The organism is Roseibium sp. SCP15, from assembly GCF_040329435.1.
Lineage (GTDB): Bacteria > Pseudomonadota > Alphaproteobacteria > Rhizobiales > Stappiaceae > Roseibium.
Window position 1 is genome coordinate 1 of record NZ_JBDZYI010000003.1, and the last position, 57022, is coordinate 57022.

Here is a 57022-nt window from a genome sequence, read left to right on the forward strand (position 1 = left end):
ATCCTTCGGACGCTCCGGCGTCGGGATGTAGGCGTCAACCTGAGCCATCAGCTCACGGATCGCATCACGGCCGATAGCCGCATCGCGGTTCTCGACAGCTGCAAGCGCAGAACCCTTGACGATCGGAATGTCGTCGCCCGGGAACTCATAGGAAGACAGAAGCTCACGGATTTCCATTTCGACGAGCTCGAGAAGCTCTTCGTCGTCGACCTGGTCAACCTTGTTCATGAAGACAACAAGGGCCGGAACGCCAACCTGACGCGCAAGCAGGATGTGCTCACGGGTCTGCGGCATCGGGCCGTCAGCTGCTGAACACACCAGGATCGCGCCGTCCATCTGGGCAGCACCGGTGATCATGTTCTTCACGTAGTCAGCGTGACCCGGGCAGTCAACGTGAGCGTAGTGACGGTTTTCCGTCTCATACTCAACGTGCGCCGTGGAGATGGTGATACCGCGGGCCTTTTCTTCAGGCGCACCGTCGATCTCATCGTATGCTTTTGCTTCAGCACCGCCAGCCTCGGCCAGCGTCATGGTGATTGCAGCGGTCAGCGTCGTCTTGCCGTGGTCAACGTGGCCAATCGTGCCAATGTTAACGTGCGGCTTGTTGCGCTCAAATTTTTCCTTCGCCATCGGCGTCGCTCTCTGTCCAATACTCGGTTCGGTCGATACAGGCTCGAGCGGAACGCATTCCGGCGCCTTGGACAGATCCGCAAGCGACGAATTGCTTCCCGTTGAACTTTTTCAGGATTTCCGGGCGAAAGATCCTTCCGTTCCGGACACTCCGATCAGCACCCATGATGGAGCGGGTGAAGGGAATCGAACCCTCGTCGTCAGCTTGGAAGGCTGCTGCTCTACCATTGAGCTACACCCGCACAACGAGGAACCAGGAACGATGGTGGAGGAGGTTGGATTCGAACCAACGTAGGCATAGCCAACGGATTTACAGTCCGTCCCCTTTAGCCACTCGGGCACTCCTCCATCTCGTCCTGCTTCACGCCGAAGCGATCAGGATGGCTTACCGAAGAGCCCGCCCGGAGGGGGCGAGCAATCCCGTGGCGCGTTTTATGCAGATGCGGACCTTCCGTGTCAACGACGATTTTGAAAAGAAACAAACAAAATCATCGAGACGCTCGAAACGGGTACTTCGCGCGCTCGGGATTACCCCGCCAACAGATGCTCAAAGAGTGCCAACACAAACCGCGAATGTCACGGTTTCCCGACGTTTTTTCTCACTCACTCCCGCTTTGAAAGCATGCCTGTGGACAACTATTCCTGCCTCTACAATTTAGCCCGACGAGTTTCAGGTGATTGAAGAAATTTTGTTTTTCCGCGTGCAGGAACGGCTTAGCGGCTAATCACTTGCCGAGAATCCACATTTGTTGTACCTACAACAAATGACAGATTCCTTGAGCGACATCGACTTTGTTGAAATGGGCCGGACCTGTTTCGGTCACGCAGCCCGGCGAACAGCGAATCTCCTGACGCGCCATTACAACAGGCATCTGTCGTCACTGGGGCTTGAGCTGACGCAGGCACAATTGCTTGCTGTCATTGCCGACGGCTCGGCTTCATCAGCCTCCGATATCGCCAGGTATCTCGGGATAGAACGCTCGACGCTCGCTCGAAATCTGAAACCGCTTGAAGCGTCCGGGCTTATCGCGCGCCAGCAGAAGGGTAACCGGAAAGGCTTGCCGGTACTGACTTCTGACGGGCAGGAGAAGGTGATCGAAATTCACCGGGCATGGCAACGGGCTCAAGAGGAACTCGGTTCTGTTCTTGGCGCAGAAGAAGCAGCCGCAGTGCGCGCGCATATGTCAGCACTCAGGAAGGCTGTTCACATTCTGGAGGACAGGAAGACGTCAGTCGGCCCCGTCCCTCCCCAAAAACGATTCTAGATCCATTCTCTTAACTGTCAGGATTTTCCAATGAGTGACACCATCACCGAAAACGGCAAGACCCATACGCTCGGCGCCCTGCCCAAGAAGGCCTTTCACGAAATGACGGGTCTCGATATTTTTGAGCGCATGATGGCTGGCGAACTGCCGGCACCACCCATCATGATGCATTCAAACATCCGCATGAAGGAGTTTTCCGACGGCCGCGCCGTCTTTACGGGTCAACCGGCGAAGGAATTCCTGAACCCGCTCGGCACCGTTCATGGCGGCTGGATTTCCACGCTGATCGACACGGCGCTTTCCTGTGCGGTTCACACCACTCTTAAACCGGGTGAATTCTATACGACCACATCACTCACCGTGAACATGGTTCGTCCGCTTCTGCCGACGAGCGGCGAAGTCACATGTGAAGGCCGGATCGTGCACCGGGGCTCCCGATTGGCAACGTCGGAAGGCGAACTGCGCGACGCCAACGGCAAATTGATCGCCCATGGCACCGTCAGCTGCATGATTCTGAAGCCGTCCTGAGAATTGAGGCTCGCGCAACTCATGCTTCCCCCTTTTCCTTTGAAGCATTTGCCGCTAGAGCTGCCCCATGACGGACAACAGCAAATCTCATCGCTCCCGTTCCCGTCCGGGTCAGGGAGCGAAACATTTTAACAAGCGCTCAGGCAAGCCGGCGCCCCGCCGCCCCGGACTGCCGCCTGAAGGTCCGGTGCTGCTTTACGGCCTTCACACTGTAGAGGCGGCTTTTGCCAACAAGGATCGCAAGCGCCTGAAACTTTTAGCGACCGAGAACGCGCAAAGACGCCTCGAAGAGCGCGGCGTGAACATCGACGTTCCCGTCGAGACAACAATGCCGAAGGCACTCGACCGCATGGTGACCAAGGATGCCGTGCATCAGGGCATGATTCTGGAAGCCGATCCTCTCCCCGCTTATGGCGCGGAGCATCTGAAGGGAGCTCGGCTGATCCTTGCACTCGACCAGGTCACAGATCCGCACAATGTCGGTGCTATCCTGCGCTCTGCGGTTGCTCTTGACGCAGACGCGGTCGTGACGACCGAAAGACACGCGCCTGAAGAAGGACCTGTTCTTGCAAAATCCGCGTCCGGTGCCCTCGACATGATCAAGCATGTGCGGGTTAAAAACATGGCCCGCTTTGTGGCGGAGATGAAGGATCAGGGTTTCGGCTGCATCGCGCTGGACAGCGATGGTCCCGCGAGCCTTGAAGACACTGCCTTCGCGGAAAAGACGGTTCTCGTTCTAGGCTCAGAGGGAAAAGGTGTCCGCCAGGGTGTCCGTGAAGCTTGCGGCCTGCTTGCCCGCCTAGACATGCCCGGTGAAATCCGTTCGCTCAACGTCTCGAATGCAGCCGTGTTGTCTCTCTATGTGGCGCGTATGAAGATGGGGCTCTGACCAGAGCCTCATAACAGCATCTCCATACCCGGAAAGCAGATCAAGCCGCTTCGCGACCGTTTCTGCTTGTCTCGGTATTTCCCTCAGCTTCGGTTCCCTGACTCGCGTGAGCGACAGTCAGCAACGGAGCCAGGATCAGACTGAGGCCGATCATCGGAGCAAGGATCATCAGGCCTGTACGAATTCCGTATGTGTCTGCCAGTGCGCCAATTGAAAGCGGACCAACCAGAAACCCGAGAAGTGCGATAAAGGACAAGACCGCAACATTCGAAGCGGAGCTTCTCCCCGGTGCCGCAGCCGCGGCCGTAACTCCAAGGGGAAACGCCAAAGCGGCTCCGACACCCAGAATTCCCAGCCCGAACAGGGCAACCAATGTGTCGGGTGCAAACCAGATCACGGCGACACCAGACAATCCGATGATTGCCAGCCCCTGTCCCAACCGCCCGGGCGTTGCCACCTGCCGCAGACGGTCACCGAACAAGCGTGTTGTTGCAAGGCACAGGGAGAAAACGGAAATGCCGAGACCGGCCAATCCCGGATTGGCTGCAAACGTGTCACGCAGAAACACCGCGGCCCAGTCGGCGATTGCCCCCTCGACCAGCGTTGTGCCGAATGTAAAGACGCAAATCCCGATCAACAGTGGATGCGGCAGCCGGAAGCCGTGTGGGCCTTGAGAGCTTGAAGCCGCATCCGGCTCACCCGGCAGACCAACTGTCACAGGCAGGACAGTGACCTGCACGACAACGGCAATTGCCAGACCCGCCCAAATCGGTTCAAGCCCAAAACCTGCGACCATGGATCCGATCAACGTTCCGGTCAAAAGTCCGAAGCTCCAGAAGCCATGCGCCTTGCTCATGATTTTGCCGCCGGTCCGTTTCTCATATTCGTCGGCCAACACGTTCAGCCCCAGTTCCAGAATGGACATTGAACTGCCGACACATGCAAGCACGCCCATGAGGAACCATTGCGAAGTGGAAAGAAAGGGCAGCAGCATCACCAGGAGGAAGACGGGATAGAATATCAAGGTGATGCGCCGCGCACCGATCCAGTGTGCCAACCGTCCGGCAATCAGCAGGGTCGTCAGTGTCCCGAGCGGTGCGCCGACCAATGCGATGGCCAGTTCGCTGTTCGTCAGGCCAAGAGAAGTCTGGACGCCGGGAATATGTGGCAGCCAGGCCCCCAGAGCCACGGGCTGGAGAAAGAATATCAGGCAGATTCGCGTCGCTTGAGACATGTATACCTTCTGGAAATTTCTTGATTGGCGCTGCTTCCAAGTCGTTTGGGAACCGGTGCGCAGCATTCATCCGAAATTCGATCGCTACAGGTTCTACCGCCCGGCCCCAGGCGGACCTTTTCTTGTTTGAGCAGGTCCCGTAGCTGCATTGGCAATTCCCTTTTCATAATCCGGGGAAAGCCGACAATCGGCACAATCTCGCGACTTGTCACTCGCTAATGCGCCGCAACTCACAGCAGGTCAGGTAATTATCCACAGAGGCTGCGTGTTTTTTCCTGCCTTTTTAGTGGCTTAGAAGATTTTTCGACCGCGGAAACGAAAATTTTTGCTCGGGGCATGGACAAGCGCGTCCAATCTGATAGAAGCCATTCCCGGCGCCGGTATAGCTCAGTTGGTAGAGCACGTGATTTGTAATCTCGGGGTCGCGGGTTCGAATCCTGCTGCCGGCACCATTTCCCACTCTTCGCGGAAGCCAGATTTGTCCGCGGAATTCCTCCCTTGAAATTTCGTTATGGTTCAGCAAGTCGCTGATGCTCCCTTCTCAGTTGTGATGACTGAGGCATCGACTACTTGTCTTCAATCCACGTCGACAGTTCTGGTGCGATGGAGGAGCAAGGAGCGACGATCAGGTCACGTGACATGAAGGGGCCTGCGGTGCGACTGACGTCTCCTGCAGCGACACAACTATCAGGCATGCTGACAGGGGTAATGCGTCCTGTCCCCTTGTCGAACAAAAATTGTTGCATCACCTGATCCTGAGCGCAGTCCCTGAGGCCGAAGGCAATCTTCGGGTCATCGGGCGCAATCAGCTCCATGCACTTTCCTTCAAATTCGACGGACACGATCTGGCTGGTATCGGCTCTGTAGGAGAACTGAACATCTCCACCCTGTGGTTTGCAGGAGTGAACCTGCAAGTTTTCTGCGAACCCACGCCCAAGCGTATCGATGCACCATCCCAGAGAATCCGCTTCGTCGAGATTGTCGGCAAGATAAATCACCGGTGTCGGCGTTTGAATTTTGGGAGCTTCGGCAACGGCCGGAGTAGCCAGAACACAGAAGAAGCAAGTCGTAGCGATATTGCCATACTGCATGACGCTCATCCTCTCAGTCGAACTGCCGGCGGCAAAACGATGTTGCCTACCATCCTGGTCTTTCAAGCAACAAATCGTGTCATCGGCATGGAAACCCCATTCGATCGTCCGGTACTGCTTCTCGCTTGATCCACCCATCCGCCTGAACTGCCGGCTTGAACGAGAACGCCGGACCGGTCGGGCAAACCTTATTCCACGTTGCCCATATATTTGGCCTGGTTGATCAGCTCCTGGCACTTGGCCTCGTTTCCGGCCTTCCGCTCCTTGTTGGCATCTTCCAGAAGCGCGCGCATCTTTTCTGCGGTCACCGTGTCAATGCCACTCCGGTTGACGTGATCAATCGCAAATTCGACCTTGCTGATGTCAGCGGCACAATCGGCCAGTGCGTTCGCAGGCGCTACAAGAACGAAAGCGGTTGCAAGAAAAACTTCACGTGTCCGTCTCATGTGTTCCTCCATCACCATCAAGCAGTTAGTTCACCACCCTCGGCACGAAAGACCTGGTCCGGAATTTCAGATCCGGAGCAGTCTCGTCACATCATGCGGTGGTGCAGATCCATCATGATCCAGAGACTTCCTCCCACCATGATAAAAATAAGAACGGCTGCAAACCCCAGAAAGAACAAATTTTCTCCAGGTGTATGCTTCAGGTCCAGGTGCAGGAAAAAAACCAGATGCACCAGCACCTGCAGAACAGCGGCCACTGCGATCACGATGTAGACAGCCGGACCTGTCAACAGCTCACCCCAAACGAGGGCGAAGGGTATGGCGGTCAAGATGACGGCCAGGACAAATCCGGTGAGATAGGTGGTGAGTGAGCGTTCGCTTGCATGTGTCATGTTCTTCCCCCTCACATGACGCCCGGAAGATAGACCACCGAGAAAATCCCGATCCAGACAATGTCCAGAAAGTGCCAGAACAGGCCCAGGCGAATGAGACGCGAGCGCACAGGCAACGTCAGTCCTTTCACCAGAACCTGCCCGATCATCACGCAGATCCCGATCGATCCGAATGTCACGTGCAAACCATGTGTGCCGACCAACGTGAAGAAAGCAGACAGGAAGCCACTGGTTTCCGGCCCTGCCCCTTGCGCAATCATGCCGTGAAACTCGATCAGTTCCATCGCCAGAAATCCGAGCCCGAGAACCAGCGTCACAATGAGCCACTGAACGACCCGGTTTAACCGGTCCTCGCTCATCGAAATCGTCGCCATGCCGAATGTCAGGCTGGACAGGAGCAGAAGCGCCGTTTCGCCCGCAGTATGACCGAGATCGAAGAGTTCCTTAGACGTTGGCCCGGCGGCGGAATTCTTTGCAAGCACAACATAAGTCGCAAACAACAGCGCAAAAATGACTGCGTCGGTCATCAGGTAGATCCAGAAGCCGAACTCCCGCGAATCGAGAGATTTTTTCTCTTCGTGCTCGAGAAGCTCACTGGTCACGGACATCTCTCCCATCACGCCCTCCCCGGCAGAGCCGCACCGGAAGCAGCACCGCGCGGCATGAAATCGCGCATGTCATGCATATCCGCCATGGATATCTGTGCGAGCCGCGCGTTTTCGATCCGGGCGACCTCGGCCGCCGGCATGACGAAATCAGAAGCGTCGTCACATGCCCTCATTCCAACGCAAACAAGGCTGAGAACAAGGCAGAGGGCAGCGAGCCACCAGATGTACCAGACCATGGCAAAGCCAAGCACAAAGGAGAGTGCCCCAAGTATCGGGCCGATCCCGGAACTCTTGGGCATGACGATGTCTTCGTACTGAACCGGGGCCTGATAAGCGGCGCCCCTGATTTTCATGTCATGAAATGCATCCAGGTCACGCACTTCGGGTATCACTGCGAAATTGTAGGGCGCAGGCGGAGAGGACGTTGCCCATTCCAGGGTACGGCCATTCCAGGGGTCTCCTGTTGTATCGCGTGCAGATCCCCAGTTCTTGGCCGAAACATAAAGCTGAACGGCAATACAAACGATCCCTGCCAGCACACACAGGGCACCAAGAGCAGCCACCACCAGATAAGGTTGCCAGGTCGGATCGGCATAGTGTTCCATGCGCCGGCTCATTCCCATGAAACCAAGGACGTAAAGCGGCATGAACGCAAGATAAAAGCCGATAATCCAGAACCAGAAAGAACGGATGCCCCACTTGGCGTCGAGCTTGAAGCCGAATGCTTTCGGGAACCAGTAATTCAGCCCGGCAAAATAACCGAAGAGTGCCCCCGGGATCAGCATGTTGTGAAAATGCGCGACCAGGAAGGTCGAGTTGTGCATCAGATAGTCAGCCGGAGGCAGCGCCAGCAACACGCCGGTGACACCGCCGATAACGAAGGTCACCATGAACCCAATGGTGAACACCATGGAGGGATGAAACTCGATCCGTCCCCGGTAAATCGTGAACATCCAGTCGAAGATCTTCACTCCGGTGGGAACCGCAATGATCATCGTTGCGATCCCGAAAACGGCGTTCACGTTGGCAGACGATCCCATTGTGAAGAAATGGTGCAACCAAACGGTGAAGGACAGGATCGCGATACAGGCGGTTGCATAAACAAGCGACTTGTAGCCGAACAGGCGCTTTCGGGAGAAGGTCGCAACCACTTCGGAAAAGATGCCGAATGCCGGCAGGATCAGGATATAGACCTCCGGGTGCCCCCAGATCCAAAGCAGGTTGGCGAACATCATCATGTTGCCGCCATCACCATTGGTGAAGAAGTGGAATCCCAGCGTCCGGTCAAGCGCAAGCTGTGCAGCCACGACAGTCAGGGCGGGAAACGCGAAGGCGATCAGTATCGAGATGCAGAGCGTCGTCCAGGTAAACATCGGCATGCGCATATAGGTCATGCCGGGACAGCGGTTCTTGACGATGGTGACAATGAAATTGATGCCCGACATCGTGCTGCCGACACCACTCACGATCAACGCCCACAGCCAATAGTCGACGCCGACACCGGGACTGTATTCGATACCGGAATATGGAGGATAGCCCGTCCAGCCCGCAGTTGAAAATTTACCGATCACGAGCGAAACAAGCACAAGCCCTGCTCCGGCTGCCGTCATCCACAAACTGACGGAGTTGAGGAAGGGAAATGCCACATCCCGGGCACCGATCTGTTGCGGCACAATGATGTTGATCAGTCCGGTCAGGAACGGCATCGCCACAAAAAAAATCATGATCGTGCCGTGTGAGGAAAATATCTGCTCGAAATGTTCCGGAGGCAGATAACCTTCGCTGTTGAGGGCTATCGCCTGCTGGGCACGCATCATCAGGGCATCGACGAAGCCCCGTACGAGCATCACCAGCGCCAGAACCACATACATGATGCCGATCTTCTTGTGATCGACGCTTGTCAGCCAATCCGTCCACAGAACCTTCCAGGCCCGCAGATACGTGATCAGCAAGAAGACTGCGAGCCCGCCGCAGACGGTTACCGCGGCGCCGCCCATGGCCACCCATGAATAAAGTGGAATGGCATCTATTGTCAGACGTCCCAGCATCAAGCAGCCCCCCTGCAGATGAGTTCAGCGGCCTCGCTCTCATAAGGCCCGACCATTGGCGCGTATTTGCGAAGAATGAGTTGGAACAGGTCCTTTTCATAGGACGAGTAGTAACTCACAGGGTTCGCTACGCTCTGCCTGTGCAGCTCAACATAGGTTTTTGCATCCAGAACATCGGCGGAGCCGGAGATCTCGCCTTTCCAGGCTGTAAAATCCGCCTCGCTCATGGCATGTGCCTTGAAGTGCTGATCTGCAAAGCCGTCGCCGGAAAACATGGTGTTGCGTCCGGTGAAGACCCCAGGCTCGTCCGCGAGAAGATTGAGTTCTGACCGCATTCCGGCCATTGCGTAAATCTGTCCTCCAAGCGCCGGTATCATCAGCGAGTTCATGACCGTATCGGAGGTGATTTCAATATTGAGTGGCCGATCCGCCGGGAAAGCCAATTCGTTGACACTCGCCGTTCCAAGCTCGGGATACAGAAACAACCATTTCCAATCGAGCGCGATCGCCTGCACCTTGAATGCCGGTTTGTCCGAAGCAATCGGCTTGTAGGGATCCAGTCTGTGGGTCGCATCCCAGACGAGCGTGCCGAGCACGATGATGATGATCGCCGGCACCAGCCAGATCACTGTCTCGACTTTCCAGGAACCTTCCCAGTCCGGGGTGTAAGCTGAAGCTTCATTGGCCCGCCGGTACCGCCAGACGAAATAGAGTGTCAGTGCAATCGCCGGGATTGCCACGATCATCATCAGACCGAACGCGGTGAACAGAAGATTCCTTTCCGCCAGCGCTATCGGCCCCTTGGGAAAAAGAACCGGTGCATTGGACACGCCGCAGCCTTGCAGCAGCAGGAGTGATGCAAGAAGCATCACAAAGGGAACCGTCCGGGCAACACCATGAAAAAATCGTTTGTTTGTCAGTTCGGTCATTGCTCCCCCTCAAGAGGACAAAGGCAGTCTCACAAACTCAAAAAACTTACTGAGACAATTCAGACTAACGCCCGAACAACCCGGGCGCAGAAGGTGCGTCACTTGAAACTTATACTAGACTCACCAAGAGCCTAGCCGAGCAAGTTGAGGTTTGAAAGGGTGACCGGGCGGGAAATTGTCAAAACGCTCTGGTTGTGGTTGTTGCAGCAGACATCTTCGGAGCAATACAATGCCTCAATGTCACAACTCTGATCGGAAGACTGTCAGAAGCGGGCTGCAATCCCGATCAAGGGACCGTGTGTAATCGTGTCGTAGGCAAAGCGCGACGTTCCGGACTTTTCGTTGTCATAGTCAACACCAAGCGCCTTGTATTGAAAATGCGCGGACCAGATCTTGTTGAAGTGATACCCGACACCACCCTGGACGTTCCAGGTGAAGTCGGAACCGGCGCCAAAGCCACCAATGTCCCCTCGCCCGTTCACCGACCATTTGTCGTTGAACATATGCATGGCACGCAGACCAATGACCGGGTCCAGCCAGTCGTCAGCGCGCGTTATGTCAAAATTGCCTGCGATCGTTCCGGTGGCGTCCAGATTCAGCGAAATGTCCCAATAACGCCCACCAGCGTAAACATCGACCGTGGTTTGCGGTGAATTGTAAGCCCGATAGAACAGCATCCCTTCCAGAATGAGCTGATCACCGCCTACACGCACGCGCCCTCCTGTGAGAGGCGTGTCATTGGCCGTTGCCAGGTTCATGTAGGCAACGTCCAGCATCGCACCGAATTTTTGCCTGTAGAGCGCTTCGGTACGCAGCATTGCACCAAAGCGCAGGTTTTCAAGAATATCGCCGGTTCCGATATCGACATCGGTCGCCGGCAATCTGCCGACCTGTGATGTTCCGGTAATGTTTGCACCGACAAAGTAAGGAGCGATGAGGAATTCCCAGGTTCGATCAACACGTTCGTTGACGGGCTCCTGCACTTGAACCGGACCGGTTGAAAGATCAGCTGCCCCTGCTTCGGACACAAACGACGTCCCGGCCGGGGTGAGCAGACCAAGAGCGCATGTGGTGGTTGCAAGTTTCCTGAGCGTCCGCATCTTGTTTTCCCCTCGGGTCGTTTGACCTGACAAAACTGGAAGTGCACAAATCATTCAAGCACACCAAGGACGTAGCGACTACCGTAGGGGAAACGATTGTTGCTCCGCATGGCCCTTTTACAACACCGTCAACAATAGCAATGGTCTGGTAAACCGATCCATGGGCGCGATGATGTGTGTCCGGGATCAGGTCAACAGATGTGATCCGACGGCTGGCAAGTTCCGGAAAGCCTATTTCTCGACCGAAGACCGTTTGAGAAGGAATGCCTCCACCGCGGACTGACTTTCCGGTCGCAGGTTTTCAATCCCCTCATAAGGCACTCCGTATGCCGGCGGACCATCCGGATACTTTTCCTTGCGCCCCATATGGCGCCCAAGAATGCGAACAAATTCCTGTCCACCCCACGCTCCAACTTCCGTGGATACCGGATACTTCTCGTGTGTATCGCGAAAGATATCGAAAAACTCCGCAAGGATCGGACTTTCACCCGGACCTGGAAGGTTCAGGCGAAGCTTGTCCTTCACGATCGCCTTGGGTGTGCTGATGGAATAGACGATCACATGATCCCGCCGACCTTTGCTTTCGTCCGCAAACAGCAGCGCTGCCGACTGATCAACGCCATCGACAAGCCGGTCACGGGGAATGAATTGGTCTGCTCCAGCTATTCGCGAAAGTGTCGTGAACAGATCCGAGACATGGATGATGTTGTTGATCATGGTGTCAGCACCGATCATTCCTGGCCAGCGAATGAAAGCGTCGACACGCACTCCCCCTTCGGTTGTGTCCCCCTTGCCACCTCTGTAGATCATCGGCGTGAAACCGGACTGGGGCGCATATTTGGTAAAGTGTCCGTTGTCTCCCATAAGGATGACAATCGTATTGTCCTCGATGCCAAGCGTCTTGAGTTCCGTCATCAGATCGCCGACCCACGTGTCCAGCAACTGCATCTTGTCGGCATAAAGACCGCCATTCGGACTGTCGGGACCGTCGCGGCCAGCCCGTGTGTTGTCGAGCGGAATCATTGGCCAGTATTGCAGGAAGAACGGCTCACTTTCGCCCGCGAGCCGACGCAACTCCTCAACGGTTTTGTCCTGGAAGGCCTGGTTCATTTCATCGTATTTGGCGGCCGTCCAGCGTTCACCTGCCTGCATTCGAATTTCGCGAACAGGTCCGCCTGCCTCACCCTCGACAACGGTCACCATCGCCGAGGCATCTGGCCGGAACAGATCGTCGAGCGTATAGACCGGATCGAAGTCTGCCAGCCCGACGGAGACTTGTTCCCTGATGGCGTCGTCGTGGAAAATCGTCAGCTGCCCCTGTTGATGAATAGCGTGTTGTGCGTAGTCAAACCCCTGGTTCATCGCCCAACTCTCGGCAACATCGCCCATATGCCATTTGCCGACATGCGAGGTGTTATAGCCCCCTTCCTTCAGGACTTCGGCAAGTGTTACCTCATTGCCGGGCAGCCCGAACCCGGAAATGTCCACAGTCGTGTCACCCATTCCCATTCGCACGGGCAAACGCCCGGTGGTCTGCGCGACACGCGTCGGTGTGCAAGATGGCTCGGTGTACATTCGAACCATCCTCATTCCCTCGTCGGAAAGCTGATTGATATTGGGTGTCGCGTACCCCCGAACTGCATTGAGTTCCGGAATACCCATGTCGCCGAAGCCCATGTCATCGACCAGGATGCTCAGGATATTGGGGGGCTTCCCGCCGTTTTTCTGCTGAAACTCAGCCAGGAGAGCGTCCACCGCAGCATCATCTTCAGCCCACTGCTCGCCGTGCTGTGCTTCCAGTATGTAGTATTCGGCATCGTGAGCAATTGGAGCGTCCTGAGCGTGAACCGCCGAAACTTGCATCAGGCCAATTGTCAGTAACAGCTTCCGGATCATTGAATTTCTCCTTAGGCTAATGTCGATGCCGCGTCATTCCTTTTGCGGTGCGGGCTTTACCGCTGTTCAACTGAGGCTTGGGTCAAGCCACTGCCTTTTGAGGCATGCTTGTTCGGTTGATATCGGTGTTTGGAAAGAACTCGGCCCACACATGCCAGAACATGCCGGGTCTGAGGTTTTCAACTCGCTTGAGCTGTCCATTGGGAGTGCGACCGAAGAAATCAATTTCGGTAACAGGCGCACCGGTGTCATTGTACCAGACGCCCAGGCTCTCGAACCCGGGATCCCAGGCGATGACGAGCGCCTTCCCGCCGACGAGCGTATTGATGATGTTTCCGTTTGCGACCACGAAGTCGTCAGTCCAGCAAACGGCATCACCGTTGATCTCTACACCCCAAACATACGTCTTGTTGTGGAGCCGGTTGTCCGACCGGCTCATGTTGTCCATGATCGGCGCGGCAACACGGTGCTGGCGTGAGATTTCCGAAGAAAACAGCGTCTCGATAGCCTTGTCGAACAGGAACAGGACTGGATTCGATGAGGGTTTGTTCAAGAAAACCGTCCCGTCGGGATACGCTTTCCTGAAACCTCTAAATGTCATCCGGAAGGTAGGCCAGGGTTTCATGGCAAGGCCGGGTTTGACGGGACAGGCAGCTCTGCCAGGAGATTGCTCGGCATCCTTGTCACGGAACCCGTAAATCTGCTGGATGGGTTCCCCTGTTCGATTGTCTCGCAGAATCAGATTGTTGCCGTGTTGAGCCAGAACTTCCAGTTCCAGTTTCTCACCTTCGATTTCCGGCGAATAACCGATACCCAGATTGGCCATCGCACAATAGGTCATGATGACATTTTCGCCGTCCAGCCCCTCGCTGTTTCCTGCCAGGTGCGGCCGCAAGATCTCAGCGTCCGGATGAGCCCGGGCAACGCCGTTGTTTTCAAGAACGAGAACCTGACTGGAGGGACTGACCCACTGCTCAGCTTCGGAAATTGGAAAATAGTGCGCGGTGTCTTTCTGGTTTCTGAGCCCCACATGGACCCAAACGTAAGGAAACCCATACAGCAGTCCCGCGAGAAGTATTGCAACCAACCACACCCAGAAAGCTCCGCCCCCCAGAGCAAAATGAGCAAACGTCATGACGGCCGCGCCACCGAGCCCGATAGCGATCAGACGATATTCATTGCGGATGAATCTCAGCATGTTCTCGCGTTTGACACGCAAGACCATCTGGCTGACGTCGCCAAGGTCACGAAAATAGAGAAAACCAATCCCGAGAGAAACCACAAGACCTATGACAAACAGCAAGAGGCCTAACATGCAAAGTCCCCCTTAACTGGTCGAAACTAATAGGCTTCCTCCCCATTCTTCCCTAACGTAAGAAAATAATCCACCCTTGGGTAAAAATTGCATTGATACTCATGAAATGCTCGCTGGTCTCGCCGCCATCCGTTTCCGGTCGAAAGCCCCTCCTGAAGTAAAGCCCGACCCTTGAAGATGCTGATCCCTCATATTGGAGCTTCCATCGATCCACCGACGCGTTTTTCCGGAAAATGATCCAGCATTGAGTATCTGGTCGCCGGTACCTGCCCTATAACGATCTCCCTTGAACCGACCTGGTCTGGCAACACGCCCGGGATGACTTTGACTGAGAAGCCTGACTGTTCAAGTTGTTTGAAGTGCTCGCGTTCAGTGCCAAGACATCCGGATTTGAGCCAAACGACATGCTTTCCCTGCTGCACCTCGGACAATACCCTTTTGTTGACCTCCAAGCGCGAAACTCCTGACCGACAACTGTTCGTTTCAACTGGAATGCGTCGCGCTTCTCTACGCGCCAGTTCCAAAATCTCTTCGCTTACCGACTGGTCGAAAAGAATAACATCCGCCGATTGCAATGCTCTGACAGCTTTCAGCGTGAGAAGGTCCGCATCACCATCTCCTGTACCAACAAGAGTGACATGACCGGCGCGGGGCGCTTTGGTTTTGGCAAGCAAGGAAGAGGCAAACTCGTCCACATCAGTTGACCGGGCCAATTCACCCGACAAAGCGCGATCCGAAAACATTTCCCAGAAAAGCCGTCGTTCCTGACCTGCCCTCAGACGCTTCATGACGGTGTGCCTTATCCGCCCAGCCAAATCCGCCCAACGTTTCAGACCACGAGGTAGAAGGGCTTCTATTCGGCGGCGGATGGCCTGGCCGAGAATTGGCGCTGCTCCATTTGTCGAAATTCCGATGACCACAGGTGAGCGGTTGACGATGGAGCCGAACTGAAAGTCACAATGAGCAGGCTTGTCGATCACATTGACAGGCACCCCCGCGGCACGGGCCGCTTCCCAGATTGCCAGTGCCTCGTCATCATCGTTTGCATCCGCGACGACGAGGCTGGCATCGGAAAAACAATTCTTCACCCATACTTTCTTATGAAGAATGAACCGCCCCCTGACGCCCCGAGCTGCCACCAGTTCTTCAAACGACAGAGAAAGTTTGGACGCAAAAACATGCACTTCCGCACCGCTGGCGGCTAGCAGTTCGGCTTTCCAGGCAGCTGCTTCCGTGCCACCGATCACAACCACTTTGCGTCCTTCCAGCGGGAAGAACAGCGGTAGGCATGCAAGCGCTCCGATGCGTTTGGCGTGTCGATGCCCCTTTGGGTCAGCCTGTTCTTGCAAGGTCTTCGCCATGGAAAGCCTCCTGGACACAATTGTCGAGCAATTCCTGAATTTCAGACCGGCATGAGCCGCAGTTGGTTCCAGCCCTCAGGCAAGCTCCAATTTCCTTCACCGTTCCGGCTCCCTGTCGCGCGGCTGCCATGATCTGATTGCAGCCGATTTGGAAACAGGAACAGACAGTCGCGCCCGGATCAGGTCGGTCTGCTGGCGCCCGGCCGGCCAGAACCAGATACCTTTGCTGTTTTGACAGGGAAGTTTCGGACAGGAGACCGCAGGACCATTGCCTGGACACTTCAACCGGACCTTTTGCGAAAAAGAACGCAGCTTGCAAGGCACCATCCGACCACTGAGCCATTCTGCTCCAACCGGCTGCAGTGTCCTCCACCCTCAGGAAATCGCCCGGCACTCCCATGATACCCGCAGCAACCTTTTGAAAATCCGCATTGCTTTGCGCAGCAAACTCCAGCCGAAATCCACCTTCAACCGGCGCCAAAGCCCAGTAGTCCATCGAGAGATTTTGAGGCCGCTCCTTCAGAATCGCGAACCCGAACCAGTCCATAGCAATTTTTCGGATCGAGACAGGCGTGAATTTGGATCCAGGCTGCCCCGAGTGAGGGTCCGTTTCGGGAGCAACCACGGCATCGATCCGGGCACATGAGGCAAACTGATGTGTCCAGTGCATCGGAACATAGATATTGCCTTTGCGCACACGGTCAGTGACCAGTGCGCGAACGACCGCCTTGCCGTAGGGACTTTTCACTTCGACAACATCGGTTGCCGAGATACCATGCGCCGCGGCATCGTCCGGGTGGACTTCCACGAACGGTTCCGCAACATGGGACATCAACCGGGCAGCTTTGCCGCTGCGTGTCATGGTGTGCCATTGGTCGCGAACGCGACCGGTGTTCAGTATAAAAGGATAGTTCCGCTCCCGCTTTCGCGGTGCCAGATAGGCAACGGGAATGAACTGCCCCTTTCGCCCTTCTGTGAAGAAGTTGCCATTTGCAAAGAACCGCGTTTGCTCCGGAGAAGCTTCAGCCCGTTGCGGCCATTGAAATGGCTTCATCTCACCAAAGACCGTATCGGAAACGCTCTGGTACGCCCCAATATCGAAGTCCCGGGAGCCGCCATTTCTGTACCCTGAGAGTGCAGCATGTTCGCGAAAAATCGCCGCCGGGCCAGAAAACGAAAACGCTTCCTCGTGCCCCATTCGCCTGCCGACTTCCACAAGCTGCCACCAGTCGGGTCGAACGTCTCCGGGGTAATCGAGAAATTTCCGTTGGCGGGAAATGCGCCGTTCAGAATTGGTGACAGTACCGTCCTTTTCACCCCAGGCGGCGGAAGGAAGGAGAACATCTGCATACGGTACTGTATCCGCTGACTTCGTAACTTCGGAGACCACGACGAACGGACACACACCCAACGCCTCTGCGACACCATCTGCATCCGGCAGACTGTCAACCGGGCTCGTCGCCATAATCCAGAGCGCCTTGATCTTGCCCGCCTTGACCGACTGAAAGAGATCCACGGCCTTCAGGCCGGGCCTGTCCGCAATCACCGGGCTTTGCCAAAATTCCTTGACGACCTCGCGGTGATGGGGGTTTTCCAGAGCCATATGGCCCGCGAGCATGTTCGCCAGACCACCAACCTCACGCCCACCCATCGCATTTGGTTGCCCGGTAACTGAAAACGGGCCCATGCCTGGCTTGCCGATCCTGCCGGTTGCCAGATGGGTGTTGATGATGGCGTTGACCTTGTCGGTTCCAACAACGGACTGATTGACGCCCTGACTGTAGACGGTCACCGTTTTGTCCGTACGTGCAACCATTTTGTAGAACAATGCAATGTCCCGGCGTGAAAGCCCGGTCTTTTCGGAAATCAGACCGATTTCACACGGCCCAGCTTCCTGAATCGCTTTCTCAAAACCTTCTGTGAAACTTTTGATATAATTGCGGTCCAGAACATCTGCCTCTGCCAGAAACGCAAGCAACCCGTTGAACAAGGCAACATCCGTGTCCGGCTTCAGCGCCAGATGCAGATCGGCAAGGGCGCAGGTTGCTGTATGGCGTGGATCGATCACGACGATCCGCATGGCCGGATTGGCTGCCTTGGCTGCTTCCAGACGTTGAAACAGCACCGGATGACACCACGCCAGATTGGACCCGACAAGGACAACCAGCTCCGCCAGTTCCAGGTCTTCATAAGTTCCGGGAACAGTGTCGGACCCGAATGCCCGGCGATGCCCTGCGACAGACGAAGCCATGCACAGGCGTGAATTGGTATCGATGTTGGCGGAACCGATGAAACCCTTCATCAGTTTGTTGGCAACGTAATAGTCCTCGGTCAGGATCTGGCCGGAAACATAAAATGCAACACTGTCCGGACCGTGCTCTTCAATTGCGAGCGAGAATTTTTCCGCGACAAGATCAAGTGCGCTGTTCCAATCACGCCTTTTGCCATCAACTTCAGGAAACAGCAGCCGGTCGTCGAGCGAGAGCGTGTCTCCAAGTGCCGAGCCTTTCGAGCACAGGCGCCCGAGATTTGCCGGATGATCCGGGTCTCCCTTGATCGAAACGCTGCCATCGGGCTGCGGGGTTGCAACCACTCCGCAGCCGACACCGCAATATGGACAAGTGGTTTTGACCGATTTTGTCTGCTTCTCGGCGGTCACCCTGCCCTCCATGTTGTTTCTCTCCAGACCCGGGTGAGCCAATTACGCTCCGGGTAGCTTGATGGGTTCATGTTGAAGACCGGCTTCCTATCCGCCGCGCCGCGCCAGATCGTCGGCGGCAAGCAACACCTTGCCGTCCTCAACCCTTGCTGCAGTAACTGCTACCGAGCCCTCATCGGCCCCCTTGGCGAGACCTGTTGCCAGGTCGAAAACCCAATTGTGCAAGGGACACGTGACCGACGTTCCATGAACAATGCCCTGGCTGAGCGGTCCGCCCTTGTGCGGGCACCTGTCATCGATGGCATAGACATCGTCATCAACTGTCCGGAAGACCGCGATGCAACCTGCAGCCGTCTTTACCACCCGGGCACCTTCGCGCGGTATTTCGGACAGGTTCCCAATGGCGACCCAGTTTCTGGTTTCCGCGTTCATTCGGCTGCCTCCGCTTGCAACACTGCCATGGGCTTGAATTCGTGCTTGTCTTTGCCTGAAACCCGTTCTGACCACGGGTCCACCTGCGCAAACTTCTGGGAAAAGACGAACCGGTCGAAATAGGCCTTGCGCTTGTCGGCATCGTCCATGATCTGGCTTCTGATCTCGTCACATCCGATGCGTTTGGCCCACTTGTAGATCCGCTCCAGATAATGCCCCTGCTCCCGGTACATCTGGGTCAGCGCCACAACATGCTCCAGCGCCTCTTCGTCGGTTTTCACAAGCCCGAGAATTTCCGTTCCCTTGATGTCGAGACCGGCCGCACCCGCAAAGTGGATCTCGTAGCCGCTGTCGACGCAGATGATCCCAATGTCCTTGCAGGTTGCCTCGGCACAGTTTCGCGGACAGCCAGAGACGGCCAGCTTCAGCTTGGCAGGCGTCCATGAGCCCCACATGAACTTCTCAAGCGTGACACCGAGGCCAGTTGAATCCTGCGTTCCGAAGCGACACCAGTCAGAGCCGACGCAGGTCTTCACGGTGCGAAGCCCCTTGGCATAGGCCTGCCCGGACACAAATCCGGCCTCGCCAAGATCAGCCCAGACCGCTGGCAGGTCTTCCTTTTTGATGCCGAGCATGTCGATGCGCTGGCCGCCCGTGCATTTGACCGCCGGAATGTTGAACTTGTCGACAACGTCGGCGATCGCCCGCAATTCCTTTGATGAAGTCATGCCACCCCACATACGCGGCACCACCGAGTATGTTCCGTCCTTCTGGATGTTGGCGTGGACACGCTCGTTGATGAACCGCGACTGGTAGTCGTCGGCATATTCGTCCGGCCAGTCGGAAACCAGGTAGTAGTTGAGTGCCGGCCGGCACTTGGCACACCCGCCGGAAGTGGACCATTCAAGCTCCTGCATGACCGCCGGGATGGTCTTCAGTTCCTTGGATTTGATCAGCCTGCGAACTTCGTCGTGACCAAGCGGCGTACAGCCGCACATGGGCGTGACAGCAGCCGGATTATAGGCATCGCCAAGCGTCACCTGCATGAGCTGTTCGACAAGCCCGGAGCAGGTACCGCAGGACGCCGACGCCTTGGTATGCGCTCGCACATCGTCCAGCGTGTTCAACCCCTTGTCCTTGATCGCAGTAACGATATTTCCTTTGCAAACGCCGTTGCAGCCGCAGATTTCCGCATCATCCGGCAAGGCTGCAACGGCCGCCGTAGGGTCCAGGGGGGCGCCCCCCTGATACGCCTGGCCGAAGATCAGTGTCTCCCGCATTTCGGAGACATCCGCCCCCTTTTTGAGCATGTCGAAGAACCAGGGACCGTCCGAGGTCTCCCCGTAAAGGACAGCCCCGATGATCTTGTTGTCCTTCAGCACCAGGCGCTTGTAGACACCCGCCGAGGCATCCCGCAGAACGATTTCCTCACGGTCGTCACCCTCGGCGAAATCACCAGCCGAATAGAGGTCGACGCCGGTCACCTTCAGCTTGGTCGCGGTCACTGATCCCGAGTATTCAGCAGCACCATCCAGCAGGTTATCGGCAATGACCTCGGCCATCTCGTAAAGCGGCGCCACAAGGCCATAACACATGTCACGATGTTCAGCGCATTCGCCCAGCGCGAAGATATCCTTGTCGCTGGTGCGCATGTCATCACCGACGAGAATGCCCCGATTGATCTCCAGGCCCACCGACTTCGCCAAATCGGCAGACGGGCGGATACCGACAGCCATGACAACAATGCTGGCCTCGATCTCTGTGCCGTCTTTCAGCCGGATCGCCTTGACCCTGCCCCTACCGTCATCAACAATTTCATGACTGTTGGCCTCGGTCAGAACGTTTATGCCGCGGCTCTCGAATTCTTCTTTCAACAGGAAACCGGCAGCCGGATCGAGCTGTCGCTCCATCAGGGTCGGCATGAGGTGGAGAACAGTGACCTCCATGCCCTGCATTTTCAGTCCTGCGGCTGCTTCGAGACCCAGCAGACCGCCGCCGATGACAACGGCGCGTCCGCCTCTCCGAGCGGCTTCCAACATGCGGTCGACGTCATCCAGGTCTCGATAGGTAAGAACACCGTCCAGGTCCTTGCCCGGCAGTGGAATGATGAAGGGACTGGACCCTGTAGCGATCACCAGCTTGTCGTAGGAAGCGGAAATGCCGTTTTCCGAGGTGACCGTTTTGCTATCCCGGTCAATCTTGCTGATACGAGCCGCCTTGTGCAACGTGACATCATTTTCCGCATACCAGTCGTCGCCATGCGTGATGATGTCTTCGTAGGTTTTCTCGCCGGACAGAACCGGAGACAGCATCAGGCGATTGTAGTTCACCCGCGGTTCGGCGTTGAAGATGGTGACGTCATAGACGTCTTTATCCTTGTCGAACAGGTATTCCAGCATCCGCCCGGGAGCCATACCATTGCCGACGATTACCAGTTTTTTCTTGGTCATATTATCCCTCACGGCTTCATTCGGCGGCTTCTATCGCGGCCTTCTGCCGGACCATTCGGGCAGCCCGTTTCGCCTGGATGGATTTCAACTGTTCTTCGCTCGGATCCGCACCACCCTCATAGGCTTCCAGGAAGTCAAGAAGCTCCTCGCGATAGGCGTAGTAATCCGGGTGCGCCAGCAGCTCCTTGCGTGAACGCGGACGCGGAAGATCCACTTCCATGATGTTGCCGATCCGGGCATTCGGCCCGTTGGACATCATCACCACCCGGTCAGCGAGCAAGATGGCTTCATCGACGTCGTGGGTCACACAGATCGCGGTCACCTGCGTTCGCTTCCAGACGTCCATGAGAACGTCCTGAAGTTCCCAGCGGGTCAGACTGTCGAGCATGCCGAAAGGCTCATCCAGCAGCAGCAGTTTCGGCGAAAGAGCGAAGGCCCTTGCGATTCCGACACGCTGTTTCATGCCGTTGGAAAGGTCAGCAGCCGCCTTCTGCATGGCATCTGCCAGGCCGACCTTGGAAAGGTAATACTCGATGACGTCGCGCTTCTCGGCTTTCGAGGCATCCGGATAGACCTTGTCGACACCCAGTTCGACATTTTCGTAGGCCGTCAGCCAGGGCATCAGGCTCGGTGCCTGAAACACCACAGCTCTGTCCGGCCCGGCCTGAGTGACATGGGTACCATCCAGTACAATCGCCCCTTGCGTGATCGGATTGAGCCCGGCCACCATGGAAAGCACCGTTGATTTACCGCAGCCGGAATGTCCAATCAGGGTGATGAACTCACCCTTCTTCATCTTCAGCTCGAAACCGTCGACAACGGTCAAAGGCCCCTTGGGTGTGGGGTAGACTTTCTTGAGCTGTGAAAACTCCAGATAGCGGTCCTGATGCCCCCCTTCGGACGCACGCTCATAGGCAGCAGGCAGCTTGTCGACACCCTTCGGCCTTTGGGTGATCGGTACGATGTTCGGCAATACGATGTCCCGCTCCAGATCCGCTCCACGCTCAGCCCCGGCTTCCATCAGGAATTCGGTCACTTCCGCGCGCAACTGGATAAACGCTTCGTCGTGGTTGAGTTCACCTCGGTCCCGCGGGCGTTTGAACGGCACCTTGAATTCAGGTCCGAGCGTTGCCGGTGTTCCCGGTTTCAGCGGAATGATCCGGTCTGCCAAGAGAATGGCTTCGTCCACATCGTTGGTGATGAGAACGATGGTCTTCTTTTCTTCCTCGCAGATGGCTGCAAACTCGTCCTGAAGCTTGGACCTGGTCAGTGCATCCAGCGCCGAAAGCGGCTCATCCAGAAGCAGCAGCTCGGGCTGCATCGCAAGTGCCCGCGCCACGGCAACACGCTGGCGCATGCCGCCGGATAGCTCCGCCGGCTTGCGGTCCTTCGCGTGCCCCAGTCCGACCATCTCGATGTATTTGTCGCAGATCGCCTTGCGCTCAGTCGCACTCTTTTTCTTGAAGACACTGTCGACTGCAAGCGCCACGTTGCCGGCAACCGACAGCCAAGGCATCAGCGAATAGGACTGAAAGACGACGCCACGATCCGGGCTCGGTCCGTCAATCTCCTTGCCCTTGAAGATCACCCCGCCCTGATCCGGCTCGATCAGCCCAGCCAGCAGCGAAATGAGAGTGGTCTTGCCCGTACCGGAGAAGCCGACAATCGCAATGAACTCGCCTTCATCCACCTTGAGACTGATATCTTCCAAAACGTCAGTCCGGGCAGCACCTTCACCGTAGGATTTCGACAGGGCCGAAATTTCAAGAAATGACATGGTCCTTCACTCCTTAGCGATTTGCGGAGAAAGTGAAGGCGCGCTGCAACGCATACATCAGCCGGTCCAGCATGAAGCCGATGATGCCGATGGTCAGAACAGCAACCATGATTTTTGCAAGCGATTGGGAAGATCCATTCTGGAACTCATCCCAGACGAACTTGCCGAGACCGGGGTTCTGCGCCAGCATTTCAGCGGCGATCAGCACCATCCAGCCAACACCCAGCGATAGCCGCAGTCCGGTGAAGATCAGTGGCAAGGAAGACGGCAGCACCAGTTTGGTGACAGTCTTCCAGGTCGGCAGCTGAAGAACGCGGCCGACATTCATCAGATCCTTGTCCACCGAGGCAACGCCCAGCGCCGTGTTGATCAGGGTCGGCCACATGGAACAGAGCGTTACGGTCACGGCCGAGATCAGCAGCGACTTGGAAAGCCAGTCAACCGGGTTTGCATAAGTTGCCGAGACGATCATGGTCACGATCGGCAACCAGGCGAGCGGCGACACCGGTTTGAAAATCTGGATCAATGGATTGATTGCGCCGTTGAACGTTCGAGACAGTCCCGAAGCAATACCAAGTGGAACCGCGATGATCGTCGCGATCAGAAAACCAAGACCAACGGTCTTTAGGGACGTGCCGATCTGGTCGATATAAGTCGGCTTTCCCGTATAGGTGCGCCACTTGATCTTGTCGGTCTTGCCTTCGGCTTCGAATTTGGCGTTGCGGATGTCCTGACGTTCATAGAAGGCATCGGCTTTTTTGCGTTCACGAACATGATCGTCCCACAGATTGATCGCTTGCGACCAAACCTGCACCGGTCCTGGCACAGCGCCAAGGGAGGTTTGCACCTGAGGCGCCAATGCCCCCCAGAGCACGAGAAACGCCACGATGCCCAATAGTGGGATCACAAGCACACGCTTGAGCTCGCCAAGCTGCTCCTTCGGATTGTCACCCGCTGCCATCTTCAGAAGCGGCACGGTCCAGGACAGGCCAAGGGCGTCCAGCCAGCCGGCAGCCTTGTTTATTCGTGTGAAGAGCTTTTCCCGGCGCGCGGCGCGGGCAAGATCCTGACCGCCTGCGGTATCGGCATTGGCCATTTTGTGCGTCCTTGTCTCGTGTAGTCGGTATTCAAGTTCTTTTGGAAAAAGAGAGCGGCGCAGGTTTCGAACGCCGCTCCAGTTTGGGGCCGTTATCCTCCCACGACCTCGTTTCCATCGACGACCTGCTTGCCCTTCAACCCGATTGGAAGGCTGTCGATATAGGCATTTGGCTGTTTGCCGTCGTAAGGAATGCCGTCAATGATGTCGGTGGCGGGTGTCGGAGCGCGGTAACCGTCGGAATCCCAGGGAAAGTCTTCCTTGGAGACATGGCCTTCCTCGACCAGCATCTCGGCAGCTTTCAGGTAAATATCCGGGCGATAGACGGACTTTGCGACCTCGTCGTACCAGCTGTCCGGCTTGTGCTCCGAGATCTGACCCCAGCGACGCATCTGTGTCAGGTACCAGACGGCGTCGGAGTAGTAGGGGTAAGTCGCGAAGTAGCGATAGAAGACGTTGAAATCCGGAACATCGCGCTTGTCGCCCTTCTCATATTCAAAGGTGCCAGTCATGGAATTGGCGATCACTTCCGCATCCGCACCGACATATTCCGAACGTGAAAGGATCTCGACGGCTTCCATGCGGTTGGCATTGTCATTCTCGTCAAGCCACTTGGCTGCGCGGATCAGAGCCTTGGTGAGAGCAAGCGTGGTGTTCGGGTAGGTCTCAGTGAATTCCTGGGTCAGGCCGAAGACCTTCTCCGGGTTGTTCTTCCAGATTTCGTAGTCGGTGATGACCGGCACGCCGATGCCCTTGAAAACCGCCTGCTGGTTCCACGGTTCACCAACGCAATAGCCGTAGATCGTGCCTGCTTCGAGCGTTGCAGGCATTTGCGGCGGCGGCGTCACGGACAAAAGCGCATCGGCCTGAATCTGGCCGGAAATGTCCGCGTCCGAATAAAATCCCGGGTGAATGTCACCGGATGCCAGCCAGTAGCGCAGTTCGTAGTTGTGCGTGGAGACCGGGAACACCATGCCCATGTTGAAGGGCTTGCCCTCGTCTATGAACTGGTCAACCACCGGCTTAAGCGCGGTTGCCTTGATCGGATGGACAGGCTTGCCGTCATCCTGCATCTCCAGATGCGGCTTCATCATTTCCCAGATGTCGTTGGAAACGGTAATACCGTTGCCGTTCAGATCCATGGAGAATGGAGTAACGATATGCGCCTTGGTCCCAAAGCCGATGGTTGCTGCGAGCGGCTGACCGGCGAGCATGTGCGCACCATCCAGTTCACCCGTTATGACGCGATCGAGCAGAACCTTCCAGTTGGCTTGCGGTTCCAGCGTCACAAACAGCCCTTCTTCCTCGAAGTACCCGAGTTCGTAGGCGACCGCGAGCGGCGCCATGTCCGTCAACTTGATGAACCCGAAGGTGAGTTCGTCCTTCTCCACGTCCAGCGTTTCGGCAAATGCGCTGTTTGAAGGCACCAGTGCCGAGGCTGCCATCAAGGCGCCAAGCGCAAGCCGGTGACTGATTTTCCTTGGTTTTGCCATTGTCACGTCCTGTTCCCTCTTCTGTTCCCCGCATTTCCCGCGAGGCAGAGTTCAAACAAAAAGCCGCCGACTGGCCCTGCACGCGTGGGAGGAGGAAGCATGCAAGTCAGATCGGCGGCTTTGCCTGTGCGCCCTGCAGTGGACGCCTTGTAATTTGGGCCAACGTTGGCCACGGAACTTTAAAAGCAGGAAGCGTGCCAACTTCGAAAAATCGAATTTATTCGTTTAATTTCAGAGACATAAAAAAGAAAACGTCATCCCCGTCATTTCAGGAACTGCATGTTTAATCGGCTAATACAAAAGGCAATTGATCTTTTTTTGTGCAGCGCAACGAAATGACTTCAAACTGAGCATCACTCGAAGTGACAAGCGAAAGCTAAGTTTCGACACCATCAAACAACCGAACGTCACGCTTGTTGTTCGGGAGCGGCAAGTTCAGCGCATCACTGTAAATATCAGGAGAGAAAATTTCCTGCGCAAGCATGAGAGCTTCGTCGGAAGGGTCAACCTGCCCCCACCGCACCATCTGATCGTAAAACCATTTGCCGTGAGCCACTGAGGGCATCGCTTTCACGCGCCCGGCAAAGGAAAGGAAGTCGGGCACCAAATTCTCGGCCTCCCTTCCGAACTTCATGCGTCCCGTAAGCGCAGGAAGGCATGATTGCGCTGGTACATCCAAATATTCCCTTTTGGAAAGAAGCTCTGCCAGCTCGATCGAGTTATCCGGCAGCGCACACCAGTCGGCCGCCGCCGACAAAGCTCTGAGAAGACTGGATAACAACTCGGGATTTTCATTGGCCCAAGCTTTGCTTACACCAAGAACTTTTTCCGGACTGTCGGGCCAGATCGCCTGTTTGTAGGTGACGATCCGGCCGGTGCCTGCCAGCACCGCCGCTGTATTCCAGGGTTCACCAACGCAATAGCCGTCCAACTGTTCAGCCGCGAGCGCATCGGCCATCAAACGCGGTGCCAGAACCGTGATTTCAACATCGCGATCAGGATCTATCCCGGCTGCAGCCAGCCAATAGCGCAGTTCATAGGCATGCCCGGAAAACGGATGCACCACACCAAAATGCAGCGGCGGTTTTCCGGAAACTCGGCGGGCACTTATGACCGATGCCAGCGCCTTACCTGTTGAAACAGGATCACCACCAATACCGGCTCCTTCCGTTTTCATCTCCATCCAGAGTGAGCGGGCAACGGTGATCGCGTTTCCGCCAAGGCCAAGCAACATTGGCGCCAGCATCGGAACCGCGAGACTCGTCAGGTTCAGGCTGGCGGCAATCGGCATTGGGGCCAACATGTGCGCAACGTCGAAATGACCAACCGCGATCCTGTCCCGGATATTGGCCCAGGAAGTCTCACGCACGAGCTTCAGTGCAACTCCCTCCTGCTCGGCAAAGCCCTTCTCACATGCCACAGCAAGCACGGCACAATCGAGAAGAGGAATAAAGCCGGCGATAACCTGAGTTGTCTGACTAGCCATTTATCTCCACTTTCCGAACCAACACAGTATCCATGGCTTTTCAGTCTCCCAGCAGTCCGCTGGCGATCAGCAGGCTCTGCGCGACATCAATGATCTTCCTGTTCTGACTCATGGCCGTACGCCTCAGGAGATTGTAAGCTTCCTGCTCCGAAAGTGCCTTGGATCTCATGAGAATGCCCTTGGCCTTGTCGATGACCTTTCGGTCTGCAAGCTCGGTTCGAGCATCCTCCAGCTCCTGGGCGAGTTTCGAAAACGCTCGGAACCGGCTGATCGCCATTTCCAGGATCGGCTTCACCCTCTCCCGCTTCAGACCGTCAACAACATAGGCAGAGACCCCAGCATCGACTGCTGCCTCGATAGAATGACTGTCAGCGCTGTCGACAAACATCGCAATTGGTCGGTGAACCGCGCGAGAAACCTGAAACATATGCTCAAGACAGTCTCGATTTGGATTTTCAAGGTCAATGACGATCACATCCGGATTGACGTCGGCGATGCGTCTGACAAGCCCTTCCATCAGGTGCACGAGAATGACTTTCTCATGCCCGGCATCGCGCAACCCTTGCTCGATGATCGAAGCGCGCATCCGGTTTTCATCTATGACAAGTATGGTCAGCCCACCGCTCATGCCTCTATTATGCGCAAGGCTATTTTTTACGCAACAAATTTGCTGCAGCGCAGCAAGGCAATCTCCACAGGCAGGGACAAAAGCAACACCAAAAGCCCGGGAAGCAAATTTCGCAAGCCTGATCTGATGCGATTCAATCGCACAAGACCCAACACTCCCACAAACATTGGCAGGCGCCGTAACGACAACCCGGCATCGACGCACCACCCCCCGATCAGTCAGCAATACCATCGAGCCGAAGAATAAGCTTGAGAGCGCCTTAATCGCATACGATGCAACGGAGCCGGGACAGCTCCCCATTCAATTACGTGGATGCATATCCTTTTAATCTCGGCATTTTCCGCGCACCAGAAATAATATCGCACTCGATAAAATCGCGATTTAACTCAACTTGCCTAGCCGGATATCTTGGATCATCCAACGAGTTCAGAATGTCACCTGATACGAAGAGTTTTCGCTAACCGGACAACATAAGTGACGCTTGAGCACTCGTCACGATCGCGAGAACAGAATTCAAAGCGAAGATCATCGTGACTTACGGACGGTGGAGAACCAGCCCCAAAGAACATGTGTCCGCCACTTGGCAGAAACATTTTTCTTGCCCAATAATGAAGTGTGTTTCCAAATTGAAATCAATTTCCGCTGCACCTCAAAACAGCTGGCAACCAGATACAACAGATCGTCGGTATGAGATTTTTGAAACCTTTTCACCACTCCAATCAACCGGCTTTGCTGCTCGCAATCCTCGCACTGACGGCAACGCTCATTGTCGCGACGCCACCTTGGCAGGCAGCTGTTGCAGAAACTGAGTTGAAGGTTATCGACAGCACGGAATTTCCCTGGCACTCCATTGGACGCGTAAACTTCGCCGGCTACCGAACCACTTCAATGTGCAGCGGAACACTCGTTGCACCGAAAATTGTGCTCACCGCCGCACATTGCCTCTACAACGCCAAGAAGAAGAAACACCTGCCAACCGATGAACTGCTTTTCATCGCTGGTGTCCGGCGGGACGAATATGCCGCCAGACTGGAGGCTGATTGCATCCTGACACCGGAAGATTATGCCCCCCAGGGACGCATCAAGATCCAGGACATTCGCAACGATTTCGGCATCATAGTGCTGAAGGAGGAGAGCACACTTGCCCCTGTTCCTCCTTTGGAGCTGGAGGATCTGGCGCTGTTTAACAAGACCACTCGCTTTCAGTCGGTTGGTTACAGGCGAAGCCGCAGCTTCCTGCCGACGGTAGTCCCATCGTGCAAGATACTGGGCGTTGCCCAGAACAGCTGGGTTACCGATTGCCCGACAGAAAGCGGAGCATCCGGCGGCCCCTTCCTCCTGAAGACACCGGAAGGACTGCGTGTTGCAGGTCTGACTTCGGCTAAGATCGATGACCAGCGCTCGGTCATCGTTCCCTTTCTGGAGTGGCGAGACTTCCTGGAAAACGCCACTTGCCCTTCTGGCGGAACCCAGTCGCAATAAACCGGCTTCTCTTTCGACGAACGGCCGCAACAAGGCGCGGGAAGTTGAATTTTTTTCTGCCCCTTGGCGACATTGCCCGTTATGGTGCTATCTGTCGTCTCCCGCTAACCAGGAAATTTCGATTAAGTTCTTGGACAGCCAGAGAAATTGAAGCCGCAAAGATCCGTTTGACAATGAACCAGTCTGCGCCCCCTCCTCAGCACTCGCACCTCCACCCGATAGCGGCGGAGAAGCTCGCATTTGTCGCCAGCGACACAAATGAAGCCCAGGCTGCGCTGAAGGATTTGTCGACCCGGTACGGCAATGTCTCGGCAGAAGAGGCAGATGTCATTGTCGCCCTGGGCGGCGATGGACTGATGCTGCAAACGCTTCACGCGCATATGGACAGCGGCAAACCCATATACGGCATGAACCGCGGGTCGGTCGGATTTCTGATGAACGAATACCAGAACAACGATCTGGTAGAACGGCTCATGAAAGCCGATATCACGACGATCCGGCCTCTCGAAATGACCGCGACGGACGAGGATGGCACGGAACACAAGGCTCTGGCCATCAACGAGGTTTCGCTGTTGCGCCAGACCTCGCAGGCAGCTCGCCTCAAGATCTCCGTGGATGACAGGGTTAGATTGGAAGAACTCATCTGCGACGGCTGCCTGGTTGCCACCCCCGCCGGCAGCACAGCGTATAACCTGTCAGCCCACGGCCCGATCCTGCCGATCACGGCTCAGTTGCTGGCCCTGACGCCAATCAGCGCCTTCCGCCCCCGCCGTTGGCGCGGTGCTTTGCTGCCCAACTGGGCAAAGGTCGACATTGAAATTCTCAACCCGCAAAAACGTCCTGTCAGCGCATCGGCTGATCACACGGAAATTCGCCGTGTGAAGCATGTTTCCGTCAGCGAAGCCACGACCACCGAGGGCGTTATCATGTTCGATTCCGACCATGGTTGGGACGAACGCATTCTGACGGAAATGTTCCGGTACTAGAGCGCAGGCTGGAAACAGCCTGTTAAGTATGTTTGCCGATACTCGGGCAGGCAAAAATTCTTTGCTGCCTCGCGAGACAAGGACAACCGCTGTCATGGCTGACGCCGCCAAGGAACAAGAATACGAAATCGTATCGCCACCTTCCGATCTACGCAGCAAGGTTCGCGAGCTAACGCCGCGCGAAGCCAAGAAGTTTGATCCGGTGAAAGCCGCCGAGGCAGCACTCAGCCGGCTGTCGCCTCACTTCGGCAATTGGATGGACAACGAAACCAAGGCGCTGATGAGCGCCTGGAGCGAGGTTCAGTCCAGGGGAATGTCGGAAGAGACGCTAGCAACCCTGTTCCAGGCCGCGCACAACATCAAGGGCCAAGCCTTGACCCTCGGCTTTCCGCTCGTGGGGCAGGTCGCCTCCAGTCTCTGCCACCTGATCGAAACAGTTCCCTCACCGGAGAAGCTGCCCATGCCGCTCATGGAACGCTATGTGGAGGCAATTCGGGCCATGGTGCTTGAAGGCGCCAAGGACGATGCCAACAAGACCGGCGTGGAGCTGCTGGAAACTCTGGAGACCGTAACCAACGACTTCCTGGGTCAGTTCCCATCCAGGAACGATGAATTGGACAACTGAACACGAGCTTCGAGTCTGGCCATTCAATGCGCATCCGGTAGCGGTGAGCCATCCCAGATGATGTCTCCGAGGAAGATATCGGAAAACGATTTGTGCTCCTCATAAGCCTGGTGCTTGTATTTCGAGCGCGCCATGAACGAATACACAAACGGCAGATAATCGCGCTGCGAGATCAGAGCGTCTTTAGAAGACAACAAACTTTTGACGATTTCCCGGGTGGATTGATCGGTTGCACGCCCGTAAACGAGATATGAGTCATACTGCCGGGACTTTCCGGACGGAGCGTGAAGCAGGGTTTCGCGCTCATTTAATATGGCATCGCCGATGACGCTTTCATCCGTCAGAAACACACCCGCAGTGACGCGCGGATTGCACTCCATCAAGATTGGTCCATCTTCCGTTCGCCGGTAATCAAATCCAATAAATCCGGTGTAGTCATAGGCGCTGCAAACCGTCGACACGATATCGATGGCCGCAGGGTCCTCAATCGATGTAAATCGAACCGAATAACCGCCGCCAGCGGCAATTGCAGGCTCATAAACAGCAATGACAGCCGGCTTTCCATCGCGCGCGATGCACATGACACATGTGTCTCTTCCTTCGACAAACTCCTGAACAAGCCAGGGATTAGTCTTTGTCGGATTGCATCTTTCGAGTTTCTCGCTGTCCAGCTCCTTGCCATGGTTTGTCAGATGGCCGATCCCGGCGCGCGAGAAAGCCGGCCGGGCAAAGAAGTCGTCAAATCCAGCGATAGCTTCGACAAGCTCCTGGTGACTGGTCGCGATTTTCGTCGGCGGTGTTTTCAATCCCAATCTCTGGCAGACGCCAACGAACGCCGCCTTGTCGTGAAGCTCTGACAGCACGTCGAAATCTGCTGCAAATCTTGGTACGGGCAATAGATCAGCATAACGAGCGAGATAAAATCCGTCCTCGAATGTCGGAAGTATCAGGTCGATGGATCGATCGCGCGCGATCCTTGCGATTTCTTTGGTATATCCGACCGGATCCTGTGAAGCGGCAGGAACAATGTGGGCCTTGTCGATAAACCGGGAATGCAGAGCTGGGGCGACATCGAAACTATCGGCAACCTCAACGGCAGCGCCAACCTTGTGCAGAGCATGCACAATACCGGTTGCAGGCATGAACCTCCCGGCCGTGACCAAAATGCGCTTGCCTTCGGACATTAGCTTCTCTCCCTACGTGATGACGCCCTCGCAATTACGCCCGGACCATTGAAACCGAACACGAGATCAATCTCAAATGGAACTGCGGTGGGAGATCAAGTCCGCAGATGCTGGAGCATATGAGGCATTGACGCCATGCCGGAATGGCAATGCCGTTGCACAAACGGCTGGTTCCCTTCCGGCATGGTCGTTTGTTATCGTTTCTGACGAGAGGTTGTTTCAAACGCCTTCAGGTGCGCAGGTTTCGACGGATGCCGGCGCTGTGCATTTTACCGCTGCTTCACCTGTTTGATCGAAAAATGTGACATCCAATCCGGTCGCCACACGTTCGATCATCCCGAAGCCGAATTGATTGAAGCCGAAAATATCGCCTGTCACACCGTGGCCCACCTGAAGGTCATCAACGCGTCCCTCGGGGGTCGTATAGAGCCACACGCCGCCGTTTCCGAACGTAATCTGAACAGGATTGCCAGAAGTGGAAACGAGTTGCGCAAAGTGCAAATCACCCGCAACCACACCGGAAACAAGGCGCGGCAGCATGTCGCCAAAAGCATCGCGCTGAATGGACTCAAGCGTCTCCAGCTCATCGGACTCCCGCTTCTTGCTACCATAGCCCCACAGGGGCGTATGGGTCAGGACGAGCGTCTCCCTGTCGAGCCGAGGCAACACATCAGTGAATTGCTCCTGCATGGCACGGAGCCTGTCCCAGGTATAGGTATCCCGGTCACGCGTAGAGCTATCGATGACAGGCAGCTGCAGATCATCAAACTCGACCACAAATGGCGCTTGATAGTTGTCACACATCAGCGGGTCGCGCATGGGCTCCGCGGCCAGATACCGGTCGAAACCAAGCCAGGCGCGATTGCAGTTTTCATGGTTCCCACGCACGAAGACGAAAGGATGTGCACTGAGCATGGCCTGCCCCGGTGCAAAGAAGTCGGCCTCCCAGGTTCGCCAGGTGTCGCCGTATGTGTCACCACAAATGTCAGGATCCAGACACTCGGTTTCGCGATAGTAATAGTCTCCGACATGTATCGCTAAATCGGCCTCTTTTTCTGCAATCGAGCCCGATATTGTCGCAAACGGCCATTCCTCCGGGTCGTTGCAAGCCTGGACCGGTGACCCGTCCTTCAAACGGCAGCCCGTATCACCGACCACCACCATCCTGTCCGCGCGCTCCGGTCGCACCGGGAAACGGAGTGTGTTCACCTGTGCACTGGCAACCGGTTTGTCGGTTGCGAACTCACAAACAAGATTTGGAAAATCAGGCATGACCCCAGCTCGAACGGACATCTGATGCAGTGCACCATCGATCTCGATTGCGGGGCAAGTGTCGTCACTGACGATCGCCCGAAAACTTTGCGAACGACCGTCGTTCAACTGGGTCCAGTGGTGAAGCACATCCGCGTGCGCCGATCCGGCAAACAGCACTATGCATAGCGTTGAAACGGTTCTCATGGGGTCCTCCCGTCACTTGTCATGTCTTGCAAGACGACTGCGGAGACCGCCAGGAAACGATCCTGAGCATTCGGTTTGCGTGCCCAAGATCTAGTTAGCTTAGAGACGTATACCAGTGAAATATTGGTAATAGATGGGTCGGACTGGTGCCACGTGTTCAAAAATTGCGATCGATGATCTGAAGTGTCATGAGAGCAAAGCTGGCTTTCGGCAGGTTTTATCGAATCGCGTTTCTAATACCCCATCACCGCTCCCCAGGGCTTCTGAAACGGGAGCATTTGAAGCGTGCGACCGTTCTTGAAGACGGCAGCCCCGAAACCCCACCGATGTCCAGGAGTTTCTGAGCAAAAAGCGAAACATGCTTGTTTTTTGAATGTGACCGGGAGCACAGCTTTCAACCTCTGGCTGACATCGCTTCGAAAGTCGCCTGCACACCCCAAACGCGCATCGCTTGCTTCAACCATCCAGTGCGTCTCTAAGCCCACTCCCCAGCCCGATAGCCGAGAAAGCCACCTCGAAACGGGCAGCATCCTTTGATCGACCGAACCAGACGGGCCGTTTCGTCAAGCCGGACAGGTCAGGATACTCATTCCGCAACTGTCGCCCGACGGCCTCAGCAGCCTTGGCGTCTCGACCAAGCCATAACAAGGCCCCTTGAACCAGTCTGTTGCGCTCCATCTGCGGATCGCTCTCCACAAGGCGCTCAACGACCTCCGATGCGGCCTCGACGTCACCGGCAACAAAATGAGCAACAGCCAATTCACGCTGGTGGCGAAAGCGGTGAGGATCTTCCCGGCTGACATCGAGAACGCGTTTTAAGGCCGTAACTCCCGCAGCTGCATCGCCTGTATGACATTCGACAATCGCCAGCATTCCGTGGGCCGCAAGAAGATCCGGATTTGCATCCAATGCCGCCTGAGCATGAAGACGCGCGCGCTCAAAGTCACCGGACAGGTCTTGAGAAAGGATCGCGACCACGAGATGAGCAAAGTAGCTGTCGGGCTTTTGCTTTACCGCCTGCTCGGCCATCTGGTTCAATGCCATGATTGTGCCCGCGGGCAGCGCCATTGGTGAATACTCGAACTGTCGGAACAGGCAAAAAGAGAGCATTGCCAGCCCCATCGAGTTGTCCGGCTCATGTAAAAGAGCAGCGCGCAGGCAAGCTTCCACCTTGTCGTTTTCGCCGGGGCCGCGCGCAAGGTAGGCAGCCCCCTTTCTAAGCAGCTCACCAACGGACAACTCGTCATTGGATGCGTCTCGCAAACGTTCGAATTCTACGATCTTCAGTTTGACGCGAATTGCTGCTGCCACGCCCAGTGATATTTGCTCTTCCAGGTCAAAGACGTCGTCACTGCTCGTGCGATCAAATTGCTCACTCCAGACCTGTGTCCCGCTGGAAGCTTCAATCAGGCTGAATGTCAGGCGCAGACGACCAGATCTGCCGCGAACGGAGCCCTCAAGAATGTAATCAGCGTCCGCGCTTGGCGCAGACTGCTCGTGAACCACCCCTATCTCGGAGTGCCTGCTCAGACTGCGGATCAGTCCGTCTCTCAGTCCCTTTGCCAAAAACTCCGCTTCGTCGTCACCTGCAACACTGATGCTGCGCAACACCAGCGAGTGATCTGGCTTACGGCTCCTTCCGTGAGAGCGCTCGTTTGAAGGGCTTGCCACTCCGGGCCGGAAAGAGTGTCTTTCATCGTCGTTCCGATCTTCCGTTCTCAGGTGAAAAATCCGTACCGGATGATCGATGTTCTTTAAGTCATGTTCTCCGCTGTCTTCAAAGGGCAGCGCAAGACTGTGTCGCACTTCCTCGTGAACCTTCTGCGAGATACATACGCCCGCAACATTTCCCAGTTCTTCCAAACGAGCTGCGATGTTGACGCCTTCTCCATAAAGGTTTTCGCCGTCAACGATGACCTCCCCCAATTCGATTCCGACGCGAAACCACATGCACTGTTGGTCCGGCCGGTCACAGTTGCGTTCCGCAATCCGCTCCTGGAATTCGGCCGCACACAATACCGCAGATGATGGGCTGGAAAATTCGGCAATCAGCGAGTCTCCCGCACCACCGAAAACGCGACCGTTGTGAGCATTAATACTCTCTTCTATCAATCCGAGACAACTTTTCAGAGACCGCAGAGCACCAAGCTCGTCCCGACCCATCATGTCCGAAAATGCGACAACGTCGGTGGCTAGAATTGTAGCTAACTTGCGTTCGACCTCAGGCATTGGTCATTCGACCTAAAATCTGTAGGGCAACAGTTTACAAGCACACGGACACGTACACAAACTCTTCTCCAATCGTGTCGCATCCAACCAAGCTTCTCGAGCGATGATCAGGAACATTGAGCTCGAAGCAGATTTGCTGCATTCCTTCAATTCGGAAAACGTCGCAATTACGCATCGCTAAACCGCAATACTGCAAGGGATCACACAACCACGCGAGAAAATGGCAACAGGAAACAAGGAGCAATCCCATGCGCGGAAGTTGTCTGTGTGGTCAGATCAAGTATGAAATTCAATGCACGCCGAGACAGGTTGTCGGCTGTCACTGCAACCAGTGCCGAAAATCATCGGGGCATTACGTGGCAGCCACACAAGTACCGAAGGAGCATTTGAGGATCGAAGGTCTATCAGGAATTACCTGGTATCAATCCTCCGAAACCGCCAGGCGAGGCTTTTGCGGCACGTGCGGTAGCCAGCTCTTCTGGAACGAGATTGGCAGCGAAAACGTCTCCGTGATGGCGGGATCACTCGACGGTACCACCGGATTGATTATGGACCGGCAGCTCTATCCAGAGACCAAGGGTGACTACTACCCTTTGCCGGACGTAAAGACTGTCGATCAATCGTCGCTTTGAAGCGGCCAGCCGCCGTCAATCTCAACGCTGGAGCAGCTTCCGAATAGCTCCAGCGAGTTGCCTTGGCATGTGACTCTTTCCTCAAACACTATGGTCGGGGTCCTTGCTCAGCCTTTTGAAATTGTCTGCTCCCGACCAGGCTTTTACCCAGCCATACGTGTCCTCCGGATCGCCCTTTTCAATGTCTGGCACCAGATGCCATAGCGTTGACAGTTGCTGGTTAGACGGATCATCGGGATCCGGAAGCACTTGCCCCGCCCACGCCGTCAGGGAGTGTACCTCTTCCTTGTTGTTTTCTTCGAAGCGAAAACTCACCGAGAACACGATATGATCGTTCGTGACATAACCACTAAGCGGACACCTGACATCCAGCGGTACGCGGCCCTTGGCAGTCTGATACGTTCCCGTCACGGAAAAATGCTCGGATCTTTCCGGTGAAGTCGAGTGAACAATATCGCATTGCCGGAGCCTCATCAGCGAGCCTTTGGTGTTTTGCCAGGTCCCGAGCCAGCGATCTTTGGCTTCTTCAATCGTATCCATCACCTTCTCCCAGTTTCACTAACCGAGTACCTTCTGAAAAGAGCGGTAAATCTCGATAGAAACATGCAAATTTGTCTCGACGAGCTGAAACTTGTTTCTGCTCAACGCCACGGGCAATGTAAGATCAAAGTTGAATTTTACCGGGCCTTCGCCTGCGCCGCCAGTGTCGGCACCAAAATCGTCCAAATTGTTGAAGCGGCGCGCCCGGCCAAACGGGTCTGACCATCGCCCGGGCAATCAGTTATTTCGGTTCGTACGTGGGGACAAAATCATGACAATGAAGCCTGCCTTTGTTGCTTTGGCGCTTGCCATTCTTTCCTCAACCGCCCTCGGAGCCGAAAAAGCTTCGGGCTGGGGCCACGATTGGCCAGAAGGGTATCTGGCCAAGCCTTTGCTTCCTGACAGTCTTTCCTTGCTCCCGCCCTCCCCGACCTGGGGAACACCGCGCCAGCTGATGGACGAGGCCTTGAACGCTGAGGCCCTGGCGCTTGAGGGCACCGCGCGCTTTCGTCTGGCAACCAAGGATGCGGATCTCGATTTCCCAGCCGCAGCAGACAATTTCTCTTGTGCCCTGGGGGTCGAGATAAGCGCAGATAAAACACCCGTGCTTTATGATCTGATGCGCAGAACCATGACTGATGCCGGACACTCGACAAAACTTGCCAAGGACAAATATCAGAGGAAACGTCCGTTCCAGATAAATGGCAAGAAGACCTGCACGCCGGATGACGAAGCATTCCTTCGCGATAACGGATCCTATCCTTCCGGCCACGCAACAATCGGTTGGACCTGGGCACTCATCCTGGCGCAAATCTCGCCGGGCAAATCGAATGCGGTGCTCGAACGCGGCAGGAGTTTTGGTGACAGCAGGGTCATCTGCAACGTGCATTGGCAAAGCGATGTGGTCGAGGGAAGATTGCTGGGCGCCGCTGTCGTGGCGAAATTGCACAGCGTTGCGGAGTTTAAGGCTGATCTGGCGACAGCAAAAACGGAAGTTACAGCAGGCCAAAGCCCGTCAAAGGACTGCGGTGAAGAAACAAAAGTGCTGGAGGTCTGGCGACACTGAAAAACTCCGACGAAGCTTGTACCGAGTGATTACCTCAAGGAGATCACTTCGCTGGCGCAGTGGCGTCGTCGCAATAACACTTGCTAAAATTATCGGGCTCCAGAGCCTTCATGGCGCAAAGATAAGCCGGCATGACCTCGCTCGGCAGGCTACCGTGCCCAACCTGAAAATATCGACGGTAAAGCGTTTCCGCGTCACCTCCATGCCCTATTGCCGCGATCAAGTTGCCGACGCTCTGCGTGGAATACTCCGAAAGGCCATAAGCTGCGGTGAAAGTATATTCCTTTTGCCACTCACCCGGCACACTCAACGATGCGCTCTCAAGATTTCGAAGAGCATAGGTTGAAAAGTCAACGATCTCGCCTCCTCCTGACGTGAAACTTGCGACCGAGAAACCTGGGTTTTGATGAAAAATCGGACTGATTGCCGGTACGATTTTTTGAGCGATCAAAGGTGTGGCATCCGTCCCGCTCAGAAGCCGGTAGTCATCCATGTGCGTGTGACTGGCAAGGCTCGTTGTTATCGTCGAAGAGAAAGTGTGCAGCATGGCGAGAAACTCGGATGAAAACGGCTCACGCAGGAAAGGAACGACTTTCGAAGTGCACTCGGTTTTGCTGCTGCGGTTCGTTGAGAACGCATCAATCCCCCATGGGATATGATGCACAAGCCACACCTTTCCACCACTCGCTTTCTGCCCGACCAACTGATCGCGGAGCCAGTTCAACATGTCGTGGCCGGCAGTATCGCCGCCCTTTCCGCACGAGTCCCGATATTTGTCCGACCAAAGCACATCATTGAGAACGATTATCTTTGTATCCGGAACTTGAGGGTGCTGCGCCACGTAGTAGCCGCCAGCACCATAGGTTTTGTCGAAATCGTCTGAGAGAAGTTGAGGCCCGACGAGTTTGCGCACCATTTCCCGAGTGCCGGACAGGAACCCTCCTCCTGGAGTGATCTCGTAGTCTCCGCAATCGGAATCATTGTTTCCAAGCGCAAAGATAATCGGCCTGCCTGGAAACTGCGCCGCCAATTGCTCGCCCACAAATATCGCTGTGTTCTGCTTCAACTCGCGAATCTCTGCCTCGCTCAGGGAACCTGCCAAAGCCTCGCGCGCTATCTTTTCAAAACGATGCGCAAGAATATCGCCTCCCAGAAATGTCAGCTCTGCCTCGGCCGTGTTTGCCGCGTAGGCTCGCAATGAAGAATTCAAGAGCGCGAAGTTGGTATCTTCACCCCAGGGCGACATCTCCTGATTTTCGACCGTTGCAAAAATCTCCGGCCAGGCTTCAACCGGTCGAGCAATCAGAGCGCCGGTCAAGGAAATCGGATCGAAGGGATTGAAGTGAATATCGGAGATCAGTGCCAGTTTGTGGACTTTCTCCTGTGCCACGACAGCATCATTTCCGGCAGTCAGGCCACCACATACAAGTAGGAAAAGAACTTTCGTCAGCCGGCCCCACATGAACGAGCACCTCCTGGTTACATGTGTCAGGCAAAGTGCCCGACCTGACGCCACTCACATTTATAGAGCGGTGCAACTGGTCGGGAACAGGTCAGAAGCAACCACTTCTGCCAGGATCAAGCAGCGTTGGTGATCTGGGACATGCTGTTCTTGACCAGCAGCCGTGCTTCCAGACGGGCGACATCTATCGCAAAACGCCGCAAGAATGCGGTCACATCTTCATCGGCCCCGAGCGCGCCATCCTGTATTTCTTCCAGAAGCGTCTCGGTCAGCATTCTGGCTTCATCGAGAGCGAGGTCGTAGGTGAAATCAGCCTCCGCCTGACGTGCGATGTCAATTGCCAGCAGGAAAGTTTGGTGTGACCTGAGCGGCAACCCGGCTTTCCTGAGAATTGCCTGCAGAGCTGACCGGCGAACGGTCACCAACAACTTGCAAAGTCGTGGCAATGGAACCTGCCCCAGATTGGCAAGGGCAGCCGCAAAGAACCGAAGCCGGCCACAGCACACCGCCCTGAGCAACAACCGGGTGGTCAGTTTTCCGTTTGCACGCAGATGTTCGACAAAGTCAGGCAGATCTTCAGCACCGGCTTCCAATGCAAGTCTGTGCACGACCTTGTCCTGCGCATCGCTCAGGAAATTGTGCCGCTGGTTCTCCGGCACGCGTTCAAGAACAATGGGGTGATCATCCAGGTTCGCCGCAAGTCTCATCAACAGCTCATACCGCGCACTGAGAGGCAGCTCCTGGGTCTTCAACAATTGATCGCAGATTTCCGGACGGTCTTCAAAACGCTGTGCGATCCGCAAGAGCGACGATTGCAACACACTGGCACCCGCGTTTTGCAACATCACCCGACAGGCGCTTTCGCTGCCCACTTCGCAGATGGCAGCACAAACGGAAGCGGAGAGAGCTGACCGTGCTGCGATAGCCATTTGGGCGGTCTCACTGCCTTCGGCAAACAGGTCGACCAACTCAGCATCCGAAAGGATCGGAGACGATTTGAGAATTGGCACGGCCACTTCATCGACATCGTTTGCCAGGCAACGAACAACATGTGCGGGTGAGTGAGACGACGCGGCGAGTATCTTGGCGATTGCCTTGCGCACTACCCGGCTTGGATCATCGAGAAGAACTGTTAGTGCTGTCGCCATGCTCGCCCGCTCCTGACTGCCCGGTTCGGCAGCCAAATATCGTTCCGCAAATTCTTGCGCGGCCTGGATCTCCAAGGTGCGCTCTTCAACCTGATTCAGTTGCAGAAGGTCATGTACTGTCATGGCGATAAAACAATCTTCCCAAGTGTCGGAATCGATTCTGACATCAAAGGCTTAACGATCGGTTCACCATAATTCTGACAAGGTCGCCACGATCTCAAGACCCCTAAGCTGGCGGCAGCAGGTCCTTTTGCTCTTCTTCCGCCTTCAGCCGCAAAAACCGCGTCAGATCCAGGGGGCCGCCCTGATCCGCCAAGGCAAGTTCCTGCGCGGTCACCTGACTGGAAGCTCCGGATAATGTGCTGAAAGGAGCGGCTTCCTCGACAGCCTGAAACGCTGATGCGAAGCGTGGATTGACACCTGCTTCGGAAGATCCGGCGTCATTGCGGAACATGGCTTCAAACGGATTGCCCGTATCGCTTGCCTGAAAAGCGGACAAGACCTGGTTTGTCGCCCTTTCAAGATCCGATCCGTTGATCGAAGCTTCCAACGGAGGCTGCGCAGCCGGTGCGCTTTTTGCGACAACGCTCTCATCTGCCTGCCGTTCCTCACCGTTGCCGGTCGCAGACGTTTCGTCCGGTCTGCGGTTCGGAATGGGAACGGAAACTTTTGCCAATTCGACCGCTTCACCTAGCGAACGATCGCCATCCCCTTCCCCGGTCGCTGCGAATTGCTGGCCCGGTGCCGGTGGTTTAGCGCGAACGGCAAATGCTGCGGCAGGATCTCCTGCCAGATGGTCAAAACTGTTCTGGTCCACGAGCTGGCTTGGATGCGCCGGCTTCGCGCTTGGCAATGCCGCTACGCTCGCAATACCACTGGAGAGACCCGTATTCTTTTTCCCGCCGGCCTCGGCGATCATCGTCACCGCATTGTGCTTGGAAACGATGACTTCATAGACCTCTTCCATCGAACGGGCATTGCCGTTGGGATGATAGAAGATTGGCTTGTTCGCCTTGGCCTGTGTCGAAAACAAGCTGTCGGCACGCGTTTCGGGATTGGTCAGTGCCGCGTCTATCAGCCTGCTTGCACCATTGGCACCCAGGAAATGCGCCATATAAAGTTCGCCATCGGTCGGTGCCCGGCCGATCCGCCGCTCAAGATAACTGGCGTTCTTTTGCGTCAGTGCCCCGGCCATCATCGACGAAATTTCCGGATCCTTCCGAAGGTCGAGGATTTCCTGACGCACTTTGGGATCACTGACGTGATACTTGCCGTTGCTGGTTCGCTGGATCTGATCTGAGTACTTGTCAAGCCCGTGTCTGGGGCCAGCTTCCTTCATCGTCTCAAGCCAGGTCGATTCAATGAACTGGAACAATCCCGTAGCACTCGAGGTCTGTGCCTTGGCGGCTGGATTGAATGACGATTCCCGCGCAGCTGTCTTTACCAGGTACTCGAAGGAAGTACCTGTGGAGTTACTCGCAGACTCAAACGCAAGCTCGATCCTTGACGCGATCGAGGTAGTGTCAGCAACATGCATGACGCTGTCTCCTCGACGGAACTATTTATTACTTCGTTAACCTTCGCGCCCAATTGGTTAACAAATCCTTAACAAGAAGCAAGTCGCTGAAGTTATTGCAATTCGAGCACCAGATACGGCCTGACCATGCGTAATTATGCCAATAGATTCTACGATATTCAGCAAAAATCGCCAGTTCCAATGGAGTTGCCTGTGCCACCTTATGCTCTCAACCCCGCGAAATCACCGGCTATGGACCACCGGTTGCAATGAGTCGGCAGTTGCAAATTGCAAAAAAGGCACCGAACCGAGCGGCACCATTCTTGTTTTCATCGCTGTGTGTCGACGCTTCAGACTTTGGGCCTGGTCATTTCAAATACTTCGGTCACAGCCGCGTATTCCATGTACCCAAGGCGGGAGAGTGGTTTGTAGAGCGTCACGTCCACCTTGCCGTCCACGATGATGCTGTCATCGATATGAATTCCGACAACCTGACCAAACACGACATAGCTGTCCGTATCCCTGCCGTTCAGGTCTTTCAGGCGCAGAGTTTGCAGGTATTTGCATTCAAGAGCAGTCACTGCCTTGGCCACTCTGGGAACCTTGACCAGTCGTGAAGGCGCCATTTCCAGGCCCGACAGCTCGAACTCACAGACCTCACTATGAACCGCGGCCGAAGAGACATTCATCTCATTCCTCAGGTCCCAGCTTGCCATGTTGCACACAAACTCTCCGGTCTTTTCGACATTGGCGGCGCTGTCCTTGAACCCGGAGGAAGAGAACATGACGATCGGAGGGGTGTCGCTCACACTGTTGAAGAAGCTGTAAGGTGCCAGATTTGTCCCGCCATACTCATCCAGCGAAGAAATCCATCCGATTGGACGCGGAGAAACGATGGCCTTGAATGGATTGTGCGGCAGGCCATGGTCGTTTTTCTCGGTTTCGTAGAACATCTATTACTCTGCTTCTGTCCAATTGGAGATCAGTTCGGAAAGGTTCGGACGCGGACGTTCGACCGGAGGTTGGCTGGCCGTGCCGATATGCACGAAGCCGGCGAATTGCTCGCCCTCTTCTGCTCCAAGATATGCGGCTGCTTCCACATCGAAGCTATACCACTCCGTCAACCACTGGGATACGAAGCCTGAAGCGGCAGCTGCGGTCACCAGGTTCATGCAAACCGCTCCAGCCGATAGCTGTTGTTCCCACACAGGGATCTTCGGGTGCGTTCCGGCTTTGCTGACAACGCCGATCACCACAGGCGCTCTGGTGAAACGGGTCAGCTCCTTTTCTCGCTGATCGGCATCCAGCGGCCCGGCCTTCTGTTCGTATCGATCAGCAAGCCACGCACCGATCTTGCTCCCCTGTTCGGCGCGATAAACAACGAAACGCCATGGCGCCAGTTTTCCGTGATCGGGCACACGCGCCGCAATCGTCAGAATATCCTCGATCTGTGCCTGGTCGGGGCCCGGCTCAGACATTGTGACGGAAGGGTGTGAGCGGCGTTTCCGGAGAAATTCCAGTGTTTCCGGAGATCCGGAACTAATACTCGGCATGGCGCAGTCCTGCATGATGGTCGCAATTGCAACGATCCACGTAATTGATTGATCGTATTTGTCAACTTGTACAAGCGCGGTCTTGAATTTGCCCGATTTTCAGGTCCTTTAGGGGAAAATCGGAACTGAGACTCAAAAGACTGGTAAACTTTCCGAGTCAAAATGATAATACAGTGGGCATGGTGAACTTTGGAATTGTCTCGGGCGGTATGATTTTCAATCGTTTCCTCAAGGGTGCGGCACTCGCCATCGTGATTGGTGTGTCGTCAGTGGCGATGGTGGCTTCTGCAGGTTTTGCGCAATCTGTGGATGCGCCGATGCCGCCTGCTGCCAAACCGGATCCGAATGCGCCGGTGGCAGAGCCGGAAGAAGAAATCATCAACCTTCTTGACCGTGAACCGGAACCCCTGTTTTCCGACATTCTGGCTCCTTACGCGCCAGCCACCGCAGCAACACACGGTGTGTCAAACGGTCTCCGGCAGGGAGCCCTTTACCTGATGGCCAAGCTGACCCAGGACAGCACTCCATTGGACGATGGTCTCATCTGGCGCATTTATTCCGAAACGACAAATGCCGACGGACGCCTGGAACTTGTTGCGACGTCCGAAGGTGGCGACGCCGAGTTTCGTCTCGATCCCGGCACTTACCTGATCCACACCGCGTATGGTTTCGCGCAGGCAACCAACCGGATCGTGATCGGCAAGGAAGTCCTGTCGAAGATGGTGACGCTGAACGCTGGAGGCATCAAATTCAATGCCTCGCTCAAGGATGGCGACAGCATCAACCACGAGCCGATCTCTTTCGACATCTACGGCATGACATTCGATGCCCGCGGCGAGCGGGACAAAGTTGCATCCAACGTCAAGCCGGGTTCGATCATCCGCCTGAGTGCCGACACCTATCATGTCGTCAGCCGGTATGGTGATGTGAATGCCGTTGTCCGGGCCGACATTCAGGTTTTGCCAGGAAAGCTGACCGAAGCGACAGTGCTGCACAAGGCGGCAGATATCACATTGAAGCTTGTCAACGAGCGTGGCGGCGAAGCCATCGCCAACACGACCTGGTCAGTCCTCAGCCCGGGTGGCGACGTGGTGGTGGAAGCAACCGGTGCATTCCCGGACTTTGTTCTGGCCGCAGGTGAATATGAAGCCATCGCCAGAAACAATGGCCGCACGTATCTTCACAAGTTTGAAGTTGCTTCGGGAGAAGACAACGAGGTCGAAGTCGTCACGACGATGAGTGAACTGGCGAGCCAGCAGGGTACCGCCAGCAACTAAACGTCCGCACGGTCACCCTGCCCCTCGAAATTGCAGAATGTCTACAGGCGTACTCACTGTTTGGAATGGATCGCCTAGGCGCCTCTGCGCAGCAATCGCCGGGCCCGCTTCACCGGCGCCATTTCCATGACCTTCGTCTGCAGGAAATCCATGACTTCCTTCTGATCACCGAAGCCCGACAAGGTTTCAAACGGAATTGGCTGCCCGGCACGTGCAGTAATGACCGAACCAAGGATCCGGCGGAACTCGCGCACGAGAAGCGACAGACGCAAGGTCAGCGAATACTTGCTGACCAGGTGAAACAGCCAGGAATTCTGTCCGTCGAAATAAAGTGGCAGCACTGTCGCCTTCGAAGAGCGGATCATCTTGGCGGTAAAGGTTTTCCAGGGCAGTTCTTCGGCACGGCCAAAGGGCTTGGCGGCGGTTGCCACGCCACCACCTGGAAACACGATAATCGTCGTGCCTTCCTCAAGAAGCCGGAGGGCTTCCTTGCGGGTTTGCATGTTGGTTTTGAGAGCTTCCTTGGTCTCTTCAAAATCGACTGGCAATGAAAACGGCCGAACTTCCGGCACTTTGAGAAGCTCGTTGTTGATCAGGATCTTGAACGGCCTGCCAAGTTGCTCAGCCAGCGCCAGGATCGCAAGGCCATCGCCGATTCCGTAGGGATGATTCGCGATCAGCACCAGGGGGCCTTCGGGCAGATTTTTCGGTGGCCACTCACCATCTGCAACCGAGACATTCAGGTTGATCAGCCCGAGAAGATCGTTCCAGATATTGTCCGACGTGCCGACCATCGAGTGTTTCCACACATCATAGAGGTCAACCAGCTTCCGGCGCCCGGAGATGCCTTCAATCGCCCTGATGGTCCAGCGCTTCAGCGCAGGATGTTCGGGATTGGCGTAACTGAATTCTGCGTAGTCCACGGCGGCTGCTTCACACCTTGTTTCACTCTGGCAAATTCAGAACCGAATAACAGTCGTTCTGTTTCACCAGTGTGACAGCACACTGCATTGAACAGTGTGCCGTCGATCACTTTTCCGTAGATCGTGGCAAACGGACTTATTTCAAGTCCGGCGGCGTTGCTTCTTCAGCAAACGCCGCAATCGCCTCTTCCAGGCCCATGGACTTCTGGTCCTTGGAGCCAAGACGACGGATATTCACCGTCCGCTCTTCTGCCTCGCGCATTCCGCAAACAACGATCACTGGCACCTTGGCAAGAGAATGCTCACGGACCTTGTAGTTGATCTTTTCATTGCGGAAATCTGTTTCCACCTTCAAGCCCTTGGCTTTCAGCATGTCCGCCACTTCCTGACCGTATTCATCAGCTTCGGAGGTGATGGTGGCGACCACGATCTGCAAAGGCGCAAACCACAGCGGGAAATGTCCGGCATAGTTCTCGATCAGAATGCCGAGGAACCGCTCCATAGAGCCGCAAATCGCTCTATGGACCATGACGGGTGTTTGTTTCTCGCCATTGTTGTCGACATAAAACGCGCCGAAACGCTCCGGCAGGGCAAAGTCCACCTGGGTGGTTCCGCACTGCCACTCACGGCCGATGGCATCGCGCAGGGTGTACTCGAATTTCGGACCGTAGAAAGCCCCCTCACCCGGCAGAATGTCGGTCTTCACCCGCCCCTCGGACTGAGCCTCGATCTGCTTCAGCACCCTGGACATCACATCTTCGGCGTGATCCCACATCTCGTCGCTGCCAACGCGCTTTTCCGGTCGGGTGGAAAGCTTGACCACGATTTCATCAAAACCGAAGTCCTTGTAAACCGACAGAATCAGGTCGTTGATCTTGAGGCACTCGTCAGCCAGTTGCTCTTCAGTGCAGAAGACGTGGGCATCGTCCTGGGTAAAACCGCGCACACGCATCAGCCCGTGCAGCGCGCCGGAAGGTTCATACCTGTGAACCACACCGAACTCTGCCAAACGCAGCGGCAGGTCGCGATAGCTCTTCAGCCCGTGTTTGAAGATCTGAACGTGACCCGGGCAGTTCATCGGTTTCAGTGCAAAGACACGATCATCTTCGGCTTCCGTGTCGGCGCACTGTACGGAGAACATATTCTCCTTGTACCAGGTCCAGTGACCGGAAGTTTCCCAGAGCGAGGTGTGCAGCACCTGGGGCGCGTTCACTTCCTTGTAGGTATCCTTGAGAACCCGGCGCTTGTAGGCGATCAGGTTCTGGAACATGTCCCAGCCCTTGGGATGCCAGAACACGACGCCCGGGCCTTCTTCCTGGAAGTGGAACAGGTCCATTTCCCGTCCAAGCTTGCGGTGGTCGCGCTTTTCGGCCTCTTCGAGCATGTGAAGGTAGCCTTTCAGCTCCTTCTCGTTGTGCCAGGCGGTCGCGTAGATGCGGGTCAGCATCTCGTTGTTTGAATCGCCACGCCAGTACGCACCGGCAACCTTCATCAGCTTGAAGGCATCGCCGATCTGTTTGGTGGAGACCATGTGCGGGCCACGGCAAAGATCAAGCCACTGCCCCTGCTTGTAGATCTTGAGTTCCTGATCTTCCGGAATGGCATCGACAAGCTCGACCTTGTAATGTTCGCCCTTGGCGGCAAAGTAGGTCTTGGCTTCTTCGCGGCTCCAGATTTCCTTGGTGAACTGCGCACCGCGCGCGATGATCTCGCGCATCTTCTTCTCGATGACAGGCAGTTCTTCCGGCGTGAACGGCCAATCTTCGTTGGTGTCGGGGTGTACGCGCTTGAAGTCGTAGTAAAAGCCGTTCTCGATGACCGGTCCGATCGTGACCTGGGTGCCGGGCCACAGCTCCTGCACGGCCTCGGCCATCACGTGGGCGGCATCGTGACGGATCAGTTCCAGCGAACGCGGGTCATCGCGGGTGACAATCTCAATCTGATGGTTTTCATTGATCGGGTCGGTAAGATCTTTGAGTTCCCCATCAAGGGTCATCGCTACAGCCTTTTTGGCGAGCGATTTGGAAATTCCGCTGGCAACATCCAGTCCGGTGGTGCCGGCATCATATTCGCGCACGGAATTGTCGGGAAAAGTCAGTTGGATCATCATTTTTCTCCTGCTCACTCCTGCAGACAAGGCAGGTAAGCGTTTCAAAGGGATTCGAACCGCCCGCTGATAGGGGATTCAAGGCCAAACAGCAACCCTATCGGACGGAAAGCTGGCATGATCAAGACGCAGGGCACAAATTCTGCCTCGGTCAAGTGTCCTCCCGGTCCAGGGACTTGTGTGCTTGGATCATTCCTCGTTTTGTCTAACGACCAGCGGTGGCGGCCGTCGACGGATCGGCTGGGACTTTACAATGGATGTGCTTGTCTCAGCCTTGTCCGCGATCTTGTCGAGGATGCCGTCCAGCTGCTCGATCGAAGGCACGGCCAGGCGCGCAATGAAGCAATCTTCCCCAGTGACCTTGTCGCATTCGCAGAATTCGGGAATTTCCTGGATCATCTGCTGAACGATATGCAATTTACCCGGCAAGGGCCGGATGCGAACAATCGCCTGCAAACTGTAACCCAGAACCTTTGGGTCTATATCAACTGTAAAACCGCGAATGATGCCCCGTTCCTGAAGTCTGCGGACCCTTTCGGAAACTCCCGGGGACGACAATCCCGCGTGCGCGGCAAGGTCCTTCAGCGATACCCGCGCATCTGCGAGCAGGGCTTCAATAATTTTCCTATCTGCGTCATCCATCTTAATTTTCCAAAGAACCAACAATCATGAACCTAATTATATAATAGAGAAAATTAGAAACACCTAATTTATCGAATGGAACGTACCAACCTGCTTTGCCAAACTTGAGGCAATTCAAACCTCATGGAGGCAAACATGGACAAGACCCTGCGGGGCGCGGCAGAAATGACCGCCGCAATGACTATTCTCGGCACCATCGGACTTTTTGTAATTCTGTCCGGTCAGGGAGCGATCGACGTTGTCTTCTGGCGCTGTGCATTCGGAGCACTGGCGCTGCTCATTATCTGCGCATCACAAGGTCTCCTGAGACGCCAACTCACATTGAAAAAGCTCAGCCTTGCAGCCCTCGGAGGTATTGCGATCGTGGTGAACTGGGCAATGCTTTTCAGTGCCTATTCGGAAGCATCTATTGGCGTCGCAACGGCTGTCTACAACACCCAGCCATTCATCCTCGTGGGGTTCGGCGCGCTCTTTCTTGGTGAACGTATCACAATGGGAAAACTGGGCTGGCTTGCAGTCGCGTTTGTGGGTGTCCTGCTGATTATCCAGGCGAAACCGCAAAGCGCCGATTACGCGAACGCGAATTATGCAGTCGGCATCGGTCTTGCCCTGGCCGCAGCATTCTTCTGGGCGGTTGCAGCACTGCTGACCAAGAAGCTGACAGGCACGCCTCCCCAGCTCATTGCCCTCATTCAGGTCTGCGTCGGCATTTTGATGCTCGCCCCGTTTGTCAGCTGGAATGCGTTGCCATCAGGGCCGACCGCGTGGGGTGCTCTTTTCACCCTGGGTGTCGTGCATACCGGGATCATGTATATCCTCATGTATGGCGCGGTTCAGAAGCTGCCGACATATCTTCAGGGAGCGTTCTCGTTCATCTACCCGGTCGTTGCCATCTTCGTGGACTATGCGGCTTTTGGACATCAGCTGCAGGCTCTCCAGCTCTTTGGAGCAGCTGCCATCATTTTGGCGGCGATGGGCATGACCTTCGGCTGGCGCTTGATCAGTGTGAAGTCAACCGCCTCTGCGTCACGCTAAATCAGAGCCCCTTCAGACCTCTCTATTCCTGGCCCAATCGGGCCAGGAATCCGGCTCACAACCTAGTCGAGCCTATGCTCCTTTGAAATGTGACGGCCGGTCCAACGGCCGTAGCGCCAGGGAAGATACCATCGCGCACTTTCCGGAAGTTCTTCCGGAATCGGATCGAAACCGGAAGCCCCCCATGGATTGCATCTCAAGATACGCGCCAATCCGATCCAGCCACCTGCCCAGAACCCGAACTGACGGATCGACTGCTCGGTATAATCGGAACATGTTGGCGCATACCGGCAGCCCCGCCCCATGATCAGGGACAGGGAATGCCTGTAGATCCAGATGAGACCGATCGCCCCTCGCCCCAGTATCGAAACGGGTTTGCCGGACGTGGTCTCCTGTTTTGGCTTGGAACACATGAGTGCGAGGAAAAGAAATCGCGCTGCAGACTAGGCAGCAGCGCCGTCTTCCTTCTGTTTGGCCTCGATCTGGCCGAGCGCATCGACAACCGCATCGAAGGTCAGCATCGTGGAGGCGTGCCGGGCTTTGTACTCTCGCACGGGTTCCAGGAATTTGAGATCCACGAATCTCCCCGCGGGCGGCTCGCCACCTTCTTTCAGCATGGCACGCATGCTTCTTTGGACATCACGAAGCTCCTCGAAACTGGCGCCGACCACGTTCTGCGCCATGATCGAAGAGGAAGCCTGTCCCAACGCACAGGCTTTCACGTCATGCGCGAAGTCGGTCACCACACCGTCCTTCACACAAATGTCAACGAGAACAGTTGAACCGCAAAGCTTGGAATGCGCCTTTGCCGTTGCGTCAGGTTGCTCAAGACGGCCGATTCGAGGAATGTTTCCGGCGAATTCAAGGATCTTCGCGTTGTATATGTCGTCAAGCATTCTCGCCTCTTCGTGAAAGCCAGTGATCGTCCGCCACATTGCTGGCATGGTGCTTTCATATATATAGATCAGTTGCCACGGCAAATTCGCAAGGGGCAGAGTGGTCGCAGTTGGTATTCTTGAGTGCCGCATGTGCGCTTGAAGCCGGCTCAACCCTCTCAGAAACTGCGCGTTCGCTTTTTGTGTGGAGTATGATAAAGGTCCCCGGTCTTGGAGCCTGGACTTCATGATCTGTGCACAAACGAGCGCCGTATGACGAGTGACAAGGGTAAATTTGCGAGGATCCCGATGGACGCTGTCCTCAAGCCGGTTGAAAAAAGATTCGAAAGAAAGACGCCGGACCAATTGCATCGGCCAAGCCGCGAAGAAGTGGAAGCTGCCGTACGCACCATTCTCGCCTGGACCGGCGACGACCCCGACCGCGAAGGTCTGGTGGAAACCCCAAAGCGCGTCGTCAAAGCGCTGAGCCAGCTTTACAGCGGCTATTTTGAAGACCCGGCCGAACATCTGGAACGGATGTTCGAGGACGTCGGTGGCTACAAGGATATTGTTCTGGTCACCGGTATACCGTTCCATTCCCACTGCGAACACCACATGCTGCCGTTCATCGGCGAAGCGCATATTGCCTATTACCCGGCAGAAGGTGTCGTCGGTCTCTCCAAGCTCGCACGCGTCGTGGACATCTATGCCAAGCGCTTGCAGACACAGGAAAACTTGACGGCGCAGATCGCTTCAGTCATTGACGACAGTCTCGCACCGCGTGGTCTGGCGGTGATGCTGGAAGCCGAACACCAGTGCATGACAATGCGGGGTGTTCAAAAACCGGGCGTCTCCACGATCACCACTCAATTCACTGGCGTTTTCCAGGACGATCCGGCCGAACAGGCCAAATTCATGTCACTGGTTCGCGGCAAGGGTCTTTGACAACGGGCCCTTGCGTCCAATTTCCCGAGGCAAGGGCTTTTCCATGTGCAGCTCCGAGATTTCCGGCCGTGGCGACAAGAACACGGTTGAGAACGGCGACTTTCTTATGCCGAAGTTTGATCAGGACGGACTGATTGCAGCCGTCGTGACCGAAGTGACTTCCGGCGAAGTGCTCATGGTCGGATACATGAACGAAGAAGCCCTGAAACGCACGATCGACACCGGTGAAGCCTGGTACTGGAGCCGTTCGCGCAAGAGTTTCTGGAAAAAGGGTGAGACTTCGGGTCAGGTTCAAACCGTTCATGAGATCCTGACTGACTGCGATCAGGACGCCCTTGTTCTTAAGGTTTCGGTTGCCGGTAATGGCGCGACCTGCCACGTCGGCTATCGCTCATGCTTCTACCGCAAGGTGGTGAAACCGGAGACCGGTGCCGTTCGCCTGGAACGCGTTGAAGCCGACAAGGTCTATGACCCCGCGGACGTTTACGGGAAAAAGTGAGGCGGGCTTTTCGCTTCGGAGAAAATCAACAACGATTTTCCATGGGAACCCTTGGCAATTATCAAGGGTTCCAAAGGGTTGTTAGCCACCTTTACGTGTTTATACTTATTTTAGTCCCTTCTCCCTTTCGCCTAAAGTCGAATTAGGCGCAATGAAATATAACATTTCTCAGTGCCTCAAATATCCGTCCGCATGCTGAGGGAGAGGTCATGACGGAAAACGGTGCACAGACCAAGCGGGACGAGCGTATCGCGTTTATCCTGCTAGCAGTGGTATTGGCCCCAGCTTTATCAGTCGCAATAGTCGGTGGGTACGGGTTCATCGTCTGGATGTCCCAGATCGTGCTTGGACCGCCTGCTGGCTGATATCATGTCTGCAGATCCAAAATTCTCGGCAAGCCGCAGGTCGTTTCTGAGACTGCGCAGCCAACCGAAAGTCGAAGTCGTCAGACCACCGTGGACTGACGAAGCCTCGGTGATGGCGGATTGCACGAGTTGCAATGCGTGCATCGATGCCTGTCCGGAAGCAATCCTGAAACCTGATGCAGATGGCCGGCCAATGGTGGCTTTCGACGGACGTGAATGCACGTTCTGTCAGAAGTGCGCCGCATCGTGCGAGGCGCACGTATTTGATCTCACACGCGAAGAACCCTGGCCTCTCAAGGCCGAAATCCAGCAGGGCTGCCTGCAGGATCAGGGCATCAGTTGCCAGCTTTGCCGCGATAGCTGTCCGCAATCCGCAATTCGCGTCGATCTGACCAAGCGGCCATTCGGCCGTTTGAAGATTGACACCGATCTTTGTAACGGCTGCGGCGCTTGCCTGAGCACTTGCCCGCAAAACGTGCTTGCGCTGAAAGACGCCAGGCTCGAACCGGAGGCAGCATGAGCGAAACCGTCCACATAGCGAGCCTTCTTGTGCAGGCATTGCCCGACCAGCAAGGCTCGATCGAGGCTGGAATTCAGGAACTGGCAGGAGCGGAAGTCGCTCATGGTGATGGTCAGGGCCGCCTGATCGTCACCGTGGAAACGTCAAGCGAAGCCAACATCGTTCAAACCCTGACCGATATCCAATTACTCCCGGGCGTAGTGAGCGCCTCTCTTGTCTATCACCAGACAGACAGTGGACATGAATCAGCAGAGGCTGACATCTAAGGAGACTCCTTATGAGTGGAATTAACAGACGTGATGTCATCAAGGCGCAGGCTGTCGCCGCGGCCGCTGCTGCGGCAGGCATGTCGGTTCCTGCCCAGGCACAAAACCTTATCACTGAAGCAGATTTGACAGACCTGAAATGGTCAAAAGCACCCTGCCGTTTCTGCGGCACAGGTTGCTCGATCATGGTCGCGACCAAGGCTGGCCGCGTCGTCGCGACCCACGGTGATGCCGAGGCGGAAGTCAACCGCGGCCTCAACTGCGTCAAAGGCTACTTCCTGTCCAAAATCATGTACGGCCAGGATCGCCTGACGACCCCGTTGCTGCGCAAGACGGACGGCAAATACGACAAGAATGGTGAGTTCACCCCGGTCAGCTGGGACGAGGCCCTCGACATCATGGCCGAGAAGTGGAAAGCCACGCTGAAAGAAAAAGGTCCGAAGGCCATCGGCATGTTCGGCTCGGGCCAGTGGACCGTCTGGGAAGGCTATGCCGCGTCCAAACTGATGAAAGCCGGTTTCCGGTCCAACAATATTGATCCAAATGCCCGTCACTGCATGGCTTCCGCCGTGGTCGGCTTCATCCGTGCCTTCGGCATCGATGAGCCAATGGGCTGCTACGACGACTTTGAAAACGCCGATGCCTTCGTGCTGTGGGGCTCCAACATGTCGGAGATGCATCCGATCTTGTGGACCCGCGTAACCGATCGCCGGCTCAGCCATCCTCATGTGAAAGTGGCCGTGCTTTCAACATTCGAGCACCGTAGTTTTGATCTGGCCGATATTCCGGCGGTCTTCACACCGCAGTCCGATCTCATCATTGCCAACTACATCGCCAATCACATCATCCAGTCGGGTGCGGTGAACGAAGAATTCGTGAAGAAACACGTCAATCTTCGCAAGGGCGTACAGGATATCGGCTACGGCCTGCGACCGGATCATCCGCTCGAAGAAGCTGCGGCCAATCCTGGCGATGGCGGCTCGGAACCGATGACGCTTGAAGAGTTTGCCGAGTTTGTAAAACCCTACACGCTCGAGTTCGCCTCCGTTGAATCCGGTGTTCCTGCCGAACAGCTCGAAAAGATAGCGCAGCTTTATTCCGACCCGGACACCAAGGTGATGACACTTTGGACCATGGGCGTGAATCAGCACACCCGCGGTGTGTGGATGAACAACCTGATCTACAATCTCCACCTGCTGACGGGCAAGATTGCGCAGCCGGGCAACTCCCCCTTCTCGCTGACCGGACAGCCGTCAGCATGCGGCACGGCCCGCGAGGTCGGCACTTTCGCTCACAGGCTTCCGGCGGACCTGCTCGTGGCCAACCCGGAACACAGGGCCTTTGCCGAAAAGATCTGGAAGCTGCCTGAAGGAACTGTCCCGGAATGGATCGGCGCTCATGCCGTTCTGCAAAACCGGAAACTGAAGGACGGCGAGATCAACTGCTACTGGGTGCAGGTGAACAACAACATGCAGGCCGCTCCGAACATGATGGAGGAAGGCCTGCCCGGTTATCGCAACCCGGAAAACTTCATCGTCGTGTCGGACGCCTACCCGACCGTGACGGCGGAAGCCGCAGATCTCATTCTGCCGACCGCCATGTGGGTGGAAAAAGAAGGTGCATACGGCAACGCGGAACGCCGGACCCAGTTCTGGCATCAGCTCGTCGATGCTCCGGAAGGCGCCAAGTCCGACCTTTGGCAGCTTGTCGAATTCTCAAAGAGATTTACGACAGACGAAGCCTGGCCTGCAGAAATCCTGGATGCCAATCCGGAGTTCAAAGGCAAGACGCTCTACGATGTCCTCTTTGCCAATGGTCAGGTGGATGCGTTCCCCAACAGTGAGCTCGACGAGAGCTATGCCAATGACGAGGCTGAGGATTTCGGCTTCTACATCCAGAAGGGTCTGTTTGAGGAATATGCTGAGTTTGGTCGTGGTCACGGACACGACCTTGCCGACTTCGACACCTATCACAAGGTTCGCGGTCTGCGCTGGCCGGTGGTCGACGGGATCGAGACCCGCTGGCGCTACAACGGCGAATACGACCCGTACGTCACGGACGGGGCCGAATTCGAGTTCTATGGCAAGCCTGACGGCAAGGCCATCGCCTTTGCCCTTCCCTATGAACCACCGGCGGAAAGTCCGGACGGTGAATATCCGTTCTGGCTGACGACAGGCCGTGTCCTCGAGCATTGGCACTCAGGGTCCATGACTCAGCGGGTACCGGAACTCTACAGGGCCGTTCCGGACGCTCTTTGCTACATCCACCCGGACGACGCAGAAGCACTTGGAGTGCGCCGTGGCTCGGAGGTCCGGGTGATATCTCGCCGTGGTGAAATCATCACTCGTGTGGAAACCAGAGGTCGAAACAAACCGCCACAGGGTTTGGTTTTCGTGCCGTGGTTCGATGCCCGACAGCTGATCAACAAGGTTACGCTCGATGCAACCGATCCGCTTTCGAAGCAGACCGACTTCAAGAAATGCGCTGTACGCATCGAAGCTGTGTGAGGTGAACCATGAAACGCATCGCAATGAGCCTGTTTGCCGTCGCCAGCCTGTTGGCCGCAGCAGCATTCGCGCAGGAAAATGTCTCAACCCTGAGACCAACGACACCTTTGGCCGAGAATGGGCCGGCGGCGCCCATGCCGAAGGTAGAGAACACCGACATCCGGCAAGTTCGGAACTATCCGGAGCAACCGCCGCTGATCCCGCACAAGATCGACAACTATCAGGTGGACAAAAACTCCAATAAATGCTTGACCTGCCATTCACGCGCTGCAATCGGCGACAGTCAGGCGCCCATGGTTTCGATCACGCACTTCATGAACCGGGACAATCAGTTCCTGGCCTCGGTCACCCCGCGCAGATACTTCTGCAATCAGTGTCATGTGGTGCAGACAGACGCAAAGCCGTTGGTGGAAAATGACTTTGTCGATGTCGACACGGTGCTTGAATATGTGAAGTCGAAAGAGGAGGCCAACTGATGTGGGCCTTCGTCAAGCGGCTGTGGGGCACGATCCGCAGGCCGAGCGTTCACTACAGCCTTGGGGGGCTGACGCTCGGCGGTTTCATCATGGGTGTCCTGTTCTGGGGCGCGTTCAACACGGCCATGGAACTCACGAATACGGAAACCTTCTGCACCGGCTGTCATGAAATGCGGGACAACGTGTTCGCTGAGCTGAAGACCACCATCCACTACACAAATCGCTCGGGTGTCCGGGCGATCTGTTCCGATTGCCACGTCCCCCATGACTGGACAGACAAGATTGCCCGGAAGATGCAGGCATCCAAGGAAGTCTGGGGAAAGATCTTCGGCACCATCAGCACACGGGAGAAGTTTCTGGAGAAACGGCTTGAACTGGCACAACACGAGTGGGCACGGCTGAAAGCCAACAATTCCCTGGAATGCCGCAACTGTCATTCTTCCGATTCAATGGACATAACCCGTCAAAGCGCGCGCGCCGCGGAAGCGCATGAGCGTTTCCTCTTTACGGGTGAAAAAACCTGCATCGATTGTCACAAGGGTATTGCCCACCAGTTACCTGACATGTCGCAACAGTCTGCATGGACAGGACATGGCGGTGCGAGCAGTCTTGAAAATGCCACTGCGTATTTGAAGCAGAAGCAAAGCGAGACCAACTGACCCTCTCGAACGATACTCAGAAGAAAAGCTGGCGAAACGCCAGCTTTTTTGTTCTGATCGAGATGAAGCCGTCAAAGCAGGAAATTACGGGACCGGGATCAAGCGCGCAGTATCAAACCGTAAACGTGCAAAGCTGAGGTCTTGCCTGTACGAAGGTCGCGTCATCCGTTCCAAGACCGGCTTGGCGGCTAGAGTCACCGAACAGACTGGCTGGCCGGGTGGCCAGCCATATTTTCAGGTCATCGAGATATAGCTGCGCATCTGCTCGGCTTCGAGCTCAACCTGCGCAATT

The 57022-nt window shown here is 55.7% G+C and carries 54 protein-coding genes and 3 tRNA genes (1 of these 57 cut by a window edge); 20 read left to right on the forward strand and 37 right to left on the reverse strand.

The genetic code is table 11. From position 1 onward, the window contains the following. From ABLO27_RS13775 to ABLO27_RS13785, 3 genes are all read right to left on the reverse strand, one after another. Positions 1 to 630: GTP-binding protein (locus ABLO27_RS13775; protein ID WP_353033523.1), on the reverse strand; the 630-nt coding region annotated here is incomplete at its 3' end. A 168-nt stretch (positions 631 to 798) separates the two neighbouring features. Then, positions 799 to 872, reverse strand: a tRNA-Gly gene (locus ABLO27_RS13780). Between the two features lie 21 nt (positions 873 to 893). Beyond that, a tRNA-Tyr gene (locus ABLO27_RS13785) sits at positions 894 to 978 on the reverse strand. 428 nt (positions 979 to 1406) lie between these two features. Between ABLO27_RS13785 and ABLO27_RS13790 the strand changes: the two genes are divergently transcribed. The 3 genes from ABLO27_RS13790 (at position 1407) to ABLO27_RS13800 (ending at position 3312) form a co-directional block, all read left to right on the forward strand. Further along, positions 1407 to 1895: a MarR family winged helix-turn-helix transcriptional regulator gene (locus tag ABLO27_RS13790; RefSeq protein ID WP_353033524.1), complete on the forward strand. Its 489-nt coding sequence runs from the start codon at positions 1407 to 1409 to the stop codon at positions 1893 to 1895. 30 nt (positions 1896 to 1925) lie between these two features. Further along, the gene (locus ABLO27_RS13795) at positions 1926 to 2423 is read left to right on the forward strand and encodes a PaaI family thioesterase (protein WP_353033525.1); all 498 of its coding nucleotides are present in this window, start codon (positions 1926 to 1928) and stop codon (positions 2421 to 2423) included. A gap of 67 nt (positions 2424 to 2490) precedes the next feature. Continuing rightward, positions 2491 to 3312: a TrmH family RNA methyltransferase gene (locus ABLO27_RS13800; protein ID WP_353033526.1), complete on the forward strand. Its 822-nt coding sequence runs from the start codon at positions 2491 to 2493 to the stop codon at positions 3310 to 3312. A gap of 40 nt (positions 3313 to 3352) precedes the next feature. Here ABLO27_RS13800 and ABLO27_RS13805 read toward each other — a convergent pair whose 3' ends face one another. Then, positions 3353 to 4546, reverse strand: a complete 1194-nt coding sequence (locus tag ABLO27_RS13805; protein WP_353033527.1) for an MFS transporter — start codon at positions 4544 to 4546, stop codon at positions 3353 to 3355. A 376-nt stretch (positions 4547 to 4922) separates the two neighbouring features. On the opposite strand from ABLO27_RS13805, the gene ABLO27_RS13810 reads away from it, so the two are divergent. Next, positions 4923 to 4998: transfer RNA gene (locus tag ABLO27_RS13810), tRNA-Thr, on the forward strand. Positions 4999 to 5112: 114 nt separating this feature from the next. Here ABLO27_RS13810 and ABLO27_RS13815 read toward each other — a convergent pair. The 18 genes from ABLO27_RS13815 to ABLO27_RS13900 form a co-directional block, all read right to left on the reverse strand. Then, positions 5113 to 5637, reverse strand: a complete 525-nt coding sequence (locus ABLO27_RS13815) for a hypothetical protein (RefSeq protein ID WP_353033528.1) — start codon at positions 5635 to 5637, stop codon at positions 5113 to 5115. A 188-nt stretch (positions 5638 to 5825) separates the two neighbouring features. Next, positions 5826 to 6083, reverse strand: a complete 258-nt coding sequence (locus ABLO27_RS13820; RefSeq protein ID WP_353033529.1) for a hypothetical protein — start codon at positions 6081 to 6083, stop codon at positions 5826 to 5828. An 86-nt stretch (positions 6084 to 6169) separates the two neighbouring features. Then, complete coding sequence (gene cyoD / locus ABLO27_RS13825) at positions 6170 to 6475, reverse strand: cytochrome o ubiquinol oxidase subunit IV (RefSeq protein WP_353033530.1); 306 nt, start codon at positions 6473 to 6475, stop codon at positions 6170 to 6172. 11 nt (positions 6476 to 6486) lie between these two features. Then, the gene (gene cyoC, locus ABLO27_RS13830) at positions 6487 to 7092 is read right to left on the reverse strand and encodes a cytochrome o ubiquinol oxidase subunit III (protein ID WP_353033531.1); all 606 of its coding nucleotides are present in this window, start codon (positions 7090 to 7092) and stop codon (positions 6487 to 6489) included. Further along, complete coding sequence (gene cyoB / locus ABLO27_RS13835) at positions 7092 to 9131, reverse strand: cytochrome o ubiquinol oxidase subunit I (RefSeq protein ID WP_353033532.1); 2040 nt, start codon at positions 9129 to 9131, stop codon at positions 7092 to 7094. Before cyoB ends, cyoC begins: the two co-directional genes overlap by 1 nt. Beyond that, on the reverse strand, positions 9131 to 10060 hold the full coding sequence (gene cyoA, locus ABLO27_RS13840; RefSeq protein ID WP_353033533.1) for a ubiquinol oxidase subunit II: 930 nt from the start codon (positions 10058 to 10060) through the stop codon (positions 9131 to 9133). The genes cyoB and cyoA overlap by 1 nt, the downstream gene beginning before the upstream one ends. Positions 10061 to 10323: 263 nt before the next feature. Beyond that, on the reverse strand, positions 10324 to 11160 hold the full coding sequence (locus ABLO27_RS13845) for a hypothetical protein (protein ID WP_353033534.1): 837 nt from the start codon (positions 11158 to 11160) through the stop codon (positions 10324 to 10326). 231 nt (positions 11161 to 11391) lie between these two features. Continuing rightward, positions 11392 to 13056 (reverse strand): sulfatase-like hydrolase/transferase, encoded by a 1665-nt coding sequence (locus ABLO27_RS13850; protein WP_353033535.1) that lies wholly within the window; start codon positions 13054 to 13056, stop codon positions 11392 to 11394. A gap of 82 nt (positions 13057 to 13138) precedes the next feature. Further along, positions 13139 to 14371 carry a DUF3179 domain-containing (seleno)protein gene (locus ABLO27_RS13855; RefSeq protein ID WP_353033536.1) on the reverse strand — a complete coding sequence of 411 codons (1233 nt, stop codon included), beginning with the start codon at positions 14369 to 14371 and terminating at the stop codon, positions 13139 to 13141. A 188-nt stretch (positions 14372 to 14559) separates the two neighbouring features. Then, the gene (locus ABLO27_RS13860) at positions 14560 to 15732 is read right to left on the reverse strand and encodes a siroheme synthase (RefSeq protein WP_353033537.1); all 1173 of its coding nucleotides are present in this window, start codon (positions 15730 to 15732) and stop codon (positions 14560 to 14562) included. Further along, positions 15704 to 18391, reverse strand: a complete 2688-nt coding sequence (locus ABLO27_RS13865; protein WP_353033538.1) for a nitrate reductase — start codon at positions 18389 to 18391, stop codon at positions 15704 to 15706. Before ABLO27_RS13865 ends, ABLO27_RS13860 begins: the two co-directional genes overlap by 29 nt. An 87-nt stretch (positions 18392 to 18478) precedes the next feature. Continuing rightward, positions 18479 to 18823: a nitrite reductase small subunit NirD gene (gene nirD / locus ABLO27_RS13870; protein ID WP_353033539.1), complete on the reverse strand. Its 345-nt coding sequence runs from the start codon at positions 18821 to 18823 to the stop codon at positions 18479 to 18481. After that, complete coding sequence (nirB, locus tag ABLO27_RS13875) at positions 18820 to 21273, reverse strand: nitrite reductase large subunit NirB (protein ID WP_353033540.1); 2454 nt, start codon at positions 21271 to 21273, stop codon at positions 18820 to 18822. Before nirB ends, nirD begins: the two co-directional genes overlap by 4 nt. A 16-nt stretch (positions 21274 to 21289) precedes the next feature. Further along, complete coding sequence (locus ABLO27_RS13880; RefSeq protein WP_353033541.1) at positions 21290 to 23050, reverse strand: ABC transporter ATP-binding protein; 1761 nt, start codon at positions 23048 to 23050, stop codon at positions 21290 to 21292. A 13-nt stretch (positions 23051 to 23063) separates the two neighbouring features. Beyond that, a complete protein-coding gene (locus tag ABLO27_RS13885; RefSeq protein WP_353033542.1) occupies positions 23064 to 24146 on the reverse strand; it encodes an ABC transporter permease in 1083 nt (360 codons plus the stop codon). Between the two features lie 92 nt (positions 24147 to 24238). After that, positions 24239 to 25639: a CmpA/NrtA family ABC transporter substrate-binding protein gene (locus ABLO27_RS13890; RefSeq protein WP_353033543.1), complete on the reverse strand. Its 1401-nt coding sequence runs from the start codon at positions 25637 to 25639 to the stop codon at positions 24239 to 24241. 376 nt (positions 25640 to 26015) lie between these two features. Continuing rightward, positions 26016 to 27125, reverse strand: coding sequence for a CmpA/NrtA family ABC transporter substrate-binding protein (locus tag ABLO27_RS13895; RefSeq protein ID WP_353033544.1), 1110 nt, complete (start codon positions 27123 to 27125; stop codon positions 26016 to 26018). A gap of 40 nt (positions 27126 to 27165) precedes the next feature. Then, entirely contained in the window at positions 27166 to 27753 is a 588-nt protein-coding gene (locus ABLO27_RS13900) for an ANTAR domain-containing response regulator (protein ID WP_353033545.1), read from the reverse strand. A 687-nt stretch (positions 27754 to 28440) separates the two neighbouring features. Here ABLO27_RS13900 and ABLO27_RS13905 point away from each other — a divergent pair. From ABLO27_RS13905 to ABLO27_RS13915, 3 genes are all read left to right on the forward strand, one after another. Then, entirely contained in the window at positions 28441 to 29235 is a 795-nt protein-coding gene (locus ABLO27_RS13905; RefSeq protein ID WP_353033546.1) for a trypsin-like serine peptidase, read from the forward strand. 173 nt (positions 29236 to 29408) lie between these two features. Continuing rightward, the gene (locus ABLO27_RS13910; protein WP_353033547.1) at positions 29409 to 30221 is read left to right on the forward strand and encodes an NAD kinase; all 813 of its coding nucleotides are present in this window, start codon (positions 29409 to 29411) and stop codon (positions 30219 to 30221) included. A gap of 94 nt (positions 30222 to 30315) precedes the next feature. Next, positions 30316 to 30846, forward strand: coding sequence for an Hpt domain-containing protein (locus ABLO27_RS13915; protein ID WP_353033548.1), 531 nt, complete (start codon positions 30316 to 30318; stop codon positions 30844 to 30846). Between the two features lie 23 nt (positions 30847 to 30869). On the opposite strand, the gene ABLO27_RS13920 is transcribed toward ABLO27_RS13915, so the two are convergent. The 3 genes from ABLO27_RS13920 to ABLO27_RS13930 all read right to left on the reverse strand — a co-directional run bounded on the left by ABLO27_RS13920 (position 30870) and on the right by ABLO27_RS13930 (position 35717). Then, a complete protein-coding gene (locus ABLO27_RS13920) occupies positions 30870 to 32030 on the reverse strand; it encodes an ATP-grasp domain-containing protein (protein WP_353033549.1) in 1161 nt (386 codons plus the stop codon). Between the two features lie 219 nt (positions 32031 to 32249). After that, positions 32250 to 33488 carry a metallophosphoesterase gene (locus tag ABLO27_RS13925; RefSeq protein WP_353033550.1) on the reverse strand — a complete coding sequence of 413 codons (1239 nt, stop codon included), beginning with the start codon at positions 33486 to 33488 and terminating at the stop codon, positions 32250 to 32252. A 456-nt stretch (positions 33489 to 33944) separates the two neighbouring features. After that, positions 33945 to 35717 (reverse strand): adenylate/guanylate cyclase domain-containing protein, encoded by a 1773-nt coding sequence (locus ABLO27_RS13930; protein ID WP_353033551.1) that lies wholly within the window; start codon positions 35715 to 35717, stop codon positions 33945 to 33947. A gap of 248 nt (positions 35718 to 35965) precedes the next feature. Here ABLO27_RS13930 and ABLO27_RS13935 point away from each other — a divergent pair, with 248 nt between their 5' ends. Then, the gene (locus ABLO27_RS13935) at positions 35966 to 36349 is read left to right on the forward strand and encodes a GFA family protein (RefSeq protein WP_353033552.1); all 384 of its coding nucleotides are present in this window, start codon (positions 35966 to 35968) and stop codon (positions 36347 to 36349) included. An 81-nt stretch (positions 36350 to 36430) separates the two neighbouring features. Here the strand turns inward: ABLO27_RS13935 and ABLO27_RS13940 are convergent, their stop codons facing one another. Next, positions 36431 to 36889 (reverse strand): avidin/streptavidin family protein, encoded by a 459-nt coding sequence (locus ABLO27_RS13940; RefSeq protein ID WP_353033553.1) that lies wholly within the window; start codon positions 36887 to 36889, stop codon positions 36431 to 36433. Between the two features lie 63 nt (positions 36890 to 36952). Between ABLO27_RS13940 and ABLO27_RS13945 the strand changes: the two genes are divergently transcribed. Together ABLO27_RS13945 and ABLO27_RS13950 are read left to right on the forward strand one after the other, a co-directional pair. Continuing rightward, complete coding sequence (locus ABLO27_RS13945; protein ID WP_353033554.1) at positions 36953 to 37111, forward strand: hypothetical protein; 159 nt, start codon at positions 36953 to 36955, stop codon at positions 37109 to 37111. A 49-nt stretch (positions 37112 to 37160) separates the two neighbouring features. Then, positions 37161 to 37955, forward strand: coding sequence for an acid phosphatase (locus ABLO27_RS13950; protein ID WP_353033555.1), 795 nt, complete (start codon positions 37161 to 37163; stop codon positions 37953 to 37955). A gap of 43 nt (positions 37956 to 37998) precedes the next feature. Here the strand turns inward: ABLO27_RS13950 and ABLO27_RS13955 are convergent, their stop codons facing one another. The 5 genes from ABLO27_RS13955 to ABLO27_RS13975 all read right to left on the reverse strand — a co-directional run bounded on the left by ABLO27_RS13955 (position 37999) and on the right by ABLO27_RS13975 (position 43634). Beyond that, on the reverse strand, positions 37999 to 39417 hold the full coding sequence (locus tag ABLO27_RS13955) for a hypothetical protein (protein WP_353033556.1): 1419 nt from the start codon (positions 39415 to 39417) through the stop codon (positions 37999 to 38001). A gap of 116 nt (positions 39418 to 39533) precedes the next feature. Next, a complete protein-coding gene (locus tag ABLO27_RS13960; protein ID WP_353033557.1) occupies positions 39534 to 40688 on the reverse strand; it encodes a DUF2336 domain-containing protein in 1155 nt (384 codons plus the stop codon). A 103-nt stretch (positions 40689 to 40791) separates the two neighbouring features. Then, positions 40792 to 42102: a transglycosylase SLT domain-containing protein gene (locus ABLO27_RS13965; protein WP_353033558.1), complete on the reverse strand. Its 1311-nt coding sequence runs from the start codon at positions 42100 to 42102 to the stop codon at positions 40792 to 40794. A 329-nt stretch (positions 42103 to 42431) separates the two neighbouring features. After that, positions 42432 to 43034: a flavin reductase family protein gene (locus tag ABLO27_RS13970; protein WP_353033559.1), complete on the reverse strand. Its 603-nt coding sequence runs from the start codon at positions 43032 to 43034 to the stop codon at positions 42432 to 42434. Positions 43035 to 43037: 3 nt separating this feature from the next. Beyond that, entirely contained in the window at positions 43038 to 43634 is a 597-nt protein-coding gene (locus ABLO27_RS13975) for a nitroreductase family protein (RefSeq protein WP_353033560.1), read from the reverse strand. Positions 43635 to 43843: 209 nt separating this feature from the next. Between ABLO27_RS13975 and ABLO27_RS13980 the strand changes: the two genes are divergently transcribed. Continuing rightward, the gene (locus tag ABLO27_RS13980) at positions 43844 to 44911 is read left to right on the forward strand and encodes a hypothetical protein (RefSeq protein WP_353033561.1); all 1068 of its coding nucleotides are present in this window, start codon (positions 43844 to 43846) and stop codon (positions 44909 to 44911) included. A 74-nt stretch (positions 44912 to 44985) separates the two neighbouring features. Here the strand turns inward: ABLO27_RS13980 and ABLO27_RS13985 are convergent, their stop codons facing one another. The 3 genes from ABLO27_RS13985 to ABLO27_RS13995 form a co-directional block, all read right to left on the reverse strand. Further along, positions 44986 to 45834 (reverse strand): lysophospholipid acyltransferase family protein, encoded by an 849-nt coding sequence (locus tag ABLO27_RS13985; RefSeq protein WP_353033562.1) that lies wholly within the window; start codon positions 45832 to 45834, stop codon positions 44986 to 44988. Positions 45835 to 45970: 136 nt separating this feature from the next. Continuing rightward, the gene (gene thrS / locus ABLO27_RS13990; protein WP_353033563.1) at positions 45971 to 47941 is read right to left on the reverse strand and encodes a threonine--tRNA ligase; all 1971 of its coding nucleotides are present in this window, start codon (positions 47939 to 47941) and stop codon (positions 45971 to 45973) included. Between the two features lie 189 nt (positions 47942 to 48130). Further along, positions 48131 to 48583 (reverse strand): Lrp/AsnC family transcriptional regulator, encoded by a 453-nt coding sequence (locus ABLO27_RS13995; protein ID WP_353033564.1) that lies wholly within the window; start codon positions 48581 to 48583, stop codon positions 48131 to 48133. A 135-nt stretch (positions 48584 to 48718) separates the two neighbouring features. On the opposite strand from ABLO27_RS13995, the gene ABLO27_RS14000 reads away from it, so the two are divergent. Then, a complete protein-coding gene (locus ABLO27_RS14000) occupies positions 48719 to 49618 on the forward strand; it encodes a DMT family transporter (RefSeq protein ID WP_353033565.1) in 900 nt (299 codons plus the stop codon). 62 nt (positions 49619 to 49680) lie between these two features. Here the strand turns inward: ABLO27_RS14000 and yidD are convergent, their stop codons facing one another. Both yidD and ABLO27_RS14010 read right to left on the reverse strand, forming a co-directional pair. Beyond that, positions 49681 to 50031: a membrane protein insertion efficiency factor YidD gene (yidD, locus tag ABLO27_RS14005; RefSeq protein WP_353033566.1), complete on the reverse strand. Its 351-nt coding sequence runs from the start codon at positions 50029 to 50031 to the stop codon at positions 49681 to 49683. 30 nt (positions 50032 to 50061) lie between these two features. After that, positions 50062 to 50514 carry an iron-sulfur cluster assembly scaffold protein gene (locus ABLO27_RS14010; RefSeq protein WP_353033567.1) on the reverse strand — a complete coding sequence of 151 codons (453 nt, stop codon included), beginning with the start codon at positions 50512 to 50514 and terminating at the stop codon, positions 50062 to 50064. A gap of 288 nt (positions 50515 to 50802) precedes the next feature. Between ABLO27_RS14010 and folE the strand changes: the two genes are divergently transcribed. The 8 genes from folE to ABLO27_RS14050 all read left to right on the forward strand — a co-directional run bounded on the left by folE (position 50803) and on the right by ABLO27_RS14050 (position 56730). Further along, positions 50803 to 51438: a GTP cyclohydrolase I FolE gene (gene folE / locus ABLO27_RS14015; RefSeq protein ID WP_353035023.1), complete on the forward strand. Its 636-nt coding sequence runs from the start codon at positions 50803 to 50805 to the stop codon at positions 51436 to 51438. Positions 51439 to 51481: 43 nt separating this feature from the next. Then, positions 51482 to 51937: a phosphoribosyl-AMP cyclohydrolase gene (gene hisI / locus ABLO27_RS14020; protein WP_353033568.1), complete on the forward strand. Its 456-nt coding sequence runs from the start codon at positions 51482 to 51484 to the stop codon at positions 51935 to 51937. A 209-nt stretch (positions 51938 to 52146) separates the two neighbouring features. After that, entirely contained in the window at positions 52147 to 52302 is a 156-nt protein-coding gene (gene napE, locus ABLO27_RS14025; protein ID WP_353033569.1) for a periplasmic nitrate reductase, NapE protein, read from the forward strand. Between the two features lie 4 nt (positions 52303 to 52306). Next, complete coding sequence (gene napF / locus ABLO27_RS14030; protein WP_353033570.1) at positions 52307 to 52822, forward strand: ferredoxin-type protein NapF; 516 nt, start codon at positions 52307 to 52309, stop codon at positions 52820 to 52822. Then, positions 52819 to 53088, forward strand: coding sequence for a chaperone NapD (locus ABLO27_RS14035; protein ID WP_353033571.1), 270 nt, complete (start codon positions 52819 to 52821; stop codon positions 53086 to 53088). The genes napF and ABLO27_RS14035 overlap by 4 nt, the downstream gene beginning before the upstream one ends. Before the next feature lie 11 nt (positions 53089 to 53099). After that, on the forward strand, positions 53100 to 55595 hold the full coding sequence (gene napA / locus ABLO27_RS14040) for a nitrate reductase catalytic subunit NapA (RefSeq protein WP_353033572.1): 2496 nt from the start codon (positions 53100 to 53102) through the stop codon (positions 55593 to 55595). Positions 55596 to 55603: 8 nt separating this feature from the next. Then, positions 55604 to 56071 carry a nitrate reductase cytochrome c-type subunit gene (locus ABLO27_RS14045; RefSeq protein ID WP_353033573.1) on the forward strand — a complete coding sequence of 156 codons (468 nt, stop codon included), beginning with the start codon at positions 55604 to 55606 and terminating at the stop codon, positions 56069 to 56071. Continuing rightward, positions 56071 to 56730, forward strand: a complete 660-nt coding sequence (locus tag ABLO27_RS14050; protein ID WP_353033574.1) for a NapC/NirT family cytochrome c — start codon at positions 56071 to 56073, stop codon at positions 56728 to 56730. The genes ABLO27_RS14045 and ABLO27_RS14050 overlap by 1 nt, the downstream gene beginning before the upstream one ends. A gap of 234 nt (positions 56731 to 56964) precedes the next feature. Here the strand turns inward: ABLO27_RS14050 and ABLO27_RS14055 are convergent, their stop codons facing one another. Then, on the reverse strand, positions 56965 to 57022 hold the final stretch of the coding sequence (locus tag ABLO27_RS14055) for a CBS domain-containing protein (RefSeq protein WP_353033575.1). 374 nt of this gene lie beyond the right edge of the window; 58 of the gene's 432 nt are visible here — the last part of the coding sequence; the start codon falls outside the window, past its right edge; its stop codon occupies positions 56965 to 56967.

Excerpts from the sequence above, each read along its gene's own strand:
- ABLO27_RS13930 (WP_353033551.1), bottom strand. The coding sequence starts at position 35,717 with ATGCCTGAGGTCGAACGCAAGTTAGCTACAATTCTAGCCACCGACGTT.
- ABLO27_RS13815 (WP_353033528.1), bottom strand. The coding sequence starts at position 5,637 with ATGCAGTATGGCAATATCGCTACGACTTGCTTCTTCTGTGTTCTGGCT.
- ABLO27_RS13950 (WP_353033555.1), top strand. The coding sequence starts at position 37,161 with ATGACAATGAAGCCTGCCTTTGTTGCTTTGGCGCTTGCCATTCTTTCC.
- ABLO27_RS13940 (WP_353033553.1), bottom strand. The coding sequence starts at position 36,889 with ATGGATACGATTGAAGAAGCCAAAGATCGCTGGCTCGGGACCTGGCAA.
- ABLO27_RS13910 (WP_353033547.1), top strand. The coding sequence starts at position 29,409 with ATGAACCAGTCTGCGCCCCCTCCTCAGCACTCGCACCTCCACCCGATA.
- ABLO27_RS13880 (WP_353033541.1), bottom strand. The coding sequence starts at position 23,050 with ATGTCATTTCTTGAAATTTCGGCCCTGTCGAAATCCTACGGTGAAGGT.
- napA (WP_353033572.1), top strand. The coding sequence starts at position 53,100 with ATGAGTGGAATTAACAGACGTGATGTCATCAAGGCGCAGGCTGTCGCC.
- ABLO27_RS13895 (WP_353033544.1), bottom strand. The coding sequence starts at position 27,125 with ATGGCTAGTCAGACAACTCAGGTTATCGCCGGCTTTATTCCTCTTCTC.
- folE (WP_353035023.1), top strand. The coding sequence starts at position 50,803 with ATGGACGCTGTCCTCAAGCCGGTTGAAAAAAGATTCGAAAGAAAGACG.
- ABLO27_RS13820 (WP_353033529.1), bottom strand. The coding sequence starts at position 6,083 with ATGAGACGGACACGTGAAGTTTTTCTTGCAACCGCTTTCGTTCTTGTA.
- ABLO27_RS13905 (WP_353033546.1), top strand. The coding sequence starts at position 28,441 with ATGAGATTTTTGAAACCTTTTCACCACTCCAATCAACCGGCTTTGCTG.
- ABLO27_RS14010 (WP_353033567.1), bottom strand. The coding sequence starts at position 50,514 with ATGCTTGACGACATATACAACGCGAAGATCCTTGAATTCGCCGGAAAC.
- cyoB (WP_353033532.1), bottom strand. The coding sequence starts at position 9,131 with ATGCTGGGACGTCTGACAATAGATGCCATTCCACTTTATTCATGGGTG.
- ABLO27_RS13980 (WP_353033561.1), top strand. The coding sequence starts at position 43,844 with ATGATTTTCAATCGTTTCCTCAAGGGTGCGGCACTCGCCATCGTGATT.
- ABLO27_RS14000 (WP_353033565.1), top strand. The coding sequence starts at position 48,719 with ATGGACAAGACCCTGCGGGGCGCGGCAGAAATGACCGCCGCAATGACT.
- cyoA (WP_353033533.1), bottom strand. The coding sequence starts at position 10,060 with ATGACCGAACTGACAAACAAACGATTTTTTCATGGTGTTGCCCGGACG.
- ABLO27_RS14050 (WP_353033574.1), top strand. The coding sequence starts at position 56,071 with ATGTGGGCCTTCGTCAAGCGGCTGTGGGGCACGATCCGCAGGCCGAGC.
- napE (WP_353033569.1), top strand. The coding sequence starts at position 52,147 with ATGACGGAAAACGGTGCACAGACCAAGCGGGACGAGCGTATCGCGTTT.
- ABLO27_RS13915 (WP_353033548.1), top strand. The coding sequence starts at position 30,316 with ATGGCTGACGCCGCCAAGGAACAAGAATACGAAATCGTATCGCCACCT.
- ABLO27_RS13795 (WP_353033525.1), top strand. The coding sequence starts at position 1,926 with ATGAGTGACACCATCACCGAAAACGGCAAGACCCATACGCTCGGCGCC.
- ABLO27_RS13955 (WP_353033556.1), bottom strand. The coding sequence starts at position 39,417 with ATGTGGGGCCGGCTGACGAAAGTTCTTTTCCTACTTGTATGTGGTGGC.
- ABLO27_RS13860 (WP_353033537.1), bottom strand. The coding sequence starts at position 15,732 with ATGGCGAAGACCTTGCAAGAACAGGCTGACCCAAAGGGGCATCGACAC.
- ABLO27_RS13800 (WP_353033526.1), top strand. The coding sequence starts at position 2,491 with ATGACGGACAACAGCAAATCTCATCGCTCCCGTTCCCGTCCGGGTCAG.
- ABLO27_RS13945 (WP_353033554.1), top strand. The coding sequence starts at position 36,953 with ATGCAAATTTGTCTCGACGAGCTGAAACTTGTTTCTGCTCAACGCCAC.
- nirB (WP_353033540.1), bottom strand. The coding sequence starts at position 21,273 with ATGACCAAGAAAAAACTGGTAATCGTCGGCAATGGTATGGCTCCCGGG.
- yidD (WP_353033566.1), bottom strand. The coding sequence starts at position 50,031 with ATGTGTTCCAAGCCAAAACAGGAGACCACGTCCGGCAAACCCGTTTCG.
- thrS (WP_353033563.1), bottom strand. The coding sequence starts at position 47,941 with ATGATCCAACTGACTTTTCCCGACAATTCCGTGCGCGAATATGATGCC.
- ABLO27_RS13975 (WP_353033560.1), bottom strand. The coding sequence starts at position 43,634 with ATGCCGAGTATTAGTTCCGGATCTCCGGAAACACTGGAATTTCTCCGG.
- ABLO27_RS13845 (WP_353033534.1), bottom strand. The coding sequence starts at position 11,160 with ATGCGGACGCTCAGGAAACTTGCAACCACCACATGCGCTCTTGGTCTG.
- ABLO27_RS13890 (WP_353033543.1), bottom strand. The coding sequence starts at position 25,639 with ATGGCAAAACCAAGGAAAATCAGTCACCGGCTTGCGCTTGGCGCCTTG.
- ABLO27_RS13900 (WP_353033545.1), bottom strand. The coding sequence starts at position 27,753 with ATGAGCGGTGGGCTGACCATACTTGTCATAGATGAAAACCGGATGCGC.
- cyoC (WP_353033531.1), bottom strand. The coding sequence starts at position 7,092 with ATGGGAGAGATGTCCGTGACCAGTGAGCTTCTCGAGCACGAAGAGAAA.
- nirD (WP_353033539.1), bottom strand. The coding sequence starts at position 18,823 with ATGAACGCGGAAACCAGAAACTGGGTCGCCATTGGGAACCTGTCCGAA.
- ABLO27_RS14035 (WP_353033571.1), top strand. The coding sequence starts at position 52,819 with ATGAGCGAAACCGTCCACATAGCGAGCCTTCTTGTGCAGGCATTGCCC.
- hisI (WP_353033568.1), top strand. The coding sequence starts at position 51,482 with ATGTGCAGCTCCGAGATTTCCGGCCGTGGCGACAAGAACACGGTTGAG.
- ABLO27_RS13805 (WP_353033527.1), bottom strand. The coding sequence starts at position 4,546 with ATGTCTCAAGCGACGCGAATCTGCCTGATATTCTTTCTCCAGCCCGTG.
- ABLO27_RS14045 (WP_353033573.1), top strand. The coding sequence starts at position 55,604 with ATGAAACGCATCGCAATGAGCCTGTTTGCCGTCGCCAGCCTGTTGGCC.
- ABLO27_RS13850 (WP_353033535.1), bottom strand. The coding sequence starts at position 13,056 with ATGATCCGGAAGCTGTTACTGACAATTGGCCTGATGCAAGTTTCGGCG.
- ABLO27_RS13885 (WP_353033542.1), bottom strand. The coding sequence starts at position 24,146 with ATGGCCAATGCCGATACCGCAGGCGGTCAGGATCTTGCCCGCGCCGCG.
- ABLO27_RS13995 (WP_353033564.1), bottom strand. The coding sequence starts at position 48,583 with ATGGATGACGCAGATAGGAAAATTATTGAAGCCCTGCTCGCAGATGCG.
- ABLO27_RS13920 (WP_353033549.1), bottom strand. The coding sequence starts at position 32,030 with ATGTCCGAAGGCAAGCGCATTTTGGTCACGGCCGGGAGGTTCATGCCT.
- ABLO27_RS13965 (WP_353033558.1), bottom strand. The coding sequence starts at position 42,102 with ATGCATGTTGCTGACACTACCTCGATCGCGTCAAGGATCGAGCTTGCG.
- ABLO27_RS13925 (WP_353033550.1), bottom strand. The coding sequence starts at position 33,488 with ATGAGAACCGTTTCAACGCTATGCATAGTGCTGTTTGCCGGATCGGCG.
- cyoD (WP_353033530.1), bottom strand. The coding sequence starts at position 6,475 with ATGACACATGCAAGCGAACGCTCACTCACCACCTATCTCACCGGATTT.
- ABLO27_RS13960 (WP_353033557.1), bottom strand. The coding sequence starts at position 40,688 with ATGACAGTACATGACCTTCTGCAACTGAATCAGGTTGAAGAGCGCACC.
- ABLO27_RS13935 (WP_353033552.1), top strand. The coding sequence starts at position 35,966 with ATGCGCGGAAGTTGTCTGTGTGGTCAGATCAAGTATGAAATTCAATGC.
- ABLO27_RS13970 (WP_353033559.1), bottom strand. The coding sequence starts at position 43,034 with ATGTTCTACGAAACCGAGAAAAACGACCATGGCCTGCCGCACAATCCA.
- ABLO27_RS13855 (WP_353033536.1), bottom strand. The coding sequence starts at position 14,371 with ATGTTAGGCCTCTTGCTGTTTGTCATAGGTCTTGTGGTTTCTCTCGGG.
- napF (WP_353033570.1), top strand. The coding sequence starts at position 52,307 with ATGTCTGCAGATCCAAAATTCTCGGCAAGCCGCAGGTCGTTTCTGAGA.